A 57,671-nucleotide genomic window follows, 5' to 3' on the forward strand; every position below is an offset into this window, starting at 1 on the left:
GAATTTATGCTTATAATTAATAGAAAGCGTCATTCTTTTTATAGAAATCTATAGGAAGGATGGCGTTTTTATTTAAAAATGAGTTTCATTTGTTTGCTAAAAAATGTCGGTGAGATATATTTATTCATTAAGAATTATTTGGCAAGCGTATCAAAATATTAATTCTGTAGGCAAAAGTTCATAGAACACCAAAACTTGGCTTGAGGGCGTAGTAAGGCAGGTTCTATTTTCATTTGTTAGATACCCCATAGAAATTTATACTAAAAGGATGTTTTCTGTACCTTATTATGTTTGTTGATAATTGGAAGTGAAATATTGTCATACATGCTTTTACAGTTATAATCCGTGGTGATGGGCTTAGCCTTTAATTGTGTTGTAAGCAGTTATTAAACCTTAATCAACTATTATTTTCAATTGAATACTAAGTAATAAAATATTATGGAAATTGGTTAAAGAGTGGATTTTAAATACCTTTTCTATTGTTGCTTTTTGTTTTTTTGATGAAAAGAAGTGAGCTTGATATAATCAATAAAATTAACCGAGTGTGCTTGTAAATAAGAATAGCATGATAGCAATTGATAAAAACAGGTATATTATATAAATTGTCAGCAACATATATCATCCCTTTCTATTGATATATGTAGCATACAAACATAATCTGTAGTATGTATGGAGTTTATGAGTAGTTATTGAAATTATTATTATAATAGTCTTTTAGTTGTGAGAAAGAATAGGAGGATCTACTTTATACAAAGAAAACAGAAGTCTTAAACTAGACGTCTGTTTTCCAAAGTACAATGAATTACTGAAATTAGTAAGATCTACATGATTCTTAATTTTAATTAACATAGGTTTTTATTTGTTAAGAAATTATGTGGCAAAATTATATGCATTCCATATCTGAGATCAAAAGACTTTTGGGGAGAGTCTCACTCGTATTACTGCATTAAAGTTAGAAATAGACATGTTACATATAATATCATTTTAGAAAAATTTGAGAATAATACTTCTCTGTAAGCCTAAATAATACCTACAAGCTTATTTCTCATTAAAGCTTAAACTAACTGCAGTAGCAATAGATTGTCCTGCATGTTCCCAACTTCCATCGATAACTTTTCCAAGCTGTTGACCGAGTGAATTTAAATCATTTGGATTAACAGGAATTCCGTTATATGCAGCAAGAATTGATAAAAGTGGAGCTACAATTGGTGTCCAGCCGCCTCTATCAATATGAAATTCGAATCCCGTTACCTCACCATCTTTTTTTGTGAATTTATAGTAAAGTTGATCATCTGGACGGAAGCTTAAATGATGAGAGATTTGTCCGTATACATCTTTACCAGCTGCACCTCGATCCACAACTTCAATTTCTTTTACATTAAATTCATGCTCAAATACTTTTATTTTTTTTACTTCGGGACCATTTAATGCAGCTTGAACAGCCGTTTCTAGATTATTTTGTGCAAACGGTTGAATACTAACTTGTGATTCCTGTTGTTGGATAGGAGCAACTGTCTCAGCAGCAAATACTGATGTCGTAGGTAATGCACCTGTAGCTAATGTTGCAGCCAGAGCAGTTGCTGTAATGATTTTCTTTTTCATAATTTTACTTCCTCCTTTTTAATGTATGATAATAAACTATAAATTACTGACAGATAAATTATTTCTATACATATATAGAAAAACATTATTGTGGGTAATGGAAGTTAGACTGACAGATAATTTATATGATAATAGTATCAATATGCATTTGATTTCTCAATTTTCAGTCAATGTATTCAATACTAACCAATTTTAAGTAAGTTTTAGAAGGTAAAACTCTAATAGCAATCTAAAAACATGGCAATATTAGAGTGAAAATGAAATGATAATCATAAAATATTCTATTAAAATCAAAAAAATATAAAAAATTTCACATATATTTTTAGTTTTAGTTTATTTAATTATATTTAAATATATATAATTATAAATGTTTGTGTAAATTAAAAATGAAGAATATTAAAGTAATCGTTAAAATTAACGAAATGTTCAAGGTTTCAATCTCAAAATATGAATATTAGTTATATAATCATTTTAAAGGGATAATTCACCCTTCCTCTAATGTTGTTGTTTACAAGTTTATAGTTCCAATGTGTTGAAGTTACGATAAAAAGAACTTGTAATTATATATTACGAGTTCTTTTTGTTTGGATTTTTTTGTGAAAGATATCTTAACTAGTTATGTTTTTCATATTTTATCAAGGGGACGGTAGAATTCTATCGGAAGTATATGTACATTATCGTAAAATAAATAGTAATTTGTATATAAACTAAGTGATTCTTAATCTTATTCTGATAACAAAAGGAAAGACCAACTAAAAATATAGTTGGTCTTTCCTTTAAGTTGGTGTAAAAACAAATAAATAAAAGATAGGTGAGAATTAATGCTGCTATGCAGTATTGATTCTGAATTAACTATAACACACTTCCTAAAAAGTAGTTGTGTCAGTTGATTGAACATTCATCCTTCTTTTTTATCAAATAAATATCTAAAATACATCAAGTAATTGACAAGGGATGTATTTTAATCGATAAATAAATCAATACTATAGATTTTGGAAGTAAATACTTTTTTATTCTTGTACAATATGTTTGCATTTAGAATTAGTTATAATACCACTTTTTAATAACCAATTTACTCATTAAGAACAAGGTATTAATGTGTATGGACAATAATTAACAAAATAAAAATCTAAATTTTCATTTTGTTAATCAATTCGACTCCTCGTAGATTGATTTTACGAGGAACAAACTATTTTAAAATTAATCGTATGAAAATGAAAGAAGTAATCAAATGAAGCAATAAGGCTTCTAACCGTAAGGACTGCGGGGGCAGCCTAATCAACTAGAGTTCGATTGAACTCTTTACTTAGGAATTCCTCACTTCTAAACGAAGTAAAAGTGGGGGTAGTTCAAGAGAATATGTAAAGAAGAGGTAAGAAGGTTCATGGCGAAACAAGTTAACGGGATTGTTAAGAAATCTGTGTAAGTTTTTGAAACGAATATTTAGAATAGCAAATATTAAAGCAAGATTGCTTCTGCCTTTTTTTATCTTCTTTTGAATTTCGATTTGTGTGATAATTAAATCGAAAGGTCGTGTAAGAATGAAGATAGCGGTGATACAAGCAAGTACCCAAATTAGCAAAAATGAACTGATTTTTGAAGAGACAAAAAGGGCTGTGGCGAGGCATGGATATGAAGTGCTCAATTTTGGTGTTACATTTAAAGAATCCGAGTTAAGCTATATCCAAGTGTCCTTAGCTGTTGGTCTACTTCTAAATTCAGGTGCAGTTGATTTTGTGATCACTGGATGTAGTAGCGGTGTTGGTATGTCGATTGCCTGTAATACACTTCCGAATGTCATTAGCGGTTATCTGCCAACTCCAACAGATGCGTTCCTATTCGGTAGGATAAATAATGGAAACTGTGCATCACTGCCACTTGGATTGAATTTCGGTTGGGCGGGCGAATTAAATCTTCGCTTCACGCTTGAAAAACTATTTGAAGAACCGTTCAATACTGGGTATCCTGAAGAATCCGCCGAACGAAAGAAACGTGATGCAGAACTTTTTAAAGTAATCAAGAGTTTTTCACATCATAGTATTGTTGAGATTCTAAGTCAGCTAGATGGAGCGGTTATTAATCCTGTTCTTCAAAAGCAAGATTTAGTGGAATTCCTCTTGCGAAATGGCAATAACACAGATATATCAAATTATCTTATCGAACAAATGAAGCATTTAAATTACGGTAGGTAAATACTATTTTTTTTAATACGTTTGGTGAATTTATAGTTAACCATAAGTTGATTCAACACCATTAACCAATTACACCGCCATTCCATTTGTTTTGGGAATTTTTTACATGTAAATACAGAACCTTGAGTAAGGCGTTTTCGTTCAGGAAAGCGCCTTTTTCGTTACCTTATGGAGACTTGATATTGCACTTTAAAGTTAGCTTTATTTTTATTTCAACGGTGATATTCAGATCTGTTCAGAGCTTATTTACTATACCTGTGATAAGAAATATGCATATAGATAATAGCATCATACCTATTTTAATTAGTAGTGCATATATAGTTTGCTGTTTAGCAATTAAAGTTTTTACGTAAATATGTTGTGTCTAATAATATCAAAATTTATTTATATATCCACTGAATGAGCTTTTTATATATTTATTTGGATATAAATCATTAATCATTGCATATGGGCTCCCATTCCAGTATCTTACTACAGGTGTCCATAATCTATGATTTTTAAGCCATTGCATTGTGTATTGCTGTAATAATTGATTATCTGTCAGCTTCTCTTTTTCTTCAATTGTCCACTGTAAGGCATCTAGCGCTTTTTCTCTCGTCCAAAAACCATTTGGTGTCATTTTAAATTCCCATTCTTTAAATTGACCTGGATATAAATCATTAATCATTGCATATGGACTATCATTCCAATATAGTTGACAGGCTCCGCTCAATCCTGATTGAACTAACCATTTATTATCGTATATATTCTTCAATTGATCCACATTTAATTTTTCTTTTTTTTCAATTGTCCATTTTAGTGCTTGTAATGTTTTATCTTTCGTCCAAAACTTATTAGGGGCCTTATTAAATTCCCATTCTTTAAATCGATTTGGATATAAATCATTAATCATCGCATACGGGCTTCCATTCCAAATCACCCTTAAAGGTGCACTTAGTCGATGTTTAATTAACCATTTTTGTCCATAAATTTGCAAGAGTTTTTGTGGTGGTAATTTTTCCTCTTCTTCAATTAACCATTTTAATAATTGTAAGGCCTTTTCTTTTGTCCAAAAATTTAATGGTGTCATTCTAAATTCCCATTCTTTAAATTGATTCGGATATAAATCATTAATCATTGCATATGGACTATTATCATATTTGTGCTTCAATACCCCTCGTAATCGATACTTTGCAATCAATTTGTTATTCCAATTCTGTTTTATCTCTTCTTCATTCCAATTCAAAATTTTTGTTACTAAATACTTTGTTACTCTTCTGGCCAATTGATTATTTCTATCTAATTTCCAAGTGTTTGGTGGAAATCTATTTCTTTTTCCATCTAATATCTCCTGATAGATGTCCTCTATAGTATTAGTGTTCATCTGCATCTTAAAACCTTCTTTTAGTTTTATATATAGTTAAATAGATTTTAATGTTAGGACTTTCGTCCGAACTATTAAAAATGTAAACTCTATCTTAACTTAGAAAATATGATGCTTAATCAAATTATAGTAATGTAAAATAAGAATTACCTATAGAAAAATATAGTCTAGGGCAAATGAAATAATAGATTTGTAAAATATAATTTTCAATTCATAAAAGACATCAATCTGAGAAGAAAGATTGATGTCTTTTATTTAATAGTTTTACGGTTTATTTAATTACTTTCCATAAAGCTAATGAGAAAATCCAATTTGGATCACCGTATCCTTGATAACTTTGAACTGCTTCATAAATTTTACCTTGATGTTCTACTCTATCTCCTTTTTTATATGCAGCATACGAATCCCATGCCTTATACTCAGAAGAGGGGGTATCTTTTGTTGTGATTTTGATTTCATTACTCGCAACTGAAACTTTTCCTTGAGTATCTATAGCTTTTACCATATATCTATATTCTGTACTAGCCAGTAAATTTTCATCTGTATAGTAAGTTGAAGGACTTGTAGCTATTTTCGTACCGTTACGATAAATCTCATATTCTTTTATACCAACATTACTTATGGATTCTTCCCATATTAAATGAACACTGTTTGTAGTAGTTTCTGATGCTTGTAATCCTGTTGGAGCTGTTGGAGCTATTTGTTCTGGATTCTCTTCTTTTGTTGTAATTGAAACTTCATTGCTACTTTTTGACTTATTTCCCGCTGCATCTGTAGCCTTAATTGTATAATTATATTTTGTATTGGCTTGTAATCCCGCATCTTCATAACGTGTTGTTTTTGTTGTTCCTACTTTTTTTCCATCACGATAAACTTCATATTCTTTCACACCAATATTATCTGTGGAAGCCTCCCACTGTAGCTCAACAGTTGTTGTTGTTTTACTAACAGAGCGTAGGTTAGAAGGAGCTGTTGGAGCGATTACGTCAATTTCAGTACTACTATTAAAAGCAGAAAATAGTTTAGAAAAGGCACCGTCGTCTACATCGGGTAATCCAGAAGCATCTCCAGTTGCCTGACCGATTTGCCAACTTTCAGTAGCTTTTTTATCACGATACACGGACCACATACTAATTTCCCCAATACCTTTTTCTTTGGCAAATTGGAACAATTCTTTTGCATTATTTAATGTGAAAGTTTCATTTTGAGTATCGTTTTTTCCGATCATAGGTGTAACAGCAATCATTTTCCAAATGTCAGAATCTTTAATAGTACCTTTATATAAATTAGTTAACTGTCCATGCAAGCTATTAATAGCATCTATTGCAGCTTGTCCCATTTGTTGGTTTTGTTGTCCGTAATCCATAGTCATAATATTAACAGAATTTAAATCTACATCATGTTTTATAGCGCTTTGAATCACATTTATCCCATCATTAGTTAGGCCATAAGGCATTACTGGTAAGGTATAACCAATTTTTACATCTTTACCTTCAGCTTTTAATTCCTTTTGTAATAACGCAATTGCTTTTGATCTTCTTTCGATAGATTCTGGGTGAGCGACTAAGACTCCTTCAATATCAAAATCCATGTGTGTTAAATGTAATGTGTTAATTACACTTTTATAAGCATCTTTTAATTTATTTACATCTGTAATAGCTGCGGCAAGATCTGCACCTAATCCAGGGATATTACCAGCATTTGCTCCACCAAAAGATACTTTAACATCTCCACCTATTTTTCTAATTTGTTTAATTTGATCATCTAAGTTACCATCTCCAATAGGGTTATGACTTCCTCCCCATACTGGATTTCCATTTTTATCAGCCACTATAAAGGAAAGCGTGAAGAAACTAGTATTTGTTTCTTGGGCATATTTTAATAGATTTTGAGGATTCATGCCGTTATCTACATATGGTGCAAAAACATGAGTTGGCCAAGTGATTCCTTCACCAAATAAATCATTAGGATCGCTATTGTCAGGTATATATTCTGAACCAGTATATAATTCCCAACCGCTAAATTGTTGGGTAGGTAGTGTACCTGCATTTACCCAATATACAGAATGATAAATCTTACCTTCATATGTAACGTAAGATTCACCTGGATAATCTTTATTTTTATTCCAAAATGGCGCTACTTGTTGTTGAGATTTCGCTATATTTTCTTGAGCGTAGGCAAACGTATGGCTAATGGCTTGGGATGTAGGAATGATCATAGTTAATGCAACAGCTGTTTTTGCTAGAGTACAAAATGGATGTTTCTTTCTAATCATAATAATATCTCCTCACTTATAATTTATAATTTAAAAAAGAAATTATATTTGGCATTATTAAAATTCTTTTAATATATATTTTGAAGAATTATTGCCGTAACTCCCGATACTGATACTTTTATACGTGATGATTACCCTCATTTAGTAGGATAACAACTTACAAAAAATGAAACAAATTAGAGGGAAATATAATTATATTGATTCCAAAATAGTATATTTCTTCTCATAAACTACAGGAAATCGAATTAAAATCTTATAAATATATACCATTTTTATAAGATGGGAATTAATAGTGAGCTAGAAGTAATATAAATGTACACAAAAGTGTCGATTCTAATAATCTAGTTTGGTTAAAAATTTTTATCTTAAGTAGAAGACTAACTACTATTTTGACTGAATCTAAACAATTTGTTGCATTTTTTAGTAATAAAATGAGATTATTCTTTTTAGGTTTTCTAAAATTGTCTTACTTTAGTTGAGTAGGTAAACTGGAAACACCATAAATTAAGTCCTTTACTTCTCCTGCATTTTTTATCATTTTAGCCAAGAAGACTCCTTCCTCAAGGAGCGTGAAGGGTCACAGTCCAGTGAGTAGGTGGGAGATGAACTGGCTTCGAACAAGGGATGGCAGGAAGCCATCTTAATTGTTCAACTTACAGAAAGTTTTACTCCACTACCTATCGAATGTACGTTTGGTATATAATAGTCATATACCGAAATGGAGGTGAATCAAATGATAATTAATAAAGCTTATAAGTTTCGTATCTATCCAAATCAAGCACAAGCAATTCTAATTAACAAAACGATAGGTTGTTCTCGCTTTGTATTCAATCATTTCCTATCCCTATGGGATCACGCATACAAAGAGACTGGAAAAGGTTTAACATATGGTACATGCTCTGCCAAACTTCCTGCCATGAAGAAAGAGTTCGTTTGGCTCAAAGAAGTGGATAGTATTGCGATTCAGTCGTCTGTTCGCAACCTTGCGGATGCATATACACGATTTTTCAAAAAACAAAATAGTGCCCCGCGTTTCAAATCCAAGAAGAATAACGTACAATCTTATACCACAAAACAAACAAATGAAAATATTGCCGTTGTAGGGAACAAAATAAAGTTGCCCAAACTAGGCCTTGTTCGATTTGCCAAAAGTCGTGAAGTAGAGGGACGTATTGTAAATGCGACTGTTAGACGAAACCCTTCTGGTAGATATTTTGTGTCACTATTAGTTGAAACAGAAGTACAAGAACTTCCGAAAACACATTCTTACATTGGGATAGATGTAGGACTAAAAGATTTCGCCATTTTGTCAGATGGAACACCCTATGAAAATCCGAAGTTTTTCCGATCATTAGAAGATAAGTTGGCGAAAGCACAGCGTGTTCTTTCTAGAAGAATGAAAGGATCTTCTCGCTGGAATAAACAACGAGTAAAAGTAGCTAGAATTCATGAATACATATCAAATGCTAGAAAAGATTACTTAGACAAAATCTCAACTGAAATCATCAAAAGCCACGATGTTATCGGTATAGAGGATTTGCAAGTATCGAATATGTTAAAGAATCATAAGTTAGCAAAAGCAATTAGTGAAGTATCTTGGTCGCAATTTCGATCCATGTTAGAATACAAAGCAAAATGGTATGGCAAACAAGTCATTGTCGTATCGAAAACATTTCCTTCCAGCCAATTATGTTCTTGTTGTGGATATCAAAATAAAGACGTTAAAAATTTAAACCTACGTGAATGGGACTGTCCTTCTTGTCGTACACACCATGATAGGGATATTAACGCAAGTATCAATCTAAAGAATGAAGCGATAAGGCTTCTAACCGCAAGGACTGCGGGGTTAGCCTAATCAATTAGAGTTCGATAGAACTCTTTACTTAGGAATCCCTCACTTCTAAACGAAGTGAAAGTGGGGGTAGTTCAATATCAAAAGTATAGGATTAGAAAAAACCTCATAAAGAGGTTTTTTTAATTTCTATATTTATCTTTGGTGTGAAAATTCAGTTGCAAAATTAATTTTGACATAATGCTATGATTCATTTAAATATTTCGTGCTCTTATATGTTGGATGAAGTCTTCAGATTATTTCATGATATATACAATTTTAATGCTTATTTAGTTTTTAATATATAGTATTGTAATTTTGCTAAATTCTTAAAAGGACACATACAAAATTAAATAATATGTAATATACACTTAATTAATTTTTGGGATTGTAATTTTGAACTAATTTTTTTAATTTATACTCAGTAGCATAAGCATCAGCAGCAATAATTGCATCAAAAACCATTTCTGGTGAAATTTCAAATGGCATATTATGTATAGTTTCACCATCTTGACAGGCAGCTTCAGCCACTTTCATCAATTCTTCTTTACTTGCATCACCTAGGTTCAGATCTTCAAGTGTAGTAGGTAAGCCAAGCTTGATACAGAAATCAATGTAGTTATATAGTTCTTCAGTTGTCCAAGATTCCAATGCCATTTGTACTAATGTGCCAAATGCAACCTTTTCTCCATGCATCAAATCATGAGTCTTATCATGTAAAACAGTAAAACCATTATGGATGGCATGAGCTGCAGCTAACCCCACACTTTCAAATCCAAGGCCACTAAGCAAGGTGTTTGCCTCTATTACGGCTTCAACTGCTGGAGTAACAGTTTTTTGTTTAACTGCTAAAAGAGCAGCTTCTCCATATTGAAATAAGGTATCCCAACAGAGTTCTGCAATCTTAGCAGCTGCTAGGGTAGAGAGTCCTCCAGCCATAGCGGGTTTTCGGGATTCTAAATTTGCTCTAGCTTCAATCCATGTAGCCATTCCGTCTCCAATCCCAGCAGCTAAAAATCTGGATGGAGCTTGTGCAATGACTTGGGAATCTACTAAAATAATATCCGGATTTTTTAAATAAAATTTGTATTTCTCAAATACTCCATCATCAGAGTAAATAACAGAAAGAGAACTGGTTGGTGCATCTGTTGAGGCAATAGTGGGAACGCTTACAACTTTGGCCGAAAGAATTTCTCCTACCGCTTTTGCTGTGTCTACTGATTTACCACCACCAATACCAATGATTACATCAGCACCAAATTCTTTTCCTATTTTCTCAATTCTTGCAATTTCATTTTCAGAACTTTCACCATTAAAACCGACTTTTTCAAAGCTTAGATTTTGTTTATGAAAGCTTTCCATAACTTTTTCACCAACAAGATGCCAAACACATTCATCTACAATAACTAATAAATTGGTTCCTAGAGGTTTTACATACTCTCCAATTTTTTTAATTACATTTCTTCCCTGAATATATTTTTGCGGGCTAATTAGGATACGTTCCATGATGATCACTCCTTGATATTTTTATAAGTAAGCTGAAAATCTAGCCTTGAATCTAATGTTATCAAAATTCTGAGTGCAGAATTATGAATATTTTATGTATATTTTTCGTCTGTTATATGACGGATTAAAAGATAGTGTTATGATTATCAAAAATCAAATACTATTTTTTAAGAAAGATGAAATGGGAAAATTAGTATTAATAACCTATATTATCAGGTTTTGTATAAATAATCTTATTATATAATAGTTGGGGTTTTAATAATAAAAATGAAAATACATAAAATTCACTGGTTGAGTTATATGTATTTTTATGCATTTATTATTATGAAGTGGGTTCTTATGATACAAAGGATTGTAAGTAATATTCATACTACAAATGGCCTACATGCTCGAGCCATAGCTACACTTATAGCAAAATTGAGCGGAATACTTTTAACGATGAATCTATTCATGAAACACAATCATTATTAGACCAATTGACTCTTGAAAAGAAAAGAATAAAGTATTTAGAATGTGAATTGTCGAAATATAAAAAACTAAACAACTCTTTTCCAGACATTATTATTTATAGTGACACTTTAATGAAGACGCTCTTTGTTGCGAATGAAGTGGCAGAATTAGATTCTACGATTCTTATTACTGGAGAGAGTGAAACAGGAAAAGAATTTATAGGTAAAGGTATCCATAAAGCTGTTTTCAGAAAGGATAAGTCGTTTATTCTAGTAAATTGTGCGGCTATCCCCCTAATTTAATTGAAAGTGAGCTATTTGAGCATGAAAAAGGAGTATTCACTGGAGCACTTCACATGAGGAAAGGGAAATTTGAGCAAGCAAACATTGGAACAATCTTTTTAGATGAAATTGGAGGCTTAAAGCTAAATGTCCAAGTGAAATCATTATAGGTTTTTATAATAAAAGGGAATTGTAGGAGGGAATAAAATTATATAATTAAATGTTAGGGTACTAGCGGCGACTAATGGAAAGGAATAGATGCCATGAAAAAATTTATTAATAATCCAGAAAAAGTAGTTAGGGATATGATTGACGGAATGTTGTTTGCACATTCTGATAAACTACAAAATATGGGTGAAACAAATATAATTCTTCGAGCTAATAGTCCATTTCCAGGAAAAGTGGCAATTGTCAGCGGAGGCGGGAGTGGTCATGAACCAGCGCATATAGGATTTGTTGGTAAAGGAATGCTTGATGCTGCTGTAATGGGCGAAATTTTTACTTCTCCTACACCAGACCAGATTTTGAAAGCGATTCAAAAGGTGGATGCTGGAAGTGGGGTTTTATTAATTGTAAAAAACTACTCAGGAGACATAATGAATTTTGAAATGGCTGCTGAAATGGCTGAAGCACAGGGAATCCCAATTGCTACAGTCATTGTTAATGATGATATTGCTATTGACAATAGTTCACACACTATGAGAAGAAGAGGAATTTCTGGAACAATATTTGTACATAAAATAGCTGGAGCAATGGCTGAGAAAGGGGCATCGCTTAAAGAAGTTGAAGATGTTGCAAATAAAGTAATTGCTAATATAGGTAGTATGGGCATGGCATTAAAAACGTGTACTATACCTGGAGCTGGTACAGTTGGTTATAAAATTGGTGAAAATGAAGTAGAGGTTGGTATAGGTATCCACGGTGAACCTGGAACTCATCGTATTAGTATGATAGCAGCTAATAAAATGGCTGAACTCCTTTTAGAGCATATTTTAAGTGATATGCAATTGAAGATTGGTGACAAAGTTGCAGTAATGGTAAACGGCTTAGGGGGAACGCCGTTAATGGAATTATATGTTTTAAATAAAATGATTAACACAATATTAAACAAAATTGGTATCGATATCTGTAAAACATATGTTGGAGAATACATGACAGCAATTGATATGGCCGGTTTTTCTATTACTTTATTAAAACTAGATGAACAATTAACTGCTTTGCTTAATGATCCAGCAAATACGACTAACTGGCGTGTACAATAGGAGGGCCAACATGTATATTACACCAAGACATATCATCAATTGGATGCAACTTACTGCAAAACAACTTGAGTATCAAAAAAAAAATCTAACGCAACTTGATCAATTCATAGGTGATGGAGATCATGGTATTAATATGAATAGAGGGTTTAAAGAGGTTGAAAAAAAGATATCATATACAGCTTATGATGATATTGGAAATGTATTTCAGGATATTGGAATGATACTTATTTCAAAGGTTGGAGGTGCATCAGGGCCTTTATATGGAACAGCCTTTTTGAGGGCTGGCAGTGTTTTGAAAGGGAAAAATAAAATTACAATCAATGAATTGGGGCTTGCTTTTCAAGAATCTGTAAATGGCATCTGTCTAAGAGGAAAAACTCAGATAGGAGATAAAACAATGCTTGATGTTTGGGATCCTGTTTTGAAATATATCCAAAGAAATGGAGAAAAAATAAAACCTATTGGTCTTATTATTTTTGCAAGAGAACAAATGGAAAAAACTAAGCCATTATTAGCTAAAAAAGGACGTGCTTCTTTTCTAGGAGAAAGGTCTATTGGTCATTTAGATCCAGGAGCAGTCTCATCTTTTATTATCTTTGAAACTCTATGTTTATCTCTTATAGGTGAAAAAGATATTGTTAATGAACTTAGGGAGCAATTGTGATGAGTAATGCAGGAATTGCTTTAGTTTCTCATGTTTATCTACTAGTTAAGAGATTTAAAAGCTTTACTCGCCGGATTAAGTTCCAGTGTTTTTAAAGTTTCTGCAGGAGTAGTAGATAACGATAAGTAGGTAGAAGCGTCAGATAAATTCAAGAGGTTATTTATAATAAACGAGTTGTAATTGTATTCCTAAATTTGGGAGGCGCTCTAATTAAGAGTGATTAAATCAAAATAGCAGATTCACTATTAATAGAGGGTCCTACGTAGCAGTTGTTGAATTAGGGATTGGCAAAACTTGAGAAGAAATATTTAAGATTTAAGGCTGTATTTGAAGCGAAAACCATTATAAAAATATAAAAGGAGCTAATCTTATGAGAATCGAAAGAAAATTGATTGTAACTCGTAAGGATGGAATTTATGCAAAATCAGCAAGTGAAATTGTAGATGGCTTAAGGGATTATGAGTGTTCGGTTAAGTTTATATTTAAAGATAAAAAAGTTAATGCAAAAAGCACTCTTCAATTAATCGGCTTAGCAGTAAAAAGAGGAGCGGAAATACATGTAATTCTTGATGGGGAAGATGCTGATGATGCCCTTGTGTTTATACAATGGTTTTTGAAATAAAAAAAGGGGGGGCATAAATATGTCTCCATTTATGGGGGAATTAATTGGAACCTTAGTTCTTATTTTATTAGGAAACGGCGTTGTAGCAGGTACTTTACTAAAAAAATCCAAAGCACAAAATTCCGGATGGATTGCAATTACTCTTGGCTGGGGATTAGCAGTTACATTTGCTATATATATAGTAGATAACATAAGTGGAGCACATTTGAATCCTGCAGTTACAATTGCTTTTGCTTGTATAGGGGTATTTCCTTGGAGTGAAGTTCCTGCCTATATTGGTGCACAGTTAAGTGGAGCTTTTTTAGGTTCAATATTTGTCTGGCTCCAGTATTTTCCGCATTGGAAAGAAACTAAAAATCAAGAAATTATATTGTCTGCGTTTTCTACAAGCCCTGCAATAAAAAGCTGGCCGTCCAATTTGTTAAGTGAAATTATTGGCACTGCGATATTTGTATTTTCAATTTTAGCTATTGGTCATAATAAAGTTACAGATGGACTACTTCCAATAATAATTGGAGCATTAATAGTATCTATAGGTTTATCTCTTGGCGGAACAACTGGATTTGCTTTAAATCCAGCTCGAGATTTTGGGCCAAGACTAGCACATCAAATCTTACCAATATGTAATAAAGGCTCTTCGGATTGGGGATACGCGTGGATTCCCTTAATTGGTAGTACCATAGGAGGAATCATAGGAGCTATATGTTTTCAATTGATTTATTAAGCACTTAATATATTAAAATTCAATTAGAAATTAATTATTTAACCAAATTTATTATTAATCATACAATGCAAAGGGGTATTTAAATAAAAAAAATACTATATAATAATTTTTCTACTCTATTTGATGAACAAGAAAAAAAACATCACTTTTAGTTTCAATAATTGATGATCCATACAGTAATAAACAAATCGCTGTCATTAAAACCAATGGTGGGTTGGTGGAAATATTAAGGAGGTAAGTAAAGGTATCTCTATTCATAATTATTCAGTGGATTGAAAAAATCATAGGCTAATTGAAAATTAGTTTATATGTTTACAACAATAAGAATGTACTTAAAATAATAGGATGAGTAATTGTATAGAAACCTTTAAAACATTCAATAAGATGTCACAGGATTATTTAATAAATATGCTATAATTTATATTGTAGTTCATTCTATTCCGCATAGCCTAAACTACAAACAATCTAATCACCACTAAGTAATTTCAATTTGTTTAGTTTAATTAACGTGCATAAAAAAACCAACTTAATTTAGTTGGTTTTTTTATTATTATACAAAACGACTTAATAAATGTAACTTATTAATTAATAGGTAAAGAAGAATATGGACATATATGATTAAAAACTACTTATTTTTATAGGCGTTTCCAAGCTATACAATAAAAAACTAAAAGTCATTTAAGAGTCTAATTCGCCTGTTTAACCCCCTTCGGTAAAACGAGAGAAATTTTGATTAAGATGAAAAAATAGTCTTTAATATTATGTGTTGTTTACAATAATACCAGGGGAAACGCCACTCATCCATCAACTTAAGAAAAATATATATTGTGGGCAGGCATATAGTGTCAGCAATCACATAATAAGTCACTTATTTATATTGAGATATAGAAATTTTATGCATAACGGTCATGTAAAGGGAAAAGCTAACTTATATTCTTTTAAAGTTGGTGACCTTGAGATGCAATCTAATCTGTATCATAGAAGTCTTACTCTGATAGAACTAGCAACTTTAGTTATATGTAATATTTGTGGAATTGGTTTACTTTCTTTACCCCATTCTATTGCAAGTGGCACCTTGTTTGCGGATGGATGGGTTATATTGTTTGGTTCAGGTTTTATAGTTGTTATTCTAGGCTGGATTTCTACAAAATTAGCTGCCTATTTTCCGAAAATGTCATTTTATGAATACACAAGTACATTAGTTTCAAGACCTGTGGCATTTCTTTTTTCAATAATAGCGATATGCATCTACCTTTGTATTGCTGCCTATGAAATAAGAAGTATTTCTGTAATAGTAAATCTTTATTTAATGGAAAATACAGATGTTAAAATTATTGCTTTTTGTTTTGTGTTGGTTCTTTCGTATGGTTTATGTGGATCAAGAATGGCTTTAGTAAAATTTTGTATTTTAGGTTTATATGTTGTTATAGTAGCACTTATTATATCATTTGTATTGAATATAAATAATATTGATTTAACTCATCTATTTCCGATTTTAAAAACACCACCAATGGGCTATATCCGTGGCTTAAAAAATTCTGGTTTTGCTTTCTTAGGATTTGAAGTTGTTTTATACTATAGTTTCTTAGTCAGTAACCCTAAAAAAGCTCCAGTATATGTAGTAAGTGCGTTGTTATTAATAGTAATGTTATACACAATTACATATTTAATTTGTATATGTGTTTTTTCTCAATCTGTTGTTCAAGAGTTGGTGTACCCGGTTGTAGAATTAGGCAAAGAAGTAGAGATTGGGGAGTTTTTAGAAAGGTTTGATTCCTTTTTTTTTATGACTTGGATTATTACCATTTTCTCGACGACAATAATCTATTTAGATATGATAGTGATTGTGTTAACATCTGTATTTAAGAAGACAAAGAAACAAACTTTTGTGTTTTTTTTAATGCCCATTGTATATATGATTTCTATATTCCCAAATGGTCAAGAAGAGGTAAATTACTTTAGAAATATAGCTACAACAGCTAATTTCTTCTATATTCTGATTATCCCACCGATATTATTATTAATTACTTTTGTAAGGAAAAAGAAGGGCCAAAGGCGTATGAATTAAGAATAATGTTAAGCGAGCTAATATAAACATATATAATTCATTCATATGTGAATGTGTGAAGAATCGTCGTCCATCATTATGGCACGGCTTTTTTATTTTGCTCTTTTTCGCATACACAGAAAGTATGCTATATGGTGAGGCAATGTAATTTGAGGTGTACAGGGCATTCAGCCAAGATACGTGTATAAATGGGGCATATTCTAGGTTCTATTTCCATAATAAAATCTTTTTCTGTTCCTATAGAAATATAATGAGATTTTCAATAAAATCTATATAAAAAACAGACTATTCTTTGTTTAAATATATATTTTAAGTAGATGGATGTGTGATGCTATCAAAAATTGAGTGTTTTATTCATAAAATGTTCAATTTATATCTATTGTGAAATAATTCACAATAGATATAATGAATATATAACTGTTGTAGAGGATGATAGTGGTTTTATTCTTTTGAGAACTGATAAATGAGCTGCTTTTATATTGTTATATTCATTTGTTTTTTTACAAATATTATTATTTGATACATAATCTCTTTAAAGTTGAGCAAATATCCAATCTAACCAAGATCAAAAATACCAATGTCAAATATTCTTTTGCGACGAATCAACTCTTTTATCAAATTTCTGTCTCCAACTATAAACTGTTTTCTAGATAGCTATCTTTAGCAAACTTCTGACTTGTAAGAGGGGGGTATTGTTTTTTTGTTTACTATTTTGTATGCAGGCGATATAAATCATCTTATCAGAAAGAATGGCAATGTTTTTAGTAAGTGGAATCGATTTCATTATACGAATAACAGTGCTTTTCTTTAGTTGGGAAAAGGATAAATATGTATAGTCTGTCATTCAATTGAACTTTTGGTGAGTAACATATGCGTAATTAAAAACCTACATGGTATTTTTATCATTCGAAAGAACTTTAAATTGATTTCTGTCATGTTCGTTTGAATTGATGATGATGTTTTTTCGAGATAAATTCTTTCTTTATCGATAAGGAAAGTCGCAAGTGGAGTTTTACTCCTAGTTGGGTTTGAAAAAATTTAGTCTATTTATAGTTTGTTAGTCTTAGAGTAAGTGTATTTGAAACAACGATTTTCAACGGTATGTTCTTTCTTTATTTTGAAAGCGTTTTCTTTTGGTGGGTTATTTTATAAGGTTATGAACCTTTTACAAAAGAAATTATGTGTTTTAAGAAATAATTTAAAAATGATGAATTGAAGATTCACAAACTCTTTTTTAGTAGTAAACAAAATTTCATAAAAAAGCGTACTTTAAATAGCCTAGGAGGTGATTTTCTCAGGGATAGAAAAAGTTGTTTTTTAATAGTTAAAGATTGATGGAATGAAGAAAGGTTGTGTTGATTGCGTCTATTTAGAAAAAATAGAAATATTTGGGAGGTAGAGAAATGGTAGGGATTATCCTAGCAAGCCATGGCCAATTTGCAGAAGGCATATTACAATCTGGCGCAATGATTTTTGGAGAGCAAGAAAATGTTAAGGCTGTTACCTTAATGCCAAACGAAGGTCCGGACGATTTGAGAGCAAAAATGGAATCAGCAATTGCATCTTTTGATAATCAAGATGAAGTATTATTTTTAGTCGATCTATGGGGCGGTACTCCATTCAATCAAGCTAATGGCTTGTATGAAGAACACAAAGAAAATTGGGCGATTGTTGCTGGTATGAACTTACCAATGGTGATTGAAGCTTATGCATCTCGTTTATCAATAACATCTGCTCAAGAAATTGCAGCAAATATCCTTAAGACAGCGAAGGAAGGGGTCAGAATTAAACCTGAAGAGCTGGAACCCAGAGAAAATAATGATTCCGTAGTTGCTAAAGATGGAAAAACAAAAGGCAGACTTGCTCCCGGTACAGTAGTTGGTGATGGGAAAATAAAGTTCGTTTTAGTCCGTGTGGATTCTCGTTTATTGCATGGTCAGGTAGCGACTGCATGGACAAAGTCTACACAACCAAATCGTATTATCGTAGTTTCAGATGCAGTGTCTAAAGACGATCTTCGTAAAAAATTAATTGAACAGGCGGCACCACCAGGGGTTAAGGCCAATGTTATTCCAATCAGCAAAATGATTGAAGTTGAAAAAGATCCCCGTTTTGGTAATACTAATGCACTGGTATTATTTGAAAACCCACTAGATGTCCTGAGAGTTATAGAGGGTGGTGTGGATATTAAAGAAGTTAATGTTGGTTCTATGGCCCATTCAACTGGAAAGGTTGTTGTTAATAAGGTTCTTTCTATGGGAAGAGAAGATGTAGAGGCTTTCGAGAAAATGAAAGCAATAGGCATTCATTTTGATGTACGTAAAGTACCTAATGATTCTCATGCAAATATGGATGATATTCTAAAAAAAGCGAAGGTTGAATTATCGTAGTTACATAGCAAATGTAAATGAAATGGGGGATCATAATGTCTACTATAGAAATAATTTTAGTAATACTAATTGCATTTCTAGCCGGTATGGAAGGAATATTAGATGAATTTCAATTCCATCAACCACTAGTGGCATGTACACTAATTGGTTTAGTAACAGGTAACCTAGAGGCTGGCATTGTTCTTGGCGGTACACTTCAAATGATTGCACTTGGATGGGCAAATATTGGAGCTGCCGTAGCGCCAGATGCTGCATTGGCATCAGTTGCATCAGCGATTATTTTAGTATTAGGCGGACAAGGTGTTAGCGGTGTTGCATCAGCAATTGCAATAGCGGTACCACTTGCAGTAGCAGGACTTTTCTTAACAATGATTGTTCGTACACTTGCTGTTCCTATTGTACACATGATGGATACGGCAGCTGAAGAAGGAAATATAAAAAAAATTGAAGTGTTACACATCGCTGCGGTGTGTTTACAAGGTATCCGAATTGCAATTCCTGCCGGAGCACTTTTATTTATCCCTGCACAAAGCGTTCAAGGATTCTTGGAATCAATGCCTGCATGGTTAACTGATGGAATGGCTATAGGTGGGGGAATGGTTGTTGCTGTTGGTTATGCATTAGTTATTAATATGATGGCAACAAAAGAAGTATGGCCATTCTTTATTATTGGTTTCGTAATAGCAGCAATTTCTCAATTAACACTTATTGCTCTTGGTGCATTGGGCGTGGCTTTAGCTCTTATTTATTTGAGTCTTTCTAAAATGGGTGGTTCTTCAAATGGTGGTGGAGGTAACTCTGGTGACCCGCTTGACGATATCTTAAACGATTATTAATTCAGGAGGAGGAGAAGACAAATGGCAGAAAAAATTCAATTAACAAAAAGAGATCGTTTAGCCGTTGCATGGCGATCTACATTTATTCAGGGTTCTTGGAACTATGAACGTATGCAGAATGGTGGCTGGGCTTTCTCGATGATTCCAGCGATTAAAAAGTTATATAAATCAAAAGAAGATCGAAAAGCAGCATTAAAACGTCACTTGGAATTCTTTAATACACACCCTTATATTGCTTCACCCATTCTAGGAGTTACATTAGCACTTGAAGAAGAACGCGCTAATGGTGCAGAAGTTGATGATGTGGCAATTCAAGGAGTTAAAGTTGGGATGATGGGTCCTTTAGCCGGTGTCGGTGATCCGGTCTTCTGGTTTACTTTACGTCCAATGTTAGGTGCTTTAGGGGCATCATTAGCAATGGGGGGGAATATCCTTGGGCCAATCCTTTTCTTCTTAGCTTGGAACTTGGTTCGTTGGGGATTTATGTGGTATACACAAGAATTTGGTTATAAAGCCGGTTCTAAAATTACTGATGATCTTTCAGGTGGGTTATTACAAGATATTACAAAAGGTGCATCAATCCTTGGTATGTTTGTACTTGCAGCCTTAGTAGAACGGTGGGTATCAATTAAATTTAAGCCAGTTGTATCTGAAGTTCAGTTAGATAAAGGTGCGTATATTGAGTGGGACAAACTTCCTGGAAATGGTGAAGGGATTCGTCAATCTTTAGAACAAGTAAACTCAGGAATGGCACTGTCACCTACAAAAGTGACTACCTTGCAAGATAACTTAGATCAATTAATTCCTGGTTTGGCTGCATTGCTTCTGACATTCTTCTGTATGTGGTTGCTTAAGAAAAAAGTTAGCCCAATTGTTATTATTCTTTCATTATTCGTAGTAGGGGTAGTTGGTCACGTAATCGGACTATTATAATTTAAATTTTTGACGTTTTCAATTCTTAAGATTTATTATTTAGGAATTGTTGAGGTTGAAGTGTAGATTAGTAGCCTGTAAATCGATAATAGTTCGTATACAAAAGTGGCTGTCTATTATCGTTTCAGCCACTTTTTGTATTGACTTAATTGTTTGAAGCAACAAATTATAAATAGGATAAATGAAATGGAGCGGATATGATGGTTCAATCCATTAATACAAAGGTAGATTTAGTAATAGATGCTACCGCTTTTACGGGACTTACAGACTATGGAAAAATTATGGTCGGTGATAAAGGATTTGAATTTTATAATTCTCGTGATACGCGCAAATTTATTCAAATTCCGTGGGAGGAAGTAGATTACGTTATAGCCTCTGTGATGTTTAAGGGGAAATGGATTCCACGTTATGCAATTAAAACGAAGAGAAATGGGATTTTCACCTTTTCTTCTAAGGAACCTAAGAAAGTTCTTCGGGCTATACGAAAATATATAGATTCAGATCATATGGCACAATCTCTAAGTTTCTATGATGTTATTAAACGTGGTCTTAAATCAATATGTAAAAAAAATAATAAAATGAAGAGAAGGGGTGTATAGTTCATATAGGGGCTAACATGGTTTTGGTGTAAAAATAAAAGATAATAAAGTATATAAATTCTTAGTGGGATTGTATTTTTTGCTACAAGTTCAAATAATTAATAGATGAATGCTTGATGGTTTTGAACAGATGAGTCTTGTATATTCACCTTTTCTCTTTAATTATCTAAACGGTTTCTACTTCAGAAAGAATGTTGTAGATGTGTCAAAATATTTGAACTCTAGCATAGAACAAGAGCATTGCTTCTTAATTAGGCAATGCTCTTGTTCTACTATGTTATTCATTTTTGTTGTTTAAGTTGCATATCAACAGGTTACGGAAGCTCAAATTGTACCATAGGTACCAAACTTACTATTAATTGGATTAATTCAGGCTGATAATGCCTCCATGTAAACGAATTTTCCTTTTCTATACTAATCACGCACCTTTTTTAGAGTCATCCATATCAGTGTTAAAGATTATGATATTACTTGTAAGAGTCTTGGAATTTTTGCAATCGAGCTGTGTTATCATTCTGAAATACTGATATACTGATATATCTAGTAGGACTTAAAGATTTCGGTTTATTATATTAAGTGGAAAATCAATCCATTATATTTGAGGGCAGGCTATGGTTATTGACACTATTATTTAGACTAAAAGAAGTACAAGGAGGAAGGTATATCTATTAAAGTGATGAGATATACCAAATTCAAAATGAATATTAAATTTAATAGAAAAGTAGTAGCATTCAAGGCAGGATTAACGGTATTATCTTCATCATTGGTATCGTTTGCAGAGGAACAACAATTAGTAAATAAGATAGTTATTCCATTAAAGGGCGCTTTTAAGAAGTAACGATAAAAGCCCAATTTCTCAGTTTTAATGCTGAAAAATTGGGCTTTTTTATATTTATATATAGTGCAAAATAGTACTTAAAACAAGTGTTATTTATCTCCTGAATTTACAAACTTAAATTGATAAGCATGCAACATAGATAATCATATATATTCTATCTAATTGTTGGCGTAAATCTTTCACGAAGGTGTTCTACTATTTACAACAAATTACTTTGACAGACAAAGTAATTTGTTGTATTGTGTAATTCAAGAGGTGATATGAAATGAGTATTATATCTACAGACTTAATCCGTGGGCATACGGATATGATTATCTTAAATGTTCTTCGTCAAGGTGATAGTTATGGATATGAATTATACAAAAAAATTATTGAATTAAGTGACAAGCAATATGAATTAAAAGAAGCTACTTTATATACAGCTTTTCGTCGATTAGAGAAAGAAGACTATATCTTTTCTTATTGGGGAGATGAAACTCAAGGAGGAAGACGAAAATATTACCACATTACAGAATCTGGTGTACGTTTTTACGAAAATGGTAAAAAAGAGTGGAATATTGCGAAAGAGATTATAGATCGTCTAATTAAAGGAGTGATTACAAGTGTTAATGAGAAATAAAAAATTAGATAAAAGAATAGAAGTATATATCGATAAGCAATTTATGAATGTAAAAGAAACACAACAACTATTTGATATGAAAGTAGAGTTGTTTATAAATTTAAAAGAACGAATTTCAGATATGATTAAAGAAGGTTATACGGAAGAAGATGCCTTTAAAAAGGGAGTCATTTCAATAGGAGATTTGAGTGACCTAGTTGAAGAAATGCAAATGTATGGGCGAGATAAAATGAACAAATCTATTGATTCTAAAGAAGCGCAACATATTTCAACAAAAGGCATGATTGGTGAAATGTTATTATTTCTATTTGGGTTATTCACCCCCTCAATATTATATTATTTATTTGGATCAAGATTATTTTTAATTACCTTTTTCCTATTCACTGTTCCAGCTGTGTTGTTAACTATCTATAGATTATTAATAAAAGAGACAAGCAAACGTTATGCAATGAATAAAGCTCGTGCAAGACGTTATATTTTAGGAATAGGAATTTTTCTATACGGTTTGTGTATATCAATTATAGTTTACTTACTTCCACTAATAATAAGTCTTGTTGCAATAGTATTTTTAATGATAACCACATTAATTAGTCTTTTTATCCTTTTACCGCTTCTGTTCAATGGAAGAAGTCGCTTAAAACTGGGATGAAATATAATATTAATAAGTTCAACCGTAAGGACCTTAAATTGTCCATGGACGGTATAGTGTTATTATGGGATTAGAAAGAAACTAAATCACGATCATTAAACTGTAAAAATATTAACCGATTCCTTAACGTACAGGGAATCGGTTATTTCGTTTCTAAATGATGTTTAAAAGCAAAATTTTTCGAAATAATATGGTACCCCCATTTAGGTAAAAGTTAATAGGAAATCGTTCTTTCGATGTGGGTATGGAAGGACGTAAGAAACGAAAAATAAGCAAAAATGAAGGCGACATAGCGGTATGTGAAAGAGAAATGAATTAATGACATTAGTAGATAGAGGAAGACGTGTTCTTTCGTTATAGATATCGAAATTATAGATGATGCAAAAATTATTAAAGACTTATTCAACAATGAGATATTAAAATTTCACGTACCATGTATTTAGGTAAAAACTAAAATTCAGAAATAGGGGGATTCCTTCATGAATAGACAATTAACTTCTTTACTGGCTATCAAAGATAAGAAAGTACAAGAAGAAGTAGCAAGCATTTAAAAAGAATATAGGGGATTCAAGATATGGTTTAGTAATAAAGTGAGAAATTCCTGCAAACACCGATGTATTCTAGGATCTGCCCGTAGTTCCTAGGGTTAAAACATAAATATCTTGTACGCAGACTCACCATGTTTCCTAATTTAGGCTTGGTTTTCGCAACTTCGGCAAACTTGGGGCGAAGGAACGTTGAAGGTATAAAGTTTTAAAAGAGCAATTTGTACAAGAATATGGTATCAAACATGTTGGTCTATCCCAACCGACATTTATCTACCACCTTTAGATTGCCATATGCCTTTTTATTTAACATAACCATGATTGATTAGTTTTTTGTTGATTTCAAAAGTTCGCACCCTAATCTCTTTAACGTTAGAAGATTGAAGTCTCTTCTTGTAAATTTCTGCATATTTTTCAGCATCTTGTTTTTCTTCAAATACAAGAATTTCTTTAATTTGATAGTTACTAGATAAAAACTTCCTTGGTACAAAAAAATGTAACGCATTTTTTACACCAAAACATTATATATTTAAATATAATCTATTGGGAGGTTGGTTATGAGTAATTATTTAAAAATACAAGAAAGTGCTAAGCGTATATATGAATTGAGTAAGCATCAACAAATACTAGAGCGTGAAAAAAATATATTAAAAAGTGAGCTTTATAAATTATTGAAGGAAAAAAGAGATAAAGAGAATTTCCAAGGCATAAGGACATTGGACATTTAGTATTAGTTTTAAAAACATTAGATTTGTAAGTAGTTGTAGAGATAGAAAAATCTTTTAGGGTAGTTACTTGATTAGTAAGTAACTAACTATTTTACGAATTATATTTATTCGTAAATCTGACACATCTCTTTATAATATATACATGCTATACTTAATTGTATAGTAAATAAATTGTATCCCAGTACAATACTTGCTATTATTAGTACTCAAATAATTTAATATGATACAGTAAAAGGCCTCTTTTCAACGATAAAGGAGGCCTTTTTTCATTAATATTATATTAATTTCGCGAAGTCTAAGATTATAGCTTTTTACGAAAAAAACATATGATTTATATACTTATAAATAAATTGGTATCCAAAATTCCTGTATCTCCGAGAATAATAATATTTACGAAAAAGTTAGCAATAGTTTTATAAGAAAAGCGTATTTTAAAGAATATAATAATTAATATTTCTTTCATAGGATTAAGGTATGGGGCATATCTTATAACAACATGTTACTTTGAAAGGGTGAATATATGATTTCATCGTATTCAGTAAGGTATATTTTAGTTACTGGTAATATTGCTATAAAAAAAGTAGCTAGAGTTCATGCTTCGTCAGAAGTTTTTGCTGTTAATAAGATTAAAAGAGAATTAGAACGTCGGTTTTCATATCCAACAAAAATTGAAGTTTATCCAGTTTAATAAGACGGTATAATCAGTAAATCTAGAAACCATAAGGCTGCAAAGTGATTCGTCAAGAAGGCTTTGCGGTCTTTTCATGTTTCAAAACCTCGTGCAATCACAGTTGATAAAAATCCCGCCTATCCCATTGCTATCAGCGGGTTGAAGAAAGAGAAAAAAATGCCATTAGGCATTCAAATCAGACAGATAAAATATCTAAATAACATCGTAGAGCAAGACCATCGTTTCATTAAAAAACGTATACACTCCATGTTAGAACTTAAATCTTTTTGCACAGCTACATTTATTCTTGCAGGAGTAAAAGCCATGCATATGATAAAAAAAGAACAGAATGATTTACGGGATCAGTCTGTTCAAAATCAAAAACAATTCATTCATCAATTATTTGGATTATCAGCGTAAAGAAAGATTCTGGTAGGAATCCTCATCGTTTTTTAGAATGTATCCTTTATTTGCACTAGAACCGTTCTAAATCTCTTATATAAGATTTTACAGCTTGCAATAGGAATTCTTCCTGCCCCATACCAGCATTCGCTGCCATTTGCACTACTTTTTGCTTGAATTCATGATCTGCATGAAAAGTTAATGGCTCTACATTACTTTTAAAGTAAACTCCTTCTACATGTGGAAGGAGTTTACCTGATTTCATATGAGAATGTAAGTATTTAATCTCTTCTTGAAACTGTAATGGATTAACTTGTAATACGAAAGGTTTAATTTCTAATTTAAAAGTATCAGATGAAATACTTAATCGCATATTTTTGACACCTAGCTCTTTGTAAAATAAATTTATTAGATTATAAGTAATGGAATTAAATAGCTGCAGTTTTTAAATAAAAAAGATAAATACCCTCGTTTGGTAATTACAGCTTGTTTTTGGAAAGGTTCAAAGGAGTAATCATGCTCCTTATAATTGGGTAGAGGGAAAATTTCTTTGTCTTATGTAAGAATCTTGCCGTCTGCTCCATTGATTTCTATTACTCTAGCGGTCTTGGTCACTATAGGTATATTTAAAATAAGTCATATGTTGTCCGTAATTAAGGCGGCTAACTTTATGTATATTTTCGTATAATTTAATATTATGAATAACAACATCATGATTTAGATTATCCAAAAATTCATCTCAAAAAAGTTTGCAATATACACCTAGATTGTAAATGGGCTTAAGAATCTTTGTATTCGAATTACCTATTTACACAATGGCTGAGTGAATATATATGAAATTGGCTGGTTACTATTCTAAATATATAATTTATTATATAGATAAATACAAGTAGATTAGGGAGTTACTAGAAATATGAAAGAGATAGAAATTATAAAATCAATAGAAGAAATAACCATTATATGGCAAAGTGCGACGATAAGTATTTCATTAGAAGATATAATTGAGATTAATAATAATAATACGTGTAAAAATACTAACAAAGCAGTGGAAATCGGTAATAAGTTCAAGCATTCGGAAACTATCTTTATTAGAACAAAAAAATTGGATTATATATTATTTACAACTAATAAATTACCGCTTCTAAATAAAATTGCATTCTAACATATGATAAGTTAGAATGCGATTTTTTCTAAGTATTTTATAATAGTGCCTGCTGAGGTTTCTCAAAATATTACATATTTATAGGAAACCTTGGCGAAGAACTAATGAATGGATTATGAGAAAAAGAAAAAATAAACAGACGGTAAATCGGTTTTAATTGTATAAAAAATACATAACTACAAATAATAATATTTAACTTATTTAATATTAAATTATAGAGGAACAATTTAAAATTCATCTTCTAAAATTAAATTACCGGCATCATTATCTTTCGTCAATCGCTGATTTAGGTAATTTTCTTTTGTAGTTCTATCATTTTTATGACCTACTGCAGCTGCAATAACATGAGGTGGTAATCTCTTGTAATCATACAAGTACTGCACATAAAAATGTCTAAAGAAGTGGGGAGTAATTCCAATATTTACTGTAAAGGATAGCTGGGTATCCTTAATGATTTTAGAAATATATTGTGACAAATAATTCTCTCTATAAGGAGTATGGTTTTTAGTTTGAAATACTCTTCCACCATTTCTATTCCCAATGTCTATAGGTAATCTTCGCCGAATTCGGAATGCTACAATCCGATTAAAAATCTCCTTATTAATAGAAACGATCCGTTCATTATCCCCCTTTGTATCAACCTTTAAATAGTATCGACCTCTTATAGCATCATACTCAAGATCTTCCCATTTTGCATGTGCTACTTCTGCAACACGTAACCCTGTAGTAGCTAGAACTGACAATAAAGCGTAATTGATTTCATTATCCTTGTAGTAATGAAGTAACTGTTTTACTTCCTCATATGATAATTCACGTTTAGGTTTATGTTGTTTATGTACAGTTGTACTTAGTATTTCAACATGTAGAGGATCCTGAATATATTGGATTTCATATAGCCATTTCAAATATGAACGAATAACACCAAGCTTTCTACTAATTGTAGATGGTTTGTATTTATCTTTTGACTGATAGGAGATTGCCTCTTGAGATAACCATTTTTGATAATTACGGATATGCCGTTTTCTAAGGTTTCTCCATACTTGACCAAATTTATAATTCTTTACATCTTTCTGTAGAAATTCCTCACTTTGTTTAATAAAGAAATAAAACTGACTTAAATCACGTGCATATAGGATTCTTGATGCATCCTTGATTCTTTTTCCTTGGTCAAAATGTGTTTGTCGATTCAAGTAGTAGTACAGTATTTCTTCATCTGAAAATCCTTCATATGTATATGAATCTTCTCTTTCGTTATTTTCCTTTTTTAATTCCGCTTCATTTATATAATCAGGGTTCCATAATGCAATTAGATTTGTAAAATTTTGTTTTTGTTTCTCTATGTTATTTAAAGAAGTCTCACTATGAATAATATCTAATTCAAATTTCAATGTAATTCAACCCCTTATAAATTCCTTTTATATTAAATATTATAACGTAATCAATTATAAATTAAATTACATATTAAAATTAAATTTTATGAAGTAATAATTAAATAATAACCATAGAAAATCTCCCATTTTCTATGGTTATTATTTAATTTAAAAAATTCTATTTTATTTATATAGTTTAATTGTCAATAAAATTGAATTTTAAAAGGAAATTAAATTAAATATTATTACGTTTTGCAATCTAATATATTTATCGTGATATGTTATAATTTATTTAAAATGTAAATACTATAAATTTAATTAACATAATATTATTATGTTAACCACAAAGTGTGAGGAGGAATTAGAATGATTAGCGTATATGAAATGACTATGACTACAAATGAAGTGAAAGATTATTTAGATATTAGTCACTTTATTTTTAATAATTTAATGAAGCAAGGAAAGCTAACACCAATTAATAAGGATACATGGCGTTTAGATGGTAGTTTTTTATTTAGTAGAGAAGAAGTAGAGAAAGTAAAAGAAGAACGTAAAATTGAGGGTATTACTTTATACCAAGCAAGTAAAGAGTACGATGTTAGTATGAATCAGTTTGAAAAATGGATAGAAGAAGGAAAGTTAGTTTATTCTTTAATAGATCATCGTAATCGACAAACGAAATTTGTGAAGGAAGAGGATATACTTGAACTTGTTCAGCAAGTAGAACAAGTTCAAGTATATACATTTTCGCAGAAACATAATGTAGTATTATTACAAAAGTTTATAAAGGGCAATACATTGGCACGTGTTATTTCTATTCCAAAACGTGGTGATATTCAACTCCTTGATGAATTTGGGACTAATATGATACTTAGTGAGGCATTAGAAGAAGGGTATAAGTCTGCTTATATGTTATCGGATAAGCCTAGAAGCCATCATCAAAGGTTTGTTAAATTTCGTTTTCCAAAATCTGAGCAATTACGAAACAACATTTTCCACTTAATCGATAATATATTACAGTACGTATCACCAAGAAATATAAAAATTTCAGAAGAAGAGTCGTTTTGGTATTTTGAGATCCGTCAATCATTAATTACATTACCACCAGGAATTCATATGGAATGGATTGAAGAGTTAACGCCTTATATAATAGAAGGAAAAATGGTTCCAAGAATGAATCATAGTGTATATTTGGATAGTAACACAGTAACGAAGTCAGTCGTACTTACAAGTAAGGAATACAAATATATGAAAGAAATTACAAATGAAACAAATAGCTCTATTGAAGAATTTATAGCCGTTGCTATTAGAGACAAGATTAATCAGCACTTACTTAAGTGAAATCAAATCTTTTAATGAATTAAAGCTGAATCTAGGAATTTTCTCTATTACTTTTATTAAAAAGCTTTAAGTGAAACGGTATAAATGCTAAACGTTCCTATTACTAAAATAATAGTGGGGATATAAAATCTGAATGTCTAGTTTGTATATGTTTAATACTTCCTATAAAGTCTGTTATCAGACTTTGGGAAGTATAGAGAAATAAAAATAAAAAAATAGTTGTATGAATAATGTAGCGACAAGTTCTCTCTTTATGTATTATGTAAAAATTTCTATTGTGTATGTGAAATAAATTTATATGTATGTTTTAATCATTATTGTTAGAAAATTACCCTATATTTTTTAATATTATTTATATTTTTGTTTTAATCCAAACTGCATTACGGCCTTTTGATATTAGTTTAATTAATTTTTCTTCTTGTAAACAAGCAAATGCTTTATTGATTGTACTTGGTGAAACATCTGAAAATACCATTCGTATTGCTTCTTTTGTAAAAGGTAGTTCTTGTTTTAATATATACTCTTTAATTTTATAGGTTTTGTTCCCTTTTAGTTGGTAACTTGTAATATGTACGTCTAGTTCTTTATATGCTTCTAGGATAATATGTAATAGACATTTTAATATAAAGGATACATTGTGTTCTTGAAAATGCCAATTTGCTGAAGATTTATATAAGGCATCATAATAATCTCTCTCGTATTTTTTTATTATTTTATCTAGTGAAATATATTTCACTAGTGAATGTTTACTTTGTAATAGTAATAAAGATATAAGTAGACGTACCATTCTTCCATTTCCAGATTCAAAAGGAAAAATACATATAAAATTAAGTACAAAATTACAAATTAAAAGTAGTGGATCAATCTCTTTTTGATTTAATAAAGAATTGTATTCTTCACATAAATTTTTTACTGCTTCTGGGATTTCTTTAATCGTTAAAGGACGATAGCAATAAAATGAGAAATTTAGTTGCTCATGTTCTTCAAGTAAGATGTCCTGTTTTCTCCATGTTCCACTATCCGAAGTAGCATATTTAAAAAGTTGAAAATGTATTTCTAAGATTGTGTTTGGATCAATAGTAAGCTTTTCATAATTATTATGAATGAGTGATAGCGCATCTACGTAACAAGATATTTCATCTTCAATCATTGTTTTTGGCGACAAATCATATGTAATTAATTCTTTTAACCTTTTATTTGTTATTTTTAAGTTTTTATACATTGCAACAAAGTCTTTGGTATGTTGAAGCTGAGTAGATTTTTGCAACTTTTCTAATGTACATGGAAACTCCTTTTCATAGACCTCCAATCTTCCTTGGTATTGTTTTATTTTTCCGATTAGGCTAGCCACATCTAAATTTATCAATAAATTTGTGAATTTTTCGCCAAAATACGACATATTTTACCCCTCCTATCATATAAAACTATACATTAATTTAATGGATTTAAAGTGTTTTTTTGTATAATTTTCTTTAAAAAACTAAAAATATTGTTTTTTGTGTGTGAAAATTACAATAATTAGGGTCTTTTTGCCTTATTTTGTGACAAGATTTAACATCAGATTAAATAGTTACATGTTAAAAGATGGAGTTTTATATTGTGTAATTGTTTTTAATTAATAAGTATGTAACTGCATATGGGGAAGGGGGAAGTCCTTACTAATGAAGACCATTGCTTTTTACTTACCACAATTTCATGAAATACCTGAAAACGATTTATGGTGGGGGAAGGGTTTTACAGAATGGACCAATGTAAAAAAAGCAAAACCACGTTTTCTGGGACACTATCAGCCTAGGGCTCCATTACGGGATTATTATTACAACTTGTTAAATTTAGATGTTCATAAGTGGCAGATAAACTTAGCAAAACAGTATGGTTTAGATGGTTTTTGCTATTATCACTATTGGTTCAAAGGGAAAAAATTACTAGAAAAACCACTAGAACTAAGAAATCAATGTAAAGAAATTGATTTCCCATATTGCTTATGTTGGGCAAATGAATCTTGGACAAGATCTTGGGATGGGAAAGACCAAGAAGTATTAATGCGACAAGAATATGGGGATGAGTCTGATTGGAAAGAACATTTTAATTATCTCTTGCCATTCTTTAAAAACAAGAACTATTTAAATATTAATGATAAACCGATATTTGTAATTTACCGACCAGCTTCTATACCAAACCTAAATAAAATGTTGGGTCTATGGAATGAATGGGCTCAATCTGAAGGCTTGCTAGGGATACACTTTGTAGAAATGTTAACAATTTTTGAAGATAAATCAGATTTTCCTTTTGATGCTGCTATAGAGTTTGAACCTATGTACACTTTAAAAAAACTAATAGGTAATACAAATTCACTACACCAAGAAAAAAAGGATTTTCACTTAAGTTATGATTTTGTGTGGAAAAGAATATTAAATCGTCAAATTAAAGAACGTGAAAACATATATAAAGGGGCTTTTGTAGATTGGGATAACTCTCCAAGGAAAAAAGAAAGCGCTTTAATTATGAAGGGGGCTAAGCCCGATAAGTTTAAGAAGTATCTTTTACAACATAGTAAGGACACTGATTTTTTATTTATTAATGCTTGGAATGAGTGGGCAGAAGGCACATATCTAGAACCTGATGAAAAGTATGGATATAAATATCTTGAAGCTTTAATGGAGATAAAGAAGAGTCACTTCTAATAAATTGTAACAGCAAGAAGAAGGGGGAAACATTATGACTGATATAAATACTATGATTTCCATTAGAAACATTAAGAAATCATATGGAGATTATACAGTTATTAAGAATTTAAGCATTGATATCCGTAAAGGTGAAATTATAGGATTACTAGGACCAAATGGAGCTGGGAAGACAACACTTATATCGATTCTATCTACTCTTACTCTGCCAGATGAAGGGTATGGCACAGTATGTAACTACGATTTGTATACTGAACGGAATAAGATTAAAAAAAATGTAAGTGTAGTACCTCAAGATTTAGCGCTATACCCGACTTTAACTGCATATGATAACTTATCTTTTTATGCCGATTTATATGGATTAAAGGGAAATAGGAAAAAAAGACGCATAAAAGAAGCTTTGCAATTCGCACAGCTTGAGGATTGGGCACATAAGAGAATTGATACATTTTCAGGTGGTATGAAAAGAAGAATTAATTTAGTAATCGGTTTGTTAAATAAGCCAAAAGTTATTTTCTTAGACGAACCAACAGTGGGAATTGATCCACAATCAAGAAACCATATTTTTAATTGTATTCGCCATCTCGTAGAAGAACTAGGAATCACTGTCATATATACAACGCATCATATGGAAGAAGCAGAAATGTTATGCCATCGTGTAGCAATTTATGATAAGGGTGAAATATTAGATATTGATACCCCAAAAAATTTAATAACAAAGTATGGGGAAAATTATTTAGAGGTTGTAATATCAAATATTCCAGAAGAATTTATACATAAAACAAAAATGATTGCTGATGTGAAATCCTGCACTTTGGTAGATAAAAAAGTCATTATTCAATGCGTAGATAGCTTTAATGTTACAAGAGAAGTTATGAAATTAATTCAAAAGTATAATTTGAAAATCGAATTATTTAATGTTAAAAATTCTAATTTAGAAAATGTATTTTTACATTTAACTGGGAAAAATTTAAGGTCTTAAATGAAAGGAGATGGTAAAAATGAAAGCTTGGTATATAGCTAAGAAGGATCTACTTATTCTTTTAAAGGATATCCCTGGTCTAATCTATTTATTTATTACACCTATTATAGTTATTGCAGTTGCTAGTTTTGCATTATCAAATGTATTTGATAGTAAGACAGAAAAATTCAAGATTCCTATAGTAGTAAATGATAATGGAGAACTTTCTAAAAGGGTTATTGAGGAATTGAAAAAAATCCCTGCCCTTGAGATAGAAGAAACTTATGAACTAAATGGTAAAAAGAAAGCATATACAGAAGAACAGGTAATAAAGGAAGTTCAAACTAAAAAAGCGGCAATCGTCATCCCTAAGGATTTCACACAAAATGTATATTCAGGGACAGAGGCCAAAGTCATCATCATAGAAGATGAAGTTGATCGCATTATTCCAAGTGTTGTTTCAAATGCTGTAACTCAAATTGTGTCAGAAATACAAAGAGATATGACTAAAGAGATTGTAAAACAAGCCTCTGCCCAAATGGAAGTAAATGTGAAAGTAGAGTTTAAAGAATTAGCATCAGATAATGAACATAAACCTACTCCATTTGAATCTAATGTACCGGGATATGCCGTAATGTTTGTACTTTTAGGTACTGCTGCAGCTGCAGGTGCATTAGTAGAAGAGAGAGAGAATGGAACGTTAAGAAAAATTCTTACTTTACCTATTAATACATTATCAATCATTTTTGGAAAGATGCTCTCATGTTTTATAACAGCTATTGTTCAATGTACAGTCCTTTTTAGCGTAGGACATTTTGTATTTGGAATGTGGCTAGGGAAAAGTGTATTAGGAATTATATTGCTAGTGATATGTACTGCATTTGCAGCTTCAAGCCTAGCAATTTTATTAGCCTCTATATGTCAAACAAGATCCCAAGCAAATGGTATTTCAATTTTAATCGTGTTAACTATGTCTGCTTTAGGTGGATCTTGGTGGCCACTTTATATAGAGCCTGAATGGATGCAAAACCTAGCGCATATTACGATCACAGCTTGGGCAATGGGAGGCTTTAACGATTTATTAGTATATAACAAAGAATTCTCCTCTGTTCTTATTCCATCGGCTGCATTAATTGGTATGGGAATTTTATTTTTAACAATCTCCATACAAAAATTTCGACGCTCTTATGAAAAGTAGGTGAAATAAGTGTACTTAGTAAAAAATGAGGTGAATGTACGTTTTGGGGAATGCGATCCTATGGGAATTGCTCACCATTCTCATTATTTTCATTGGTTTGAGCTGGGTAGGTTTCAAATGCTAGATAAGACTGGTATAAACCAGTATTTAAAACAGGAAAAATTGTATTTTCCAATTATTGATATAAGATGTACCTACAAAAAATCAGCTCGTTTTCAAGACGAATTAATTGTAGAAACCTATCTTAAGAATGAAAGTAAGGTTTATATAGAATTTGTTTATAAATTATTCCGCAAGAGATGCCGAGTTTTGTTAGCGGAGGGATTTTCAAAACACGTTTTAACACGGTCGAATGATCAATTAATCAGTAGATTACCAGAAGAAATTTTAGAAAAGCTTCAATTTGAAAATAGCGGGGGTGTCAAATGATTACATTTATTTTTCCAGGACAAGGGTCTCAATCCGTAGGGATGTGTAAAGGGTATTTAGATAAATACCCAAACATATTTGTCCCATTATTTGAGGAAGCAAATGATACGCTAGGATTTGATTTAAAGCAACTATGTTTATATGGGCCAAGTGAAAAATTAATAGAAACCAGTGTTACACAACCAGCTATTCTTACGGTAAGCACAGGGATATCACGAATTTTACATTTGTACGGTATAAGGCCATCTAAAGTGGCGGGTCATAGCTTAGGACAATTCTCTGCACTGGTAGAAGCAGGATCTTTACAATTTTCGGATGCTTTATCCATTGTACGAAAGCGTGGTCAACTGATGAGTAATGTAAAGATAGAGGGATGCATGTTAGGGGTTGTGTCGAATACTTATCAAACATTATTTGAAGTTATAGAGGAATCTAAACAATATGAAATTGATATTGCTGCCTATAATTCCCCTACACAGGTTATTTTTTCTGGAGAGAGTAAGAGCATTCTTAGGTTTCAAAAGGTATTAGATCAAAAAAACGGTATAAAAACTAAAATACTCTCAACTAGTCATGCATTTCATTCGCGTTTAATGGAAGAAATGGTTCTTGAGTTTAAGGAGTATTTAAATTTATTTTCGTTAAAAAGTGCCCAAATACCAATTGTTTTAAACTGTTCAGGAAAACCAACTACAGATAGAATCAATATTTTACAAGATATAGAAAGACAATGCGTAGATCCAGTTATGTGGCAAGACACTATCTACACTTTATTGAATAATGGTACGAAACACTTTATAGAAGTAGGTCCCGGAAATACTTTAACCAAGTTATGTCGCTCCTTTAAGCAGAACATATCTGTATCCTCTACAGAAAGACCGATGTATTTAAAAAGAAGCCTTACTACAATAGAGAAAGAATTTAAGGGGGAACGGGTCTATGTTTAATGGAAACGAAGTGGCATTAGTTATCGGAGGATCACGAGGCATTGGTAAATCAATAACAATGGACCTAGCCAAACAGGGCTTAACTGTTTACTTTACATTTCAAAGTAATCAAAAATTAGCAAATGAAATAGCCAACACTATAGAATCAAAAGGTGGAAAGGCATTTCCTATGCATGTAGATATTACAAATGAAGATTCTATTCATAAATTGTTTCAACACATACGCTCAAAGGAAAAAAAAATAGATATTTTAGTAAATAATGCAGGAGTTATTAATGATGGATTTGCTGCAATGATGAGTGAGGAAAAGTGGGATCATGTGGTTGATCTGAATTTAAAAGGAACATTTCTTTGTTGCCGACAAGCATTAAGAATAATGATGAGACAGAAAAGAGGTTCTATTGTAAATATCACGTCGACAAGTGGAATAACGGGTGCAAGAGGTCAATGTAATTACTCAGCCTCAAAGGGTGGAGTTATTTCCTTAACCAAGACTTTAGCATTAGAAGGTGGGGCATACGGGATTAGGGTTAATGCAGTTGCACCTGGTTTTATACAAACAGATATGACAAAAGGAATGGATCAACAAACATTAAAAAGGATGTTAGAACTAGTGCCACTTGGCAGAATTGGGGAACCTAAAGAGGTAGCACATCTAACAACATTTTTATCCTCTAATTATGCAAGTTATATCACTGGGAAAGTTTTTACAGTGGATGGTGGATTAGTTAATGGCTAAACAATAGATGATTAAATGACGAATTTTGAGTTAAACAAGGAAATGGGGAAAACAGATGTTTACGTATGTAGAAACAAAAATTATTGCTGCAAAAAGAAAACAATTAACTACTAGAATTAAAGAAATTATTACTGAGAGATTAGATTTAGAAATCGAACCGCATTTTATTACTGATGATCAGCCATTATTCGGAAGAGGCTTAGGAGTGGACTCCTTGGATGCATTAGAGCTATTTCTGGCAATTGAAGAGGAATTTGGAGTTGCAGTGTATGACGAGAATATGGCAGTACTGGGTTCCATTAATAAAATTGCTGATTTTATTGAAGAAAATAGGGAGGATGATGTGAAGTGAGACCGGTATTAAATGCAGATCAAATCCGAAATATCTTACCACATAAATGGCCATTCCTTTTCTTAGATAAAGTTATTCAACTTGAGCCAGGAAAGAGTGGAATTGGTATTAAAAATGTAACAATAAGTGAACCCTTTTTTGAAGGGCACTTTCCAAATGAATCAATTATGCCTGGAGTGTTAATTATTGAGGCTTTGGCACAAATGACGGCTGTTGTTTATGTTACAGGAGAACTAGCAAAAATAGATGCACATGGCGCATGTTCACCTAAAATAGATCCGAGTTCATATGTGGGTTATTTAGTTTCTGTACGTAATATGAAATTTTTAAAACCTGTAGTACCAGGAGACCAGCTAGAATTACATGTCCAAATTGGAAGATCACTTGGGGTAATCTCACAAGTAGAAATCACGGCTTATGTAGATAAAAAGAAAGTTGCTACTGGTAGTATTCAAGTTTCTAAAAGAGTTGAGGAAATATGATCCATGGTATAGATGTTCAAGTTCGTGAGTGTACAGAGGCAGATAGTGAAAAGTTAGCTCACTTTTATAATAAATATCAATATGGACCTATTAAATATGGGTATCCCTTAAATAAGCAAGACATCAAGCAATTATTTCGAGAGCGGAAGATACAGTTATATTTAATTGCTGAATATGAAAATGAAATTATAGCCACCTTATTATTTTCTAGTTTGTCAGGTCAAAGAGCAGCAGTTTCAGATGGAACCTGGGCAGGATTCTTTTTAATCCATCCAGAATTTCGTTCGGGAAATATACCAGATAAATTATTTGCTTATGCAATTAAAAATCTTATCCAACAAGATATTAAGTATATTGATACAGAAGTGAATCCGGAAGATAAAGTAGCCATGGCACTCTATAAAAGAGTGGGGTTATATCAAACAAGTAGGTCGTATATAGACTATGATGGCTACTTGAATTTAAGGAGCTATTTACCTTATGTTATTAGTTATCTATTAGATGCATTTAAACCGATTATTTCAAAAAGTGACCAAGATATATGGTTATCTAGAGGTTGGAAAACAGTTAGGGGATTGAAATCCTTACGTTCTATTCAGAGTAACGCCATAACAAAAAATGGAATTGAAGTTGTAAAATATGCTATTAATCTTGGAGCAAAAGATGTGAATTGTTGGGTCGATATAAAAAGTGAAAAGATTACTGAGGTAGAAACAGAACAAGTACGATTCACTAGTTATATTTTAGAAGGAAACAATTTAATCGTTGGAGAGAAGATTCACATCTGTTATGTATATGAACACCATTTTCCGAATCCTCTTGAAGCCAGTATTTCATCGAAGATAGGGAAAGATTACTTAATTGATTTAAAGAAAACTTTTTATCCAAATAAAAAGTACGAGTGGGAAGAAGTTATAACAGTAAATAAGGAAATAGAGGGAGAGCTTGTTACTAAGTTAAAAGCAAAAGAACTAGAATTATCTGTTCATTTTGGAGTAACCATAGCAAATCCGTTAGAAGTAAATGTTGCTAATTATCCTAAGTTAATTAATGGAAAAGAATCTGCATGTATCGTTAATGTAAAAAATAATTCTTTAGATAGATTAATTTACAAACTACTTATTCAACAAGAAAACTCGAAAATACTAGATTTCAAACCGCTAGAAAAACACCAAATCTGTATCATAGAGCCGGGTGAAATAAAGGATCACATTATTGTATTGAATCCTAAAAAAATTGGTATCACTAATATGACATTTTCGGCTGTTAGTCATCAAAATAAAAATATTGGGGAATTAAAGGCAATAATTCCGATTCATGCGCATGGGAAAAATCATGTTTATGAAACAAAAGAATACTTAGTTCTAGAAAATATGTATATAACTGTACAAATAAGTAAAAGTACTGGTTGTTTATATATATATGACCTTAGAAAGCAGCAATTATTGGCAAAAGAAGCATGGCCAGATCTAGATTATCCATTTTTAAATGCAGTAAAAGAACCGAAAGTAAATGAGCTGTCATGGGAAATAACATCTGATTCATGTTTTGAAATTATTCATGAGGTCACAAGATTAAAGAGAAGCATTTGTTTTTTGTCAGATAAGATAGTTCAAATAAATGATTTCGCACAGGAAGGAAAATATATAAAAATATATCCTTGGTGCATGTTATATGATGCGAAAATGACGGTACCACTAAAGAGTGGGCTAGTTTCTAAACCTATGGTATATGGTGAGTATCCATATGCACTACATGACTATGAATTTGTAAATCAATTTGATCTACCTAGTCATCCAAGCATGTATGAGCGAAATTATACATTGTTTGAATCGCAAAATATTAATATTGGATTTATATGGAAAGGAAATATAGAGCGTATCCTATTTGGATTAAGATGGATGCCAGCGGTAATATTTAAACGGAATGATAAAGAAAAATGTATAACAAAAACGCACTATTATACTTTATGTTCCCATGATAGCAAAGATGAAGTGGAAGAAATCTATAACGATATTACTAGTCATACATCCAAATTCATATCTAATAAGATTACGTACTCAATTGAGACTGACCAATTTCATATTATAAATGAAAACGGGGAATTTCATATTCATGGAAGTCTAAAAAACTTATTTTCTTCCATATTAAAGGGGAAATTAACATTGTTTTTCCCTCAGACATCTTACGAACAACAATTGTTTATGCAAGACATAGAATCTATAAGCAATTTTAATTTTGAATTTAGTGGAAAGGTTAATTGGTCAAAAGCTCATTATGCCGTACTTACGTATCAAGATGAATTAAATAGAAATGCGATAACTAAAAAAATATATCTTTTCCTTAAAGGAAGAAATAAATTAACATATAGCGAAAAAAAACAAGAATATCTAATTCAAAATAATGTACTAAATTTTAAGATTAAAGTAAACCAAAGTAGTAAAATAACAGAATTTATGTATAAAGATAAAGAGATTTTAAAAGAAAACTCAGTATTAAGTTCTTATAATTTTTTACCCGGTGTAATGATACCAACAGCTAACTCTTATACTCCAGATTGTAGGAAAGATTTGAGCATTAATTCAATATATCTCAATAAAAGTAATCATTCAGTAGTAGCAACGGAAAATACATATAAGGAATTTATTAATCAGATTTTCTGTCAATCTGATGAGTGGAAAATTAAATATACAACTGTATATGATCTACCTGTTTTACAAATACAATTGAAAAGCCTACAGAAAGATAAAATAAAAACTAGTGTCTTTCACTTATTCTGGGAGAAAAAAGGAAAAACAAAAATTAAAAAGATGTATTATTGGCAGAATGGAGAGCAAAACACGTTAATACCAAATGGCAAACAAAGAAAGATTTATTTAGATAATAAGGTAATTCTCGAATTATCTAATGGGTTATTTGTATCTATTTTAGCATTATCACATAGTACAAAATGTTTTATATACGAATGGCCCAAAAAAGGGATACAAATCGGAATATATGGTAATCAGAATGAATTTAATGATGGAGATATTCGCTTTAATATTGCAGTTGGAGAAACTTTACTTGATAGTGAATACTTTTCGCAAATTTTAGTAGAGGGGAATAAGACATGAAAGTATTGTTTATTGCACCTAGTCATTTTAGCATTGGTGAGTTGCATAATGCCTTATGTCTAGCTAAACAAATTCAAAAAGATGGGGAAGTTTATTTTTTAACAAGCGAAAAATTCTCATGGTATGCCAGTAAATCTGTAGCCAATGTTACATCACTAACAAAGGGGCTAAAACAAAAAGAGGTTATTAAACAGATAATTAATTCTTTTCAGCCTAATGCAATTGTTTTAGCTGATTACCATAATTTATTTTTAGAGTCTCCAATTATTGATCTTGATTATCTATTAAACCTACACATACCTTGCTTCTCTATTGATTCTTTAGCTTGGGGTAGTGAGGACAGATTATTAGAAAATAAACTATTTAAAAATGCAAACTACAATAGCTTAAAGAAAAGGTCAGTGATTGAACTGCCTAAAATCCCATCTCAATTTAAGTTAATTAGAACGTGTCCAGTGAATAGTCATAAACAAGATAATAAGAAGATTGTTTCTGTCAAGTTGTACAAAGAAGCTTTACAAGTAGATGAAGAGAGAAAAATGAAAATACGAGCACAACTTGGTTGTAGAGAACAAGATAAATTAATTATGATTGCAAAATCATCATGGGCCAACTTATTAGTAAAAATGAGGCTCATGGAGAAGAAACAGTACAATGATGCAAAGTTTAGCTATGAATTTGTATTACAAGAACTATTAAGTCTATATCTTCAGGACTTTCCGAGTGATACATGTATTAAATTTATTGGGGTTTCAGATGAGACTAAATTTGTTTCTATGAAAAATGGAGGGAAAATAGAATTTGTTTCACTACCATTTCTTCATTTGGAAGAATACGAGCAACTAATATTATCGTGTGATTTATTTATCACCGATAATATTACATCCTGCTCAATGGGAAAAGCGGTATTTGGAAAAATACCTGTGATTAGTCTTGTAAATCATATGGGAAATGAAGAGTTAAGGGCTCAAAGAGATAGCTTTAACCCTACCTTAAGAGGCATTATAGACAAATGGAATTATATAATACCTAATGGACTTTATCCATTTCTTGTATTTCCAAATGGATGGCATAAAGAATTAGCTCCATTGATGGAAAAAAATGATTATTTTAAATGTGTGTATACTTGTGAAATTTTTGATTTAAAGGAAACCAGTCAAACAATATTTAATATGCTGTATAGCAAAACTAAGATTGAGAGATTAAAGAAAATGCAAAAACTATATATAGATAATGTCTGTAATTTACCGACAATAAATGATGTGATAAAGAGAGAATTGGGGGCACTTAATCATGAGTAATCAAATTAATATACAAAAAGAGAAAAATGAAGCATATGATGCAGTACGTAGCGGAATAGGTGTAATAGATTTATCAGAAACAGGAAGAATTGTTGTAAAAGGGGAGGATCATGTAGAATTCCTAGATCGTTTAGTTACGAAAGATATTGTGTTTATGGAAGAAGAAACTACACTCTTTACCTTATTGTTACAAGAAGATGGGAATGTAATCGATATAATTAATCTATTTAAAAATGAGGATTCTATTACAGTTATTACTACAGCGCATAAAAAGGATACTGTACTAGCTTGGTTAGAAAATCAAAAGACAAATGGTATTGAGATTATAGATATAAGTCAAACGCATTCCCTCCTTGGATTTGAAGGTCCTTATGCATGGAGATTAGCTCAAAAATTTTTAGATTTCGAAATATCATCACTACCATTTCAATCGTTTGTGCTAAATCAATTATTTGGAAAGGAAATTCTATTGGCAAGAACAGGTGTAACAGCAGAGTATGGTTATCAATTATTGTTTGAAAAATACTTGGAACCAATAGTAGTTGAAACCATGAATTCTTTTAAAGATGACGATATTAACTTAAAAAGAGTGGATTGGGAAACATTAGAGACGTTAATGTTAGAAATTCGACATCCATATTTTGAATTTAAACATTTAGAAGAACTAAATATTTTCGAAGCTAGTTTAGAATGGTTTATTGATTTTTATAAAGATGAATTTTATGGGAGAGAATCCTTAGAACAGCAATCGGAAGCTGGAGTAAATAAAAGAATTGTGGGATTCACGACAGGAATAGAGAGCAAAATTACAGTTAATGATGAAATTTTTATAGAGGAACAATTAATTGGTAAAGTTATTGAACTTAAAGAAAGTCCTGTCTTAAACAGGAGACTCGGAATTGCTTTATTAGAGGAACCATTTGCTGTTTCAGGGATTGAATTTTATATAAAAAACAAAGAAAATGCTTTGTATGAGGCGCGCACTCAGTCTTCCCCATATATTCTACCTAAATCATGGTCAATCAAAATACTGTAAAGGTGATGGCATATGAACATGAATAATCAACGAATCGTCGTGACTGGAATGGGAATTATTTGTTCAAACGGAAATAGTGTAAAGGAATTTTGGGATAATATTAGATTAGGGAAATCTGGTATTAAAGTAATCCAAAATATCGATATGGCTGAAATGGTAACCCATTATGGCGGAGAGATTGAAAACCTTGAGGTAGATGATTACTTCTTTAAGGATGAAATAAAGGATATGGATCGATGTGGAAAATTAGGTGTCATGGCGGCAAGGGAAGCGGTAGAAAACGCTGAATTAAAAATAGAAAACTTTAATCCATACCGAATTGGAATATCATTAGGCACATCTTTAGGCGGCATGTTGAGCGGAGAAGCATTTCATGAACAGTGGATCAAAGATGGAATCGAAAAAGCAGATGAAACGTTACTCTTTAAGTATCCAATCCATACTCCCTGTGACAATATTACTCGAGACTTAAAAATAAAAGGGCCAAAAATGATTATTTCCAATGCATGTGCCGCTGGTACAAATTCAATTGGATTTGCGCTGGATACAATTCGAAATAACAAAGCAGATGTCATGATAACCGGTGGGGTAGATCCCTTATCTAAATTGTCAATGAGTGGTTTTAATAGTTTACAAGCATTAGCACCAACGCCACCATCGCCCTATAGCAAGAGTAATGGCGTGGTAATCGGAGAAGGTGCAGCTATTCTAGTTTTGGAATCATTAGATCATGCGGTTAAAAGGGGGGCAAATATCCTAGCTGAAGTAGTAGATTACGATTTATCTTCAGATGCATATCATCAGACAGCACCAGATCCGGGCGGGGAAGGTGCTTTGAGATCCATGCGAGGTGCTTTAAAAAAAGCCAGCATAGATGCTAAGGAAGTAAGCTATATCAATGGACATGGTACAGGTACACCGGCCAATGATGTATCAGAGCCAAAAGCAATTCGTACATTAATTACTGAAAATAAGACACCAGTTTCTTCAACTAAATCAATGATAGGACATATGTTAGGAGCCGCAGGGGCGGCAGAAGCGGTAACAAGTATTCTTGCTATTCAACATGGATATTTACCCCCAACTATAAACTTTGAAGTTGAAAGTCAAAAATTTAATCTGGATTTTGTACCTAACATAGGTAGGGTAAGTGATTTGAGTTATGTACTATCAAATTCATTTGCTTTTGGAGGGAATAATGCAAGTATTTTATTCTGTAAGTACAATGAGAACCACGAGTTATCAGAGGAAAAGGAAACGCTAATTAAAGAAAAAAAAGTCGTAATTACTGGTGTAGGTGGACTTGCTGGGAATTCTTCAAACCTTCAGGAAATTAAAGATTGCATGTTTAAGGGAAAGAGTGGTACCTCAAAGATTAAACAGTGGAATGATAATCCTAGGTGCATACAAGCTGGAAAAATACCAGAACAAAACTATCGAAGGCTAATACATCCTAATTTATTAAGAAAGATGGATTCAATTAGCAAACATGCGGTATTGTCAGTGAAAATGGCTATAGAAAACGGGAACTTAAAGATAGATAAAAATAATAGGGATAAGATAGGGATTATTTTTGCTACTGGTACAGGACCAGTAGCAACGGTAGAATCATTTAACCGGATTATTATCCAGGAGGGTGTTAAGGCTGCCAATGCTAAATTATTTCCAAACACAGTTATGAACGCAGCAGCTGGACATATTTCAATAAACTTTAAAATAAAAGGGCCTACTTCAACTATTTCATGTGGTGGGGTTTCTGGTATTAGTGCACTATACTATGCCTATGCCATGATCCAATCTAGTGATTATGACACATTCATTGTGGTAACGGCAGATGAAGTAAATAATCCAATAATAGAGGGACACTCAAAAATAAAAAGATACTTAACAACTGAGGATATAAGGCCTTTTGATTGTAATAGTAGCGGTACCATACTTGGTGAAGGGAGCGTTGCCTTTATTGTAGAAAGTGAGGAGGCAGCGTTAAAAAGAAATAGTAATATTTTAGCTGAAATAAAAGGGTTTGGATTAACCTCTGATGACAGTAAAATAGGGGACTTAAATCATCTAGGAAAGGCATGGGAGGAATCTATGCGTTTAGCAATGAAAGAGGCAATGATTTCTCCAAAAGAGATAGAATATATTTGTGCAGCCGCCAATGGTCATACATATTTTGACCGTATTGAAGAGAGAGTTATAGAACGTATATTTGGTATCGAGGCTCCTGTTAGTGCTACAAAATCTATCTTTGGGGAAACCCATGCAACTGCAGGCCTTCTTTCTCTTATTAGTGTAATATGTGCATTTAACGGTGAAATACCAGCTACGCAAAATGTAAAGAGTCATAGAGGAAGAATCGATCTTGTCACAGAAAACGCTCGTAAGACACCGGTAAGCAATGCCTTAATTAGTACATATTCTTACGGTGGCAATTATAATTCTATTGTAATAGGAAAATATTTAAATTAATTATTTATGCAGGAGGCCACTTTTATTAAGTAAGTAATGGCCCCCTGCATAATAAGCTATATAGTTTTTAAAGCTTAGGCTCTGAATTGAGCATATCAGAAAAACTATGAAGGAGCACAATGCCATGAAAGGTATCATTCTTGCAGGTGGGAGCGGTACTAGATTGTACCCCCTTAACCAAATTGTATCAAAGCAATTATTACCTATCTACGATAAACCTATGATTTATTATCCTTTATCAGTACTAATGTTGGCGGGGATAAGAGAGATACTAATTATTTCAACACCACAAGATATTAATAAATTTGAGCAAGTGTTAGGTGATGGTTCAAAATATGGAATTACTCTTTCATATGCTGTTCAGCCTTATCCAGAAGGTATAGCACAAGCATTTATAATCGCTGAGGAGTTTATTGGAAATGATAATGTAGCTTTAATTCTTGGCGATAATATCTTTTATGGTCATGGACTAACAGAATTACTAGAAAAGGCTGTTAAGAAGAAAAGGGGAGCTACAGTTTTTGGTTATTATGTCAATGATCCAGAGCGTTTTGGAGTAGTGGAGTTTGATTCTAAAAAGCATGTAATTAATATCATGGAAAAGCCAAAGGAACCAAAATCAAACTATGCAGTAACTGGTCTGTATTTTTATGATAAACGTGTGATAGAAATAGCAAAAACCATAAAACCGTCAAGTCGTGGAGAATTAGAGATAACAGATATAAACAAAGAATATCTTAAGATGGGAGAATTAGAAGTTGAATTATTGGGAAGAGGCTATGCATGGCTGGATACAGGCACACACGAATCATTATTAGAAGCAGCACAATTCATAGAAACGATTGAGAAAAGACAGAGTTTAAAAGTAGCCTGTTTAGAAGAAATTGCATTTAAAAAGAAATATATAACCAAGCAACAACTATTAAAAATAGCAAATTCGGTAAAGGAAAATCAATACAGCCGATATTTATTAAGGGTTGCCCATCAATAGCATTTAAATGAATGGAGAGAGAAGAATGCGTAAAATTCATACAGCATTAGATGGTGTTTTCATTATAGAGCTTGATAAATGCAGTGACAAACGTGGTTACTTCATAGAAACATATAATAAGAAAAAATTTGAACTTTTAGATTTACAGGGAGAATTTGTACAAGATAATCAATCATTATCTTTTCACACAGGCACGATACGTGGGCTGCATTATCAGTTGAATCCTAAAGCCCAAATGAAGGTAGTGAGCTGCATTTCTGGTTCTATTTACGATGTAGTGGTAGATATTCGAAAGGGATCCCCCACGTACGGGCAATGGTTCGGAACAATTTTAAGTGAGTATAATAACCGCCTACTTACCGTTCCTAAAGGGTTTGCACATGGTTTTTGTACAATAGAACCTAATACTATCGTCCAGTATAAAGTAGATGAGTATTATTCCCCTAACCATGAAGAGGGAATTCTATGGAATGATGAAACGATAGGAATATTTTGGCCAACTAATCAACCAATTTTATCAGAAAAAGATAGAAAACTGCCTAGATTAAAAGATACTAATATCAACTTTGTTTATGGAGATGATTTTAATTGAAATTATTAATAACGGGTGGGGCAGGTTTTATTGGTAGTAATTTTATTCGTTACATTTTAAAGAAATATCCTCAATACCAAATTGTAAATGTAGATTTATTAACATATGCAGGAAATTTATCTAATCTCAAGGGAATATCATCAAATCAGAAATATAAATTTATCAAAGGGGATATTTCAAATGAAATATTCATAGATAAGTTATTTAAAAAAGAGAAATTTGATTATGTATTAAATTTTGCAGCAGAATCTCACGTTGATAGAAGTATTAAAAGTCCCCATATCTTTGTTCAAACTAACATATTAGGTACACAAGCCTTATTACAATCAGCATATAAAACAAAAGTGAAAAAGTTTGTACAAATTTCTACAGATGAAGTATATGGAACATTATCTCAAACAGGTGCGTTTACAGAGCATTCAATAATAGCTCCTAATAGTCCTTATAGTGCAAGTAAAGCTAGTGCGGACTTAATGGTACGAGCGTATCATGAGACATTCGGTTTACCTATGAATATAACTCGTTGTTCCAATAATTATGGTCCCTATCAGTTCACGGAAAAATTAATACCATTAACAATAACTCATGCGTTAAATAATAAAGATATTCCTCTATACGGTGATGGATTACATATAAGAGATTGGCTTCATGTAGAGGATCACTGTGTAGCTATTGATTTAGTTCTTCATGGTGGAGTAGATGGGCACATTTATAATATCGGAGGAGATAATGAATATACAAATCTAGATATTGTACAAAAAATAATCAAATTCCTAAATAAAGATCAATCGCAAATTACATTTATCCCAGATCGCTTAGGACATGATCGACGTTACGCCATGGATGCTACTAAGTTGAAAGAAGAATTAGGTTGGAAACCACACTATCTATTTGATCATGGACTCACTCAAACAATTAAGTGGTATATCGATAACCGTACGTGGTGGGAATGAATTTTATAATTTTAGGCAAGAAGGCTCCTTCCTCAAGGAACGCGAAGTGAGTAGGTGGGAGATGAATGGGCTTCGGACAAGAGATGGCAGGAAGCCATCTTAATTGTTCGACATACATAAACTGCTACTAGCTAAAAATTACATAAATTAAATGAGGTATTTTAAAGTGAAGATACTGATAACGGGAGTAGATGGACAACTAGGACAAACTTTAATGCAAGTACTCAGCAGAACACATCACGAACTATATGGTGTGAATCGAACCAAGTTAGATATTGCAAATAAAATAAAGGTCTGCTCTTACATTGATAGAGTAAAGCCGGATGTAATTGTACACTGTGCAGCATTTACAAATGTAGATGGGGCAGAGAAAGACAAAGGGTTGGCATATGAAGTAAATGTATTAGGTACCAAGTATATCACTCAAGCTGCAGGGAGAATAAAATGTAAATTTGTATATATTAGTACGGATTATGTATTTGATGGCGAAAAGTATACACCATATAATCTTGAAGATCTTCCTAATCCATTAAATATATATGGAGAAACGAAATTGGCTGGAGAACATTTCGTAAAAAAATACACCAAGAAACATTTTATTATTAGAACGTCCTGGATATTTGGAAAGGGCGATGGTCACTTTATTGCTAAAATAGGAAAAATAGCAAGTCTATATGGTGAAGTACGTGTAGTATCAGACCAATTTGGCTCACCTACCTATGCAATAGATTTAGCAAACTTTATTGAGGAGTTAGTAGAGACAGATCAATTTGGACTATATCATGCGACAAATGAAGGAGTATGTTCGTGGTATGAGTTTGCAGTTGAATTTTTTAAAGACTTCAATACAGATATCAATATAATTCCTTTAACGACTAAAGAATTCCCGCAAACAGCCAATAGACCTAAATATTCAGTGTTAAGCAAAGATTGTATTATCCTGAACGGATTAAAACCATTAAGACATTGGAAAGCAGCATTAAAAGAGTATAAGGAACAATTAGATAGTAGATAATCATTTTAATTTATATAAAATCAGCAAGTAAATATAGCTTTATTCTTTTAGTAAGTTTCATTTTAATTACTTTGAAACTTGTCGTTTATAAAGTATTAACTGTAAAATAAAAAACCACTACTTAAGGAAGTGGTTTTTTATTTTACAACTATACATTAAATCGTAACAAAGGCCATTATACATTCGCTGAAAGATTAACAGTACATTAACTATTTTAGCATATTAACATTCAAATAAATGTTCCAATCTAGTGAACTTTAAAATTTTGCTTACTTTGATATAAAAGGTTTTTAGGGTATAAAATAAGTTAATCACGGAGAAAATTTAAATTATAAATCTTTCTTTGCATATATTTTTTGAGATAGTAGCATTGATATAAGACCAATAACAATTGAGCTAAAACAAGGCATCCATGTTAGGACAGTTGGTGAGAATGGAAAGATAATTTTAAAATCAATTTGACTTGGTTGTAGACCTCGTATAAGAGTAGGAGCAACAAAAGGTATTAAAAAGGTAGTTAAAAGTGATATGACTTTTGTTTTATCATAACCAAATTTAAATTGAACAGGAAGGAGTATCCCAAATAAAATACTTAGAGTTAGAAACGTTATTCCAAGAGCACTAGCACTTAGGTTTTCTATACCTGATGGTGCGATTACTGATATACACGGATAATGAATGCACAGATAAAAATTACAAAAAGAAAAAGATACTTCGCTTTTACAAATGCGCTTCGTGTATATGGAGTTGCACAAAGTAAAGCAGCTCCCTTGTACTGATCCTCATATTTGGATACTGTTCCGAACAGAATATATTCCATCAAAATCACTGTTAAAAGAAAGTTAACAAGGCCGCCATCATTTAATTGTAATTGTGTAGAAAGATAAATAGGAGCAATAGCAGCAAAAACGAGTAAAATTAGAAAATATTTTTTGACTAACATAAAGTCTTTTATTACTAAGTTAATTAGCATAGCTATTTCCCAGTTCTTTCATAAAATTAAGGAGAATATCCATTAATTCACTTCGTATTAATGGATCCTAGCCACTTGTTGGCTCATCCATTAGTAATAGATCTGCGTGGTAGGATAGAGCCAAAGCAACTGCAAATTTCATTCGCGTCCCTTTGGATAAGTTAGAAATTTTTTGTTTTAGATTTAAATTAAACTGTATAATGTAATCTTGAAAAACGGGTTCATTCCAATCAGTATAAGAAGGAGCAATGACATTTTTCATTTCTTTTAATGTTAATCCATCATAAAAATATCCCTCATCTAGCACAATACCAATTTTGTTTTTGGACTTTCTTTCATGCTTATCCATATCGTTTCCTAAAAAATTAATTTTTCCAGAATTTTTTAAAATTAGACTAAGGATTGCTTTAATTGTAGTGGTTTTCCCAGAGCCATTGGTACCGATAAACCCCATTATACAGCCGTTATTAATTCTAAAAGTAACATCTTTTAACGAGAAATAGATAATAATGATGTCTACTACATATTGTCTATTCTATGCGATAAAATATTTTAAAAGTTTGTTTGAAATTAAGATATCGACAGCTTGATTTAATCATTATGAAAATGTCTATAATATCTCTAAATGTAATAAAAAAGACTATAGTACTATAGATTTAAAAAGAAGAAAGTAAATAAACCCAGATTCACTGATAAAAAGGGTTAAAAATAGAGGGGATCATTTTTACGGAACGATAGAGCAGTTCAGATACGGTGACACATGTATAACCATTGTTTTTAAAGTGGATTAGGATGCGTTCTAATGCTTCAACTGTCTGAGATATCTCAGAAAATTCGCTACCATTCCAATCATGAAGTAGAATGATATTTCCAGGCTGCACACCTTTTATGATATGCCCCGAAATTTTGCTAGCTGCTGGACTTCTCCAATCATGGGGATCCTGATGCCACGACCATAAGATCACAAGTTTACCATTTTGTATGGCTGTATTAATGATTAAATCATTATGTAACCCTCCAACTGGACGATACAGATTTGGTTTATACCCAGTAATTTGTTTGATAATTTCATCCGTTTTGTTTAATTCTGATGTTAATTTAGCTGCAGTAAGGTTTTTATCATAAATGTGATTATAAGTATGATTAGCAATTTCGTGTCCTTCTTTTACTTGTCTTCTTAAAATAGTTGGAAACCTTTTTACTTTATTACCTGCTACGAAAAAGGTTGCTTTTGCATTGTATTTAGCTAATATATCAAGTATTTGAGGGGTGAAAACAGGGTGAGGACCGTCATCAAATGTTAGTGCAACTATTTTTTCCTTTGTATTTACTTCCCAAATTACCTTTCCTGTTTTTTCATATGCCTTACGACTATCTGTAAAAGCATAAATAGATATTGGTTTGAAACAAAGAGAAATTATAAAAAAAATGAGGAATATAGAATTTTTTTCCACAACTAATACACTCCTATTAGATACAAGTAAGTTTAGTTTATGTAGTTATTATTAAATTATTTAATCAAAAATTAAAAAATAGTAGCTTATTGGAAATGTGACAAAATCCTCTTTTAGAATTAAGCAGCTTTATATAGAATTTGGTTAATTGACTTTTCTCTGAAAGAAGTCCATGATAAAATAGTTCAGGTTTGAATAATACAAAGATGAACTATATGTAAAGAGAGGAAGTTACTACAATGGTACAAAAAAATCAAAGCCTCAAAATAGGGGCAGAAGTTGTACAGTCATTTGTAGCAATAAACAAAGAAATCAAAATGCCTCTAGTTTAGGATTAACAGTACAACAAATGGGGATCTTAAACACAATTTATGGAATTCCTAATATTACCCTTAAAAGTATTTCAGAACGACTTTCAGTACCTAAGAGTACCGTGAGTGTAAATGTGGATGAATTAGTCAATCTAGGGTTAATCGAACGAAATCCCTCATCTGAAGATCGTAGAGAGATAAAATTGAAAGTAACAATGAAGGGGCAAGAAATATCACAAAAATCTATTGAAAATTCTACTTCCTATAAAGCAATGTCATTAGCATTAGAACAGCTTGAGGAAACAGAAATTCAAACATTATTGTATATGCATAAAAGCATATTAAATTCTTTACGTTCTTGAAAATTCAAAGCACTCTCTAAATAGAAATAGAAAAAATACGGATTTAAAAAGTTAAGAAAATTTAAATATAAAAGCCTAATTTCTCAGTGTAATAAGGGAGAAATTAGGCTTTTATTATTTTTTTAAAGCACCCTTTAATGGGATAACTAAAATGCTAATTTGATTTGCTAAAGAACTATAACGACATATGCCTTTGCATGTTTTAAAACACCTAGCTAAATAAAAAGGGAAGATAAACTTAAAACTGTTTGCTTACTTTATAAGTTAAATATTTCTAGGATGGGATCTTATTTTATTGAAAATTGAAATGTTAAGTAATATTCCTATTGCTATTAAATTGACCATTAAAGAACTTCCACCAAAACTTACAAATGGAAATGGAGTACCTGTAAGAGGAAATAGTCCCGTAATACCACCTAAATTTACAACAGATTGCATACCAATCATACATCCTATACCAATTGCTATAAAACTGCCGAATGGATCTACACATAATTGTGCAATTTTTAAAGAGCGAAGTACTATAGTCAAAACTCCAGCCAATAGAATAAATACACCAATAAATCCTAGTTCTTCAGAAACTATTGCCATTATAAAATCAGTATGTGGTTCCGGAAGATAACCTGTTTTTTGTATGCTATTTCCAAATCCAAGACCAGTAATTCCTCCAGAGCCAATGGCAATAAAAGAATTTACAAGCTGGTATCCATTTCCTTGTTCATTAAAAAAGGGATTGAAAATCGTAGTAATACGTGTCTTTTGAACTTCTGACAAACTATATTGAATTAAAAAATATAAAACAGGGAACCACAAAATAGAACCGATGGAAGTTCTTTTGATTAGTAGATTTATATTTATTCCTGAGCAAAGAAATATGCTAAAACCTATACCTAATATTAAAATTGCTGATCCTAAATTTGGTTGTTTAAAGATGAGAAAAAAAATTGTAGCTAAAAAAAATAAAAGTTTTCCGCTACCACTCCAGCTATTTTTAGCTTGTTCTTGTCGTAATGCAAAAAAACGGGCTGTTACGAGTATTGTTCCTAATTTAAGAAATTCAGCTGGCTGTATTCCAAAGATCCATGATTGAGCATTATTTACCACTTTTCCTTTCCATAAAACCATAATTAATAAAAAAATCCCCCCAACCATAATAAAGATTGAGACTATTCGTTTTTTCCATATTTCATATGGGAGTATAGCACAAACTACGAACCCTATTGTTCCTAAAAGTAGCTTTGTTAATTGAGAATCAACAAAGTGTCTACTTTTATAACCGTAATGCTGGACAGCTACAATGGAACTCGCACTATACATCATGATAATACCTAAAGTACATGTTATGAATAGAGGGAGGAGCAATAGATAATCGAGTTTTAATATTTTTTTCATTTTAATATCCTCCTAATTTAAAACAAAGCATAATATTACATTTGCTAATGAATAAAATCTTGTTCTCGTCAATTACTAAATAGGATTTTGTTTAGGCAGATTTTATTGCTTACACCCTATTTTCTTACGCAAAAATCCCCCTAGTTACATACTAGGGGGATTTAAAATGGCATGACTAAATAAGGCTTTTCCCCCTAGTAGAGCTTTGGCACTATACAACGTAAAGTAATGACAATTCATCACTTAGCTATCTTAAGAAGAGCCTTAACCCGACAATTCCTGTTCTACCCATTGGCGTCTTTCGACATTTTTGGGCAATAGCCTGTGTTTGTATAGGAGCCTCACCTAACAGGTTCAGCAATATAAATTTTATGTATTTGTTTCGTGTAGCAAGCATAAATATATATTTTTTTCTTGTCAAGTAACCGTATTGCTAAAATTATATGTTTTATAGCGTTATGATCCTTTGAAAAATGTTGTGAGAAAATGTATGTAATAATTCCGTATAAGTACATATTTTAGACTTGTAGCGTATAGTTTGATTAAGTAGTTTAACCATATAAATTTGATAAACAGTAAAGCAGATTTTAATCATAAAAGAAGATTTTTTTAAGAATGGAATTGAAAGTGAGTTGACAAATATTAAATTCTGGTTTAAATTTTGAAGTAATTCAATAATCTTTGTTAGGTGAGGCTCCTGTATAGAGAAACGCTGCTGCCCAAAAATGTCGAGAGACGCCAATGGGTCAACAGGAACGGTCGGATTAAGGCCCTTCTTAATGTAGCTGGTTATAAAAACCTATGCTATACAGTGCTAAAACTCAACGAGGGAGTGGTATACGATTTGATAGAAAGGCACTTCTGTGATTTTGGCAGGGCGGTCTTAATAATCATTTATTTGTATTGTGAAAAAACCTTTACTCCTTTTTGAGTAAAGGTTTTTCTGTTTAATTTTATTTATTTTTATCTTGTCTATATTCGAAAAGGAGGTAATTCTAACTAATGAATTGATTGCAATGTAACTATTATTGCTCTAATAAAAAATCTAAGACAGATAAAATAAAACAAAACCACTCATGAAACTCTAGAGTCTCCCTTAGCAATATGAGGAGGAGTTAACATGAAGAAATTATTAAATGAATTACTTGTAACCCCAAAAAATTTAGATGCAGAGAAGGTTTTACGTCTTCCTTCGTATGATGTTGCGCAAGAAGTAAAACGGTTTTCAATTGAAGATCAAGTCATATTACTAAATACAATACCTGTATTAAAAAGCTCTAAAATTCTTCAATATATGAGTGCAGAAGAAAAATATAATATCTTAATTCACTTATCTGAAAATAAAGCCAAAAAGTTGCTAAATTTACAACCGATTGATGAATTAGTGGATTTACTTCTAGCGGTTCATCCGGAAAAACAGGCTAAATTAATGGCGTATCTAGATAAAATTACAAAACATAACGTGAAAAAATTGATGACTTTCAAACCTGAAACGGCGGGAAGTCTTGTAACAAGTGATTTTGTTGCAGTTAGAGGAAATTGGTCAGTAAAAATGACATTAAAGTACATTAGGGAAAATTCTAAAAATGTAGAATCAATATCTTATAGTTATGTTCTTGATAATCACGGTTATCTTAAGGGAATCGTTTCCATACATGAGTTATTACTAGCACCAGATGAAGAGATATTATCTACTATCATGATTCAAGAGGTAATTTCAGTACAAGCTGAAATTGATCAGCAAGAAGTTGTAAAAAAGCTACTCAATTATAATTTAGCAGCAATACCTGTCACAACAGCAAATAATAAAATGATTGGTATCATAACATTTGATGATGTAATGAATGTTATGGAAGCAGAAGCTACAGAAGATATTCAAAAGTTAGGCGGAAGTGAACCATTAAATCAATCTTACTTTGAAGCTAGCATTTGGAGCATTTTCTTAAAACGTCTACCATGGTTATTACTTCTTTTTGTTGCTGAGGCATATACAGGTACAGTATTAAAGTATTTTGAGGACGAAATTGAAACTGTAGTTGCCCTTGCTTTCTTTGTTCCATTATTAGTAGGTACTGGAGGGAATACAGGAACACAGGTTGTAGCAACAATTACTCGTGCAATTGGTATTGGAGAGATGAAATTTAAAGACATTTTCCGTGTAATGAAAAAGGAACTTGCAATTGGTATGCTTCTTGGACTTGCACTTGCGGTAGCTGGACTCACTCGTGCTTATATGTTAGGTGTTGGAACAGAAGTTGCACAAGTTGTAGCAATCACTTTATTATTTATTGTTATTTGGGCCTCTCTTGTTGCAGCTGTTTTACCTTTAATTCTAAGAAAATTAAAACTGGATCCTGCAGTTGTTTCAGGTCCATTTATTACAACATTTGTTGACGGAACAGGATTAGTAATTTATTTCATGGTTGCAAAGACGTTATTAAATTTGTAAATATACACTAAAAAAAACAAATTTGGAATAAGTATTTTGCCTTGATTACTAAAATATAGTGGGAAATTTAGTAATGAGAAAATCAAACACTTTTGTCTTTAGATAAATAATATTTTAATGGATTTATTGAATGTAATGAATGCTGGAGGATAAAACTATGAAACATCTAAGGAAAATCTTCAAAAGAATCTTGCTTCTATTTTCTATTTTAATGATTATTGGCATAGGAATATTATTTGGTACTAGCTATGGCCGAGAGCTTCGTATAACAATCGCTGGGAGTATACTAACTTCTCAGCATCCACAATATGCGAAATATACATTCCTATCCCAAAAGGAACTAGATAAACTGCAAGATAGAATTAATCATCCGAAATGGTCAAACAGTGATGAGCATATTTATAAAAAAATAGTAGGAAAAAGATTAGAAGAATTAAAAAGTCAGCCATTAGAAATTGATGTAGAAACAATTAAAAGTAATAAAGATAGTCGCTTTCTATTCGAAGGAAAGTTAGTCACTATTAGTAATCCTTTCAATGTTAAACTCGTTAGCCATCAAGGAACACAGGGTGCTAACAGGGGAGAAAAAATTAGTGTAATGGCAAAACGTAATCATGCACTTGTTGCTGTGAATGCAAGTGGATTTGCTGATGAAACAGGAAGGGGTGGAGGAAATGTTGCAACTGGCATAGTAATAGAAAATGGGAAAGCTATTGATACGAATATGGATAGAAATACCCCTACAATTATTACGGGTTTAACAAAGTTTGGGCAAATGATAACAGGAAATTATTCTACCCAACAACTTCTGGATAAACAAATCGTTTCAGCAGCAGGATTTATGCCACAGTTAATTGTAAATGGAGAAAAAATGATTACAGAAGGAGACGGTGGTTGGGGTTCTGCTCCGCGAAGTATTATGGCCCAAAAAGAAGATGGTACAATTATGTTTCTAGTCATTGACGGTAGACAGACGCATAGTATAGGGGCTACGTTAAAAGAGTGTCAAGATATTCTATATGAAAAAGGAGCAGTAAATGCAATGGCTATGGATGGAGGTTCTTCTGCTACGCTATATTTAGGCGGAAAGGTTATAAATTCACCTTCTACATTATCACATGAAGATCGTTATTTACCGAATGCTTGGGTGGTAACAGCAAATCCGAAACAGAAAATAAATATGAAGATAGATGGAGAAAAAGTAAATTCCAAAACATTTGATACAAATATTATATCTAATTAAATAGTAAAAAGAAGCAAATGTAGTAAATATGAAATGTTTTATAAACCAATTAATGTAAAATTTATATTATGTATTTTTTATATAATAAAACTACATTTCAAGAGAAATATATATATAATGTTTAAACCCTTGTTGTTTTTGGATAGGGAAAAGAATAAGGGTTCAGCAATACAAAATTGCTAAACCCTTATTCTTTATTCTTTCCTATTCTGCCTAAACTATCTTTAATAGTTGTTTCCCCAAGTTGTGTATATAGCAAAGCTGTATCTTGACTGGTATGCCCAAGTTGCTGCATCACTTGTA

The 57,671-nt window shown here is 31.7% G+C and carries 43 protein-coding genes, 8 pseudogenes and 2 riboswitches (1 of these 53 cut by a window edge); of the genes and pseudogenes, 37 read left to right on the forward strand and 14 right to left on the reverse strand.

Going from position 1 to position 57,671, the window contains the following annotated elements; translation table 11 throughout:
- Positions 1 to 1,038: 1,038 nt before the first annotated feature.
- Positions 1,039 to 1,602, reverse strand: a complete 564-nt coding sequence (locus ACLBXA_RS21615) for a hypothetical protein (protein ID WP_000726946.1) — start codon at positions 1,600 to 1,602, stop codon at positions 1,039 to 1,041.
- Between the two features lie 1,541 nt (positions 1,603 to 3,143).
- Here ACLBXA_RS21615 and ACLBXA_RS21620 point away from each other — a divergent pair.
- Positions 3,144 to 3,794, forward strand: a complete 651-nt coding sequence (locus ACLBXA_RS21620; protein WP_000686198.1) for an RpiB/LacA/LacB family sugar-phosphate isomerase — start codon at positions 3,144 to 3,146, stop codon at positions 3,792 to 3,794.
- Between the two features lie 373 nt (positions 3,795 to 4,167).
- On the opposite strand, the gene ACLBXA_RS21625 is transcribed toward ACLBXA_RS21620, so the two are convergent.
- Positions 4,168 to 5,163, reverse strand: a complete 996-nt coding sequence (locus ACLBXA_RS21625; RefSeq protein WP_001178340.1) for a DUF4046 domain-containing protein — start codon at positions 5,161 to 5,163, stop codon at positions 4,168 to 4,170.
- A 265-nt stretch (positions 5,164 to 5,428) separates the two neighbouring features.
- A complete protein-coding gene (locus ACLBXA_RS21630; protein WP_447617449.1) occupies positions 5,429 to 7,432 on the reverse strand; it encodes a fibronectin type III domain-containing protein in 2,004 nt (667 codons plus the stop codon).
- 733 nt (positions 7,433 to 8,165) lie between these two features.
- Between ACLBXA_RS21630 and tnpB the strand changes: the two genes are divergently transcribed.
- Positions 8,166 to 9,287 (forward strand): IS200/IS605 family element RNA-guided endonuclease TnpB, encoded by a 1,122-nt coding sequence (gene tnpB / locus ACLBXA_RS21635; RefSeq protein ID WP_042969064.1) that lies wholly within the window; start codon positions 8,166 to 8,168, stop codon positions 9,285 to 9,287.
- Between the two features lie 351 nt (positions 9,288 to 9,638).
- Here tnpB and ACLBXA_RS21640 read toward each other — a convergent pair whose 3' ends face one another.
- Positions 9,639 to 10,769 (reverse strand): glycerol dehydrogenase, encoded by a 1,131-nt coding sequence (locus tag ACLBXA_RS21640; RefSeq protein WP_086423714.1) that lies wholly within the window; start codon positions 10,767 to 10,769, stop codon positions 9,639 to 9,641.
- A gap of 581 nt (positions 10,770 to 11,350) precedes the next feature.
- On the opposite strand from ACLBXA_RS21640, the pseudogene ACLBXA_RS21645 reads away from it, so the two are divergent.
- The 10 genes and pseudogenes from ACLBXA_RS21645 to ACLBXA_RS21690 all read left to right on the forward strand — a co-directional run bounded on the left by ACLBXA_RS21645 (position 11,351) and on the right by ACLBXA_RS21690 (position 21,598).
- Positions 11,351 to 11,670: pseudogene (locus ACLBXA_RS21645) on the forward strand (sigma 54-interacting transcriptional regulator).
- 93 nt (positions 11,671 to 11,763) lie between these two features.
- A complete protein-coding gene (gene dhaK, locus ACLBXA_RS21650) occupies positions 11,764 to 12,762 on the forward strand; it encodes a dihydroxyacetone kinase subunit DhaK (RefSeq protein WP_277489904.1) in 999 nt (332 codons plus the stop codon).
- A 10-nt stretch (positions 12,763 to 12,772) separates the two neighbouring features.
- Entirely contained in the window at positions 12,773 to 13,426 is a 654-nt protein-coding gene (gene dhaL, locus ACLBXA_RS21655) for a dihydroxyacetone kinase subunit DhaL (protein WP_277489907.1), read from the forward strand.
- Positions 13,427 to 13,796: 370 nt separating this feature from the next.
- A complete protein-coding gene (locus tag ACLBXA_RS21660) occupies positions 13,797 to 14,048 on the forward strand; it encodes an HPr family phosphocarrier protein (RefSeq protein ID WP_277489909.1) in 252 nt (83 codons plus the stop codon).
- A 19-nt stretch (positions 14,049 to 14,067) separates the two neighbouring features.
- Positions 14,068 to 14,772 (forward strand): MIP/aquaporin family protein, encoded by a 705-nt coding sequence (locus tag ACLBXA_RS21665; RefSeq protein WP_081143460.1) that lies wholly within the window; start codon positions 14,068 to 14,070, stop codon positions 14,770 to 14,772.
- A gap of 895 nt (positions 14,773 to 15,667) precedes the next feature.
- A complete protein-coding gene (locus ACLBXA_RS21670) occupies positions 15,668 to 16,840 on the forward strand; it encodes a GerAB/ArcD/ProY family transporter (protein ID WP_277489911.1) in 1,173 nt (390 codons plus the stop codon).
- A gap of 1,403 nt (positions 16,841 to 18,243) precedes the next feature.
- The gene (locus tag ACLBXA_RS21675; RefSeq protein WP_277489913.1) at positions 18,244 to 19,230 is read left to right on the forward strand and encodes a mannose/fructose/sorbose PTS transporter subunit IIA; all 987 of its coding nucleotides are present in this window, start codon (positions 18,244 to 18,246) and stop codon (positions 19,228 to 19,230) included.
- Between the two features lie 35 nt (positions 19,231 to 19,265).
- Positions 19,266 to 20,066: a PTS mannose/fructose/sorbose transporter subunit IIC gene (locus ACLBXA_RS21680; protein ID WP_277489914.1), complete on the forward strand. Its 801-nt coding sequence runs from the start codon at positions 19,266 to 19,268 to the stop codon at positions 20,064 to 20,066.
- Between the two features lie 21 nt (positions 20,067 to 20,087).
- Positions 20,088 to 20,999, forward strand: a complete 912-nt coding sequence (locus tag ACLBXA_RS21685) for a PTS system mannose/fructose/sorbose family transporter subunit IID (protein WP_277489916.1) — start codon at positions 20,088 to 20,090, stop codon at positions 20,997 to 20,999.
- A 197-nt stretch (positions 21,000 to 21,196) separates the two neighbouring features.
- Positions 21,197 to 21,598 carry a DUF956 family protein gene (locus ACLBXA_RS21690; protein ID WP_277489918.1) on the forward strand — a complete coding sequence of 134 codons (402 nt, stop codon included), beginning with the start codon at positions 21,197 to 21,199 and terminating at the stop codon, positions 21,596 to 21,598.
- Between the two features lie 307 nt (positions 21,599 to 21,905).
- Here the strand turns inward: ACLBXA_RS21690 and ACLBXA_RS21695 are convergent.
- A pseudogene (locus ACLBXA_RS21695) lies at positions 21,906 to 22,011 on the reverse strand (IS6 family transposase); the annotation flags it as partial.
- Positions 22,012 to 22,701: 690 nt separating this feature from the next.
- Here ACLBXA_RS21695 and ACLBXA_RS21700 point away from each other — a divergent pair.
- Positions 22,702 to 23,055, forward strand: a complete 354-nt coding sequence (locus ACLBXA_RS21700) for a PadR family transcriptional regulator (protein ID WP_098015621.1) — start codon at positions 22,702 to 22,704, stop codon at positions 23,053 to 23,055.
- Positions 23,045 to 23,704, forward strand: a complete 660-nt coding sequence (locus ACLBXA_RS21705) for a permease prefix domain 1-containing protein (RefSeq protein WP_447617501.1) — start codon at positions 23,045 to 23,047, stop codon at positions 23,702 to 23,704. Before ACLBXA_RS21700 ends, ACLBXA_RS21705 begins: the two co-directional genes overlap by 11 nt.
- Positions 23,705 to 24,551: 847 nt before the next feature.
- Here ACLBXA_RS21705 and ACLBXA_RS21710 read toward each other — a convergent pair.
- Positions 24,552 to 24,728 (reverse strand): annotated as a pseudogene (locus tag ACLBXA_RS21710) (YdhR family protein); the annotation flags it as partial.
- 78 nt (positions 24,729 to 24,806) lie between these two features.
- Here ACLBXA_RS21710 and ACLBXA_RS21715 point away from each other — a divergent pair.
- Together ACLBXA_RS21715 and ACLBXA_RS21720 are read left to right on the forward strand one after the other, a co-directional pair.
- Complete coding sequence (locus tag ACLBXA_RS21715) at positions 24,807 to 24,977, forward strand: hypothetical protein (RefSeq protein ID WP_277489923.1); 171 nt, start codon at positions 24,807 to 24,809, stop codon at positions 24,975 to 24,977.
- A 691-nt stretch (positions 24,978 to 25,668) separates the two neighbouring features.
- Positions 25,669 to 26,067: pseudogene (locus ACLBXA_RS21720) on the forward strand (DDE-type integrase/transposase/recombinase); the annotation flags it as partial.
- 55 nt (positions 26,068 to 26,122) lie between these two features.
- On the opposite strand, the pseudogene ACLBXA_RS21725 reads toward ACLBXA_RS21720, so the two are convergent.
- Positions 26,123 to 26,658 (reverse strand): annotated as a pseudogene (locus ACLBXA_RS21725) (helix-turn-helix domain-containing protein); the annotation flags it as partial.
- Between the two features lie 304 nt (positions 26,659 to 26,962).
- On the opposite strand from ACLBXA_RS21725, the gene ACLBXA_RS21730 reads away from it, so the two are divergent.
- Entirely contained in the window at positions 26,963 to 27,211 is a 249-nt protein-coding gene (locus tag ACLBXA_RS21730) for a SunI/YnzG family protein (RefSeq protein ID WP_277489924.1), read from the forward strand.
- Positions 27,212 to 27,438: 227 nt separating this feature from the next.
- Here ACLBXA_RS21730 and ACLBXA_RS21735 read toward each other — a convergent pair whose 3' ends face one another.
- Positions 27,439 to 28,599: a tyrosine-type recombinase/integrase gene (locus ACLBXA_RS21735; protein WP_098588050.1), complete on the reverse strand. Its 1,161-nt coding sequence runs from the start codon at positions 28,597 to 28,599 to the stop codon at positions 27,439 to 27,441.
- A 348-nt stretch (positions 28,600 to 28,947) separates the two neighbouring features.
- Between ACLBXA_RS21735 and ACLBXA_RS21740 the strand changes: the two genes are divergently transcribed.
- Positions 28,948 to 29,922 carry a DNA-binding protein gene (locus tag ACLBXA_RS21740; protein WP_447617451.1) on the forward strand — a complete coding sequence of 325 codons (975 nt, stop codon included), beginning with the start codon at positions 28,948 to 28,950 and terminating at the stop codon, positions 29,920 to 29,922.
- A gap of 352 nt (positions 29,923 to 30,274) precedes the next feature.
- On the opposite strand, the gene ACLBXA_RS21745 is transcribed toward ACLBXA_RS21740, so the two are convergent.
- Positions 30,275 to 31,321: a Fic family protein gene (locus ACLBXA_RS21745; RefSeq protein ID WP_097826017.1), complete on the reverse strand. Its 1,047-nt coding sequence runs from the start codon at positions 31,319 to 31,321 to the stop codon at positions 30,275 to 30,277.
- A 262-nt stretch (positions 31,322 to 31,583) separates the two neighbouring features.
- Between ACLBXA_RS21745 and ACLBXA_RS21750 the strand changes: the two genes are divergently transcribed.
- From ACLBXA_RS21750 to rfbD, 16 genes are all read left to right on the forward strand, one after another.
- Positions 31,584 to 32,606 (forward strand): glycosyltransferase WbsX family protein, encoded by a 1,023-nt coding sequence (locus ACLBXA_RS21750; protein ID WP_447617452.1) that lies wholly within the window; start codon positions 31,584 to 31,586, stop codon positions 32,604 to 32,606.
- Between the two features lie 34 nt (positions 32,607 to 32,640).
- Positions 32,641 to 33,588 carry an ABC transporter ATP-binding protein gene (locus tag ACLBXA_RS21755; protein ID WP_081367186.1) on the forward strand — a complete coding sequence of 316 codons (948 nt, stop codon included), beginning with the start codon at positions 32,641 to 32,643 and terminating at the stop codon, positions 33,586 to 33,588.
- 19 nt (positions 33,589 to 33,607) lie between these two features.
- Positions 33,608 to 34,765 carry an ABC transporter permease gene (locus ACLBXA_RS21760; RefSeq protein WP_277491762.1) on the forward strand — a complete coding sequence of 386 codons (1,158 nt, stop codon included), beginning with the start codon at positions 33,608 to 33,610 and terminating at the stop codon, positions 34,763 to 34,765.
- A 9-nt stretch (positions 34,766 to 34,774) separates the two neighbouring features.
- Complete coding sequence (locus tag ACLBXA_RS21765; RefSeq protein ID WP_447617453.1) at positions 34,775 to 35,194, forward strand: acyl-CoA thioesterase; 420 nt, start codon at positions 34,775 to 34,777, stop codon at positions 35,192 to 35,194.
- Positions 35,191 to 36,141, forward strand: a complete 951-nt coding sequence (locus tag ACLBXA_RS21770) for an ACP S-malonyltransferase (protein WP_447617454.1) — start codon at positions 35,191 to 35,193, stop codon at positions 36,139 to 36,141. Before ACLBXA_RS21765 ends, ACLBXA_RS21770 begins: the two co-directional genes overlap by 4 nt.
- Positions 36,134 to 36,880, forward strand: coding sequence for a 3-oxoacyl-[acyl-carrier-protein] reductase (fabG, locus tag ACLBXA_RS21775; protein WP_447617455.1), 747 nt, complete (start codon positions 36,134 to 36,136; stop codon positions 36,878 to 36,880). Before ACLBXA_RS21770 ends, fabG begins: the two co-directional genes overlap by 8 nt.
- Positions 36,881 to 36,935: 55 nt before the next feature.
- Positions 36,936 to 37,232, forward strand: a complete 297-nt coding sequence (locus ACLBXA_RS21780; RefSeq protein WP_000495740.1) for an acyl carrier protein — start codon at positions 36,936 to 36,938, stop codon at positions 37,230 to 37,232.
- On the forward strand, positions 37,229 to 37,714 hold the full coding sequence (fabZ, locus tag ACLBXA_RS21785) for a 3-hydroxyacyl-ACP dehydratase FabZ (protein WP_001247960.1): 486 nt from the start codon (positions 37,229 to 37,231) through the stop codon (positions 37,712 to 37,714). Before ACLBXA_RS21780 ends, fabZ begins: the two co-directional genes overlap by 4 nt.
- Positions 37,711 to 40,827, forward strand: coding sequence for an N-acetyltransferase family protein (locus tag ACLBXA_RS21790; RefSeq protein ID WP_447617456.1), 3,117 nt, complete (start codon positions 37,711 to 37,713; stop codon positions 40,825 to 40,827). The genes fabZ and ACLBXA_RS21790 overlap by 4 nt, the downstream gene beginning before the upstream one ends.
- The gene (locus ACLBXA_RS21795; RefSeq protein WP_447617457.1) at positions 40,824 to 42,128 is read left to right on the forward strand and encodes a DUF6365 family protein; all 1,305 of its coding nucleotides are present in this window, start codon (positions 40,824 to 40,826) and stop codon (positions 42,126 to 42,128) included. Before ACLBXA_RS21790 ends, ACLBXA_RS21795 begins: the two co-directional genes overlap by 4 nt.
- Positions 42,121 to 43,164 (forward strand): aminomethyl transferase family protein, encoded by a 1,044-nt coding sequence (locus ACLBXA_RS21800; RefSeq protein WP_447617458.1) that lies wholly within the window; start codon positions 42,121 to 42,123, stop codon positions 43,162 to 43,164. Before ACLBXA_RS21795 ends, ACLBXA_RS21800 begins: the two co-directional genes overlap by 8 nt.
- A 12-nt stretch (positions 43,165 to 43,176) precedes the next feature.
- Positions 43,177 to 45,633, forward strand: a complete 2,457-nt coding sequence (locus ACLBXA_RS21805; protein WP_447617459.1) for a beta-ketoacyl-[acyl-carrier-protein] synthase family protein — start codon at positions 43,177 to 43,179, stop codon at positions 45,631 to 45,633.
- Positions 45,634 to 45,757: 124 nt separating this feature from the next.
- Complete coding sequence (gene rfbA / locus ACLBXA_RS21810) at positions 45,758 to 46,624, forward strand: glucose-1-phosphate thymidylyltransferase RfbA (RefSeq protein ID WP_447617460.1); 867 nt, start codon at positions 45,758 to 45,760, stop codon at positions 46,622 to 46,624.
- A gap of 25 nt (positions 46,625 to 46,649) precedes the next feature.
- Entirely contained in the window at positions 46,650 to 47,216 is a 567-nt protein-coding gene (rfbC, locus tag ACLBXA_RS21815) for a dTDP-4-dehydrorhamnose 3,5-epimerase (protein WP_242297131.1), read from the forward strand.
- Entirely contained in the window at positions 47,213 to 48,169 is a 957-nt protein-coding gene (gene rfbB / locus ACLBXA_RS21820) for a dTDP-glucose 4,6-dehydratase (protein ID WP_447617461.1), read from the forward strand. Before rfbC ends, rfbB begins: the two co-directional genes overlap by 4 nt.
- 166 nt (positions 48,170 to 48,335) lie before the next feature.
- Positions 48,336 to 49,184, forward strand: coding sequence for a dTDP-4-dehydrorhamnose reductase (gene rfbD / locus ACLBXA_RS21825; RefSeq protein ID WP_447617462.1), 849 nt, complete (start codon positions 48,336 to 48,338; stop codon positions 49,182 to 49,184).
- A gap of 329 nt (positions 49,185 to 49,513) precedes the next feature.
- On the opposite strand, the pseudogene ACLBXA_RS21830 reads toward rfbD, so the two are convergent.
- The 3 genes and pseudogenes from ACLBXA_RS21830 to ACLBXA_RS21840 all read right to left on the reverse strand — a co-directional run bounded on the left by ACLBXA_RS21830 (position 49,514) and on the right by ACLBXA_RS21840 (position 51,611).
- Positions 49,514 to 50,157, reverse strand: a pseudogene (locus tag ACLBXA_RS21830) (ABC-2 transporter permease).
- A gap of 1 nt (position 50,158) precedes the next feature.
- Positions 50,159 to 50,671 (reverse strand): annotated as a pseudogene (locus tag ACLBXA_RS21835) (ATP-binding cassette domain-containing protein); the annotation flags it as partial.
- A 172-nt stretch (positions 50,672 to 50,843) separates the two neighbouring features.
- Complete coding sequence (locus ACLBXA_RS21840) at positions 50,844 to 51,611, reverse strand: polysaccharide deacetylase family protein (RefSeq protein ID WP_447617463.1); 768 nt, start codon at positions 51,609 to 51,611, stop codon at positions 50,844 to 50,846.
- A 239-nt stretch (positions 51,612 to 51,850) separates the two neighbouring features.
- Between ACLBXA_RS21840 and ACLBXA_RS21845 the strand changes: the two are divergent.
- Positions 51,851 to 52,284, forward strand: a pseudogene (locus tag ACLBXA_RS21845) (MarR family winged helix-turn-helix transcriptional regulator).
- A 264-nt stretch (positions 52,285 to 52,548) separates the two neighbouring features.
- Here the strand turns inward: ACLBXA_RS21845 and ACLBXA_RS21850 are convergent.
- Positions 52,549 to 53,676: an FtsW/RodA/SpoVE family cell cycle protein gene (locus tag ACLBXA_RS21850; RefSeq protein WP_447617464.1), complete on the reverse strand. Its 1,128-nt coding sequence runs from the start codon at positions 53,674 to 53,676 to the stop codon at positions 52,549 to 52,551.
- Positions 53,677 to 53,859: 183 nt separating this feature from the next.
- A riboswitch (M-box (ykoK) riboswitch) is annotated at positions 53,860 to 54,036 on the reverse strand.
- Between the two features lie 313 nt (positions 54,037 to 54,349).
- Positions 54,350 to 54,517: riboswitch (M-box (ykoK) riboswitch) on the forward strand.
- 279 nt (positions 54,518 to 54,796) lie between these two features.
- Between ACLBXA_RS21850 and mgtE the strand changes: the two genes are divergently transcribed.
- Complete coding sequence (gene mgtE, locus ACLBXA_RS21855; RefSeq protein WP_000735189.1) at positions 54,797 to 56,125, forward strand: magnesium transporter; 1,329 nt, start codon at positions 54,797 to 54,799, stop codon at positions 56,123 to 56,125.
- A 157-nt stretch (positions 56,126 to 56,282) separates the two neighbouring features.
- Positions 56,283 to 57,368 carry a phosphodiester glycosidase family protein gene (locus ACLBXA_RS21860; protein WP_447617465.1) on the forward strand — a complete coding sequence of 362 codons (1,086 nt, stop codon included), beginning with the start codon at positions 56,283 to 56,285 and terminating at the stop codon, positions 57,366 to 57,368.
- Between the two features lie 187 nt (positions 57,369 to 57,555).
- Here the strand turns inward: ACLBXA_RS21860 and xerS are convergent, their stop codons facing one another.
- Positions 57,556 to 57,671, reverse strand: partial view of a tyrosine recombinase XerS gene (gene xerS, locus ACLBXA_RS21865; RefSeq protein WP_242297138.1) — the end only. It continues 961 nt past the right edge of the window; the window shows 116 of its 1,077 coding nt (coding positions 962–1,077); its start codon lies beyond the right edge, outside the window; it ends in the stop codon at positions 57,556 to 57,558.

Source organism: Bacillus sp. D48C (assembly GCF_053345735.1).

Coding starts and splice junctions, on each gene's coding strand:
- ACLBXA_RS21705 (WP_447617501.1), top strand. CDS start 23,045: ATGAGAAATAAAAAATTAGATAAAAGAATAGAAGTATATATCGATAAG.
- ACLBXA_RS21805 (WP_447617459.1), top strand. CDS start 43,177: ATGAACATGAATAATCAACGAATCGTCGTGACTGGAATGGGAATTATT.
- dhaL (WP_277489907.1), top strand. CDS start 12,773: ATGTATATTACACCAAGACATATCATCAATTGGATGCAACTTACTGCA.
- ACLBXA_RS21745 (WP_097826017.1), bottom strand. CDS start 31,321: ATGTCGTATTTTGGCGAAAAATTCACAAATTTATTGATAAATTTAGAT.
- ACLBXA_RS21690 (WP_277489918.1), top strand. CDS start 21,197: ATGATGGTTCAATCCATTAATACAAAGGTAGATTTAGTAATAGATGCT.
- ACLBXA_RS21740 (WP_447617451.1), top strand. CDS start 28,948: ATGATTAGCGTATATGAAATGACTATGACTACAAATGAAGTGAAAGAT.
- ACLBXA_RS21660 (WP_277489909.1), top strand. CDS start 13,797: ATGAGAATCGAAAGAAAATTGATTGTAACTCGTAAGGATGGAATTTAT.
- mgtE (WP_000735189.1), top strand. CDS start 54,797: ATGAAGAAATTATTAAATGAATTACTTGTAACCCCAAAAAATTTAGAT.
- ACLBXA_RS21680 (WP_277489914.1), top strand. CDS start 19,266: ATGTCTACTATAGAAATAATTTTAGTAATACTAATTGCATTTCTAGCC.
- ACLBXA_RS21800 (WP_447617458.1), top strand. CDS start 42,121: ATGAGTAATCAAATTAATATACAAAAAGAGAAAAATGAAGCATATGAT.
- ACLBXA_RS21850 (WP_447617464.1), bottom strand. CDS start 53,676: ATGAAAAAAATATTAAAACTCGATTATCTATTGCTCCTCCCTCTATTC.
- ACLBXA_RS21715 (WP_277489923.1), top strand. CDS start 24,807: ATGAGTAATTATTTAAAAATACAAGAAAGTGCTAAGCGTATATATGAA.
- ACLBXA_RS21615 (WP_000726946.1), bottom strand. CDS start 1,602: ATGAAAAAGAAAATCATTACAGCAACTGCTCTGGCTGCAACATTAGCT.
- ACLBXA_RS21730 (WP_277489924.1), top strand. CDS start 26,963: ATGAAAGAGATAGAAATTATAAAATCAATAGAAGAAATAACCATTATA.
- ACLBXA_RS21755 (WP_081367186.1), top strand. CDS start 32,641: ATGACTGATATAAATACTATGATTTCCATTAGAAACATTAAGAAATCA.
- ACLBXA_RS21860 (WP_447617465.1), top strand. CDS start 56,283: ATGAAACATCTAAGGAAAATCTTCAAAAGAATCTTGCTTCTATTTTCT.
- ACLBXA_RS21630 (WP_447617449.1), bottom strand. CDS start 7,432: ATGATTAGAAAGAAACATCCATTTTGTACTCTAGCAAAAACAGCTGTT.
- ACLBXA_RS21625 (WP_001178340.1), bottom strand. CDS start 5,163: ATGCAGATGAACACTAATACTATAGAGGACATCTATCAGGAGATATTA.
- ACLBXA_RS21770 (WP_447617454.1), top strand. CDS start 35,191: ATGATTACATTTATTTTTCCAGGACAAGGGTCTCAATCCGTAGGGATG.
- ACLBXA_RS21670 (WP_277489911.1), top strand. CDS start 15,668: ATGCATAACGGTCATGTAAAGGGAAAAGCTAACTTATATTCTTTTAAA.
- dhaK (WP_277489904.1), top strand. CDS start 11,764: ATGAAAAAATTTATTAATAATCCAGAAAAAGTAGTTAGGGATATGATT.
- ACLBXA_RS21790 (WP_447617456.1), top strand. CDS start 37,711: ATGATCCATGGTATAGATGTTCAAGTTCGTGAGTGTACAGAGGCAGAT.
- fabG (WP_447617455.1), top strand. CDS start 36,134: ATGTTTAATGGAAACGAAGTGGCATTAGTTATCGGAGGATCACGAGGC.
- ACLBXA_RS21700 (WP_098015621.1), top strand. CDS start 22,702: ATGAGTATTATATCTACAGACTTAATCCGTGGGCATACGGATATGATT.
- ACLBXA_RS21675 (WP_277489913.1), top strand. CDS start 18,244: ATGGTAGGGATTATCCTAGCAAGCCATGGCCAATTTGCAGAAGGCATA.
- rfbC (WP_242297131.1), top strand. CDS start 46,650: ATGCGTAAAATTCATACAGCATTAGATGGTGTTTTCATTATAGAGCTT.
- ACLBXA_RS21795 (WP_447617457.1), top strand. CDS start 40,824: ATGAAAGTATTGTTTATTGCACCTAGTCATTTTAGCATTGGTGAGTTG.
- ACLBXA_RS21620 (WP_000686198.1), top strand. CDS start 3,144: ATGAAGATAGCGGTGATACAAGCAAGTACCCAAATTAGCAAAAATGAA.
- ACLBXA_RS21760 (WP_277491762.1), top strand. CDS start 33,608: ATGAAAGCTTGGTATATAGCTAAGAAGGATCTACTTATTCTTTTAAAG.
- ACLBXA_RS21665 (WP_081143460.1), top strand. CDS start 14,068: ATGTCTCCATTTATGGGGGAATTAATTGGAACCTTAGTTCTTATTTTA.
- ACLBXA_RS21750 (WP_447617452.1), top strand. CDS start 31,584: ATGAAGACCATTGCTTTTTACTTACCACAATTTCATGAAATACCTGAA.
- tnpB (WP_042969064.1), top strand. CDS start 8,166: ATGATAATTAATAAAGCTTATAAGTTTCGTATCTATCCAAATCAAGCA.
- rfbA (WP_447617460.1), top strand. CDS start 45,758: ATGAAAGGTATCATTCTTGCAGGTGGGAGCGGTACTAGATTGTACCCC.
- ACLBXA_RS21685 (WP_277489916.1), top strand. CDS start 20,088: ATGGCAGAAAAAATTCAATTAACAAAAAGAGATCGTTTAGCCGTTGCA.
- ACLBXA_RS21780 (WP_000495740.1), top strand. CDS start 36,936: ATGTTTACGTATGTAGAAACAAAAATTATTGCTGCAAAAAGAAAACAA.
- ACLBXA_RS21640 (WP_086423714.1), bottom strand. CDS start 10,769: ATGGAACGTATCCTAATTAGCCCGCAAAAATATATTCAGGGAAGAAAT.